Genomic DNA, 56011 nt, shown 5'->3' on the forward strand with positions numbered 1-56011 from the left:
CGGCGAGGAGCGGGCAGTGGTCAAGAACGGCGAGATCAGAATAGCCACCGTGATGTCGGTGACGCTGTCGACCGACCACCGCGCCGTGGACGGTGCGCTGGGTGCCGAACTGCTGGTCGCCTTCAAGAACCTCCTTGAAAATCCGATGGGCCTGCTGGTCTGATCCACCAAGCAGAAGCCGGCTCCGACTGATGCGCCGGCTTGCGACAGAAACGACTTGTCAGGCGCTGACCCTTGACCCATGTTCTATCTGGATTGCGATCCAGGGAGGCCAAATATGCCTGCATTCGACCCATCTGACGTCAAAACCCTGTTCGGCAAGGTCATGGGTGCGTCGCCATCCGACATCAAGCTGGTGGCGCAGCGCCTGCACGACCACGCCTTCGAGCCTCGCATGTCGGCGGAGGAGACCAGGCAGCTCGTCGCCAGCCTCGGCTATGACAGTCTGGACGCGTTCTGCGCCGACATCGGTCTGCCCACGCATATCGCCGAGCGGTGGAGCCGTTTTGGTGTTTCCGGCGAGATGAAGCAGGTGTTCACACTGTTGGCGGCGCAGCGCAAGCGGGTGGCCGAGGCGATCGCCGAATTCGAATCCATGACCCATGTCGGCGTCGAGGATTTTTTGCGCGAGCGCGGGCTCATCTAACCGCCTTTGGCAAGCAGCGCCGCGGCGGTATCGCTGTCAGTGATCAGCACATTGGTGTCGACGGCTTTCAGTGCGGCGAGGATCGCCGTGACCTTGCGCTTGCCGCCCGCGGCGAGAACCACATTCGGCACCTGGCCGACCACATCGAGATCGATGGCCATGACACGCCCGTTGACCTCGTGGTCCACCAAACGGCCATTGGCATCGACGAAATAGCACAGCATGTTGGCGACCGCGCCCTTCGCTTTCAACGGAGCGATCAGCGATGACGGAACGATGCCATGCCGGAAGATGGTGGCGTCGGGCGACATGTCGCCGACGGTGAGCAGGGCGATGTCGGCGGCGGCCGCGCGTTGGCGCACATCCTGCAGGGTCGGCTGTGCCCAGAGGAGATCGCGCAGCGAGGGATTGTCGACCGTGACCGGCGCGGTGATCTGGTAGCTGTCGACCTCGAAGACATCGGCGACCTTGGCAGCAACTATCGATGGATTGATCCATTGCGAGTGCGGCAGGCTGCCGACGAGCGCCACCACACAGGCATGCTTTAACTGCCGGCGGGCAAGGAAGCCGAGGCTGGCATGCAGGGTCGCGCCGCCACCGATGGCCAGTGTCATGCCGTCCTGCATCTGCTCGCCGAGATAGGCCGCGACGGCATGGCCGATGGCCTTCTCCAGATGGTCATGCGCCGAAGGCGTCGGGATGACGACGGCAGCATTCAGACCCCAGCGCTTTTCCAGCTCCCGCTCGAGCGCCACCTGCCCGGCGGTCGGCGCGTTGATCATGGTGACGACAATGCCCTCGGCGGTGCAGGAGGCCAGCGTACGCATGACCTTCACCCTGGAGACATCGAGCTTTTCGGCGATCTGTTCCTGGGTGAAACCTTCGACATAGTAGAGCCATGCCGTCTTGACGGTAAGGTCCGACGAGACCATCGGCAGGCGAGCCTGTCTTGGTTTTTCTGTGGTCATCGGTTCCTGTCCCTCATGAGCCGTGGCCTGACCGGTGCTCATCAAGGAAATACCGGCCGGATGTCAACTGATGCCGGATCTGCGGCGTGTCGATTGTCGCACATTTCTGTTCATTTGTAATTGACATCATACATATGAACATATTTTGTGGGTTTCACGCGCTGTGTCATCCACCAGTCATATGCGCCGTGCAGGGAGGAAGAGACGGGGAGCCGGCCAGAGCCGGACCGGTCATGCACAGAAAGACAGGAGGTCTCATTGAAGACGCACTTCATCAAGCTGCTGGCCAGCCAGCTGGCACTCGCGGCAACTTTGTTTGCCGGCGTGGCAAACGCCGAAACACTGACGCTCTACACGTCCCAGCCGGAAGCCGACGCGGCCAAGACCGTGGATGCCTTCAAGAAGGCGCAGCCGGGTATCGATGTGAATATCTATCGCTCCGGAACGAGCGACATCCTGACCAAGATGGCGGCCGAGTTTGCCGCCGGCAGCCCGCAGCCCGACGTGCTTCTGATCGCCGATGCGGTCTCGATGGAGCTGTTGAAGAAGGACGACCGGCTACTGCCCTATCCCGAGGCAAAGCTCGATGGCATCGAAGCGGATGCCTATGACGCCGACAAGACCTATTTCGGCAGCAAGCTGATCACCACCGGCATCGTTTACAACACCGCTGCGACCGAGAAGCCGCAGCATTGGGCCGATCTTGCCAAGCCCGCCTATGCCGATGGCCTGGTCATGCCGAGCCCGCTCTATTCGGGTGCCGCCGCCTACCTGCTTTCGGGCTTCGTCGGCGACGCCAATTATGGCTGGGATTTCTTCCAGAAGCTGAAGACCAACAACACCGTCAGCGTGCGCGGCAATGGTGCGGTGCTGAAGTCGGTGGCATCGGGCGAAAAGCCCTATGGCATCCTGGTCGACTTCATGGCGATGAACGCCAAGAAGAAGGGTTCCCCGGTCGAGTTCGTGTTCCCCTCGGAAGGTGTGCCGGCAGTGACCGAACCGGTCGCCATCATGAAGACCGCCAGGAATGTCGACGGCGCCAAGAAGTTCGTCGACTTCATTCTTTCCGATGACGGCCAGAAGCTTGCGCTTTCGATGGGCTATCTGCCGGCGCGCGCCTCGGTCGGCCGCCCCGAATGGCTGCCGGAAGGCGTCAAGGTCAAGGTGATGCCGTTCGACACCAAGGCAATCGTCGCCAAAACCGACGCCGACAAGGCGAAGTTCTCGGAACTGTTCGGCGGCTGAGCCGGCAATCCAGTCAGGGGTGCCGTCCCAGCGGTAGCCCTGACGGGCAAAACCCCGATCGCCTCGGCTGATCGACCCCAGGAAACGCAATCATGTCAACACGGATCAGGGAAAGCCGGGGCCAGGAAATGGTCCTGACGGCGGCGGTAGCCATCGTCATCGTCCTGCTTTCCGTGCTGCCGATGCTGCGCCTGATCAAGGAGATCGTGGCGCCCGGCGGCACGCTGTCGACCGTCGCGATAAAGGCGGGGCTCACCAGTCCGGCGACCTGGATCGCCACCTGGCACACGCTGGTCGTCGGGATCGGCGGCACCCTGCTTGCGGTGCTGTCTGGAACGCTGGTGGCCGTCCTCGTCACCCTGACCGATATCCGCGCTCGCAGCGCCATGGTGCTCTGTTACGTCATGCCCTTGCTGATCGCGCCGCAGGTGACGGCGCTGGCCTGGCTGCAATTGTTCGGCCCGGCAAGCCCGTTCCTCAAGCTGTTCGGGGCGGCACCGCCGCTCGGTACGAGGAACCCGCTCTATTCGACATCGGGCATAATCCTGCTGCTCGGCGTGCAGTATGGGCCGCTGGTTTTCCTGTTGGTGCGCGCCGGGCTGCGCAAGCTGCCGCGCGAGCTGGTCGAAGCCGCGCGGGCGGGCGGCGCCGGCTGGTTCACCGTGCTGGTCACCATCGTGCTGCCCTTGATGACGCCGTCGATCATGGCGGCCGCTGCTCTCGCCTTCGTCTCATGCGTCGGCAATTTCGGCATTCCGGCCTTTCTCGGCATTCCCGCCAACTATCTCGTGCTGCCGACGCTGATTTATCAGAAGCTGGCCGGCGGCGGCCCCGCCGTGCTCGGCGAAACCGCGTTCCTGTCGGTGCTGATCGGCATTATCGCCATGGCGGGCATCCTTGCCCAGGAGATCATGAGCCGCCGCCGCGACTATCGCATCAGTTCCACGTCGCTTTCGGCCGAGCCCTATGAGCTCGGCCGCTGGCGGCCCGCCGTGCAGGCCGGCATGTGGCTGCTGATCATCGTGGTGCTGGTCCTGCCGCTGTTCGGGCTGGTTCTGACATCGCTGGTGCCGGGCTACGGCATTGCGCTCACCGCCAAGACGGCGACGCTCGACAATTATCGCTTCGTGCTGTTCGAGCATGATGCCGCCAGTAGGGCTTTCTTCAACAGCTTCTGGCTGTCGATCGCGGCGGCCTTCTTCGCGGTTCTGGTCGCCGTGCCGATCGGCTATCTGATCGCCTGGGGCAAGCAGCGCTGGGTGCGGCTGCTCAATCTGTCGGTCGAACTGCCCTATGCTTTGCCCGGCGTGGTGCTGGCGATCGCCTCGCTGCTCATGTTCCTGCGGCCGATCCCGCTGACCGGCATCCAGCTCTACAACACCGTCTGGATCATCCTCTACGCCTATCTCGCCCGCTTCCTGGTGCTGGCGCTGCGGCCAACCATCAGCGGCTATCACCAGATCGACCGGGCGCTGGAGGAGGCGGCGCAAGTGGCCGGCGCCGGGCTGTTCACGCGCATGCGCACGATCATCTTTCCGCTGGTGGCACCGGCGGCGATCGCCGGCGGGCTACTGATCTTCATGACGGCGCTCAGCGAACTCACCGTCTCGGCGCTGCTGTGGTCGTCCGGGTCGGAGACGATCGGTGTCGTGATGTTTTCCTTCGAGCAGGGCGGCGATTCCAACTATGCGGCGGCGATGTCCGTCATCACTGTGGCGGTCACTTTCCTGTTGATGCTGGTGACCAATCTGCTTGCCCCCTACCTTCCGACCGGAGTGCTGCCATGGCGCGATTGAGCCTGGACAATGTGACCAAGAGCTTCGCCAATTTCGATGCCGTCAAGGACGTATCGATCGATGTCGGCGACGGCGAGTTCCTGGCAGTGCTCGGGCCGTCCGGCTGCGGCAAGACCACGCTGCTGCGGCTCGTTGCCGGATTCGAGAAGGTGACGTCAGGCGAGATCCGTATCGGCAGCGAGGTCGTGTCGGGCAAGGGCGGCAGCGTCGCGCCGGAAAAGCGGCGCGTCGGCATCGTCTTCCAGAACTACGCGCTGTGGCCGCACATGACGGTCGCCGAAAACATCGGCTATTCGCTGAAGGTGGCGAAGCTCGACAAGGCCGTCGCGCGCCAGAAGGTTGAAGACGCACTCGCCCTGGTCAATCTGCAAGGGCTGGGCGAGCGTCGGCCGGCCAATCTGTCTGGTGGCCAACGCCAGCGCGTGGCATTGGCGCGCTGCCTTGTCGCCGCGCCCTCGTTGGTTCTGTTCGACGAGCCGCTGGCCAATCTCGACGTGCATCTGAGGGCTTCGATGGAGGACGAGTTCGCGTCCTTCCACAAGCGCACCGGCACGACGATCGTCTACATCACCCATGACCAGGCCGAGGCGATGGCGCTGGCCGATCGGATCGCGGTGATGGATGGCGGGCGTCTTGCCCAGCTGGCGACGCCACGCGAACTCTATCATGAGCCGGCAAATGAAATGGTGGCTTCCTTCATTTCGCAGGGCATTTTGCTGCCTGCGGATGTGTTGAGCGCGGAAGAAAGAGGGCACTGCAAGGTCCGCGTTCTCGGCGCTGAACTGATTGTCCGCTGCCGGCCAGGCGAGCGGCCGCGAACCGGGGCAAAGGTCTGCTGCCGGTCGGCCGATCTCGACGTGTCGCCGGATGGCCCCGGCTTCGATGGTCTGGTCAAGCGGGTGATCTACCAGGGTGGCTCGGCGCGCATCGAATTCACGCCTTCGACCAATCCCGACCTCACCTTGCATTTCGAACAGCCCGATCCGGTCGCGCTGGAGAGCGGAGCCCAGGCACGCCTGCGGATACGCTCCGGCTGGCTGATCCCGGCGGCGGGGGCGGCATAGTGATGATGCTCGACCTGCTCGGCGGCTTTGGCGAAAAGGGCCGCACCAGCCTTGCTGTCAGCAGCGGCAAGGATCGCATCCTGCTCGACGTCGGCATCAAGGTCGGCGCCTCGGGGGCGGACTACTATCCGGCGCTGGATGGTTCGGTTGCCGACATCGATGCGCTGTTCGTCTCGCATGCGCATGAGGATCATATCGGCGCGCTGAGCTGGCTGCTGTCGCGCGGTTATGCCGGTCCGATCTTCATGACCGCCGAGACCCGCGACGAGGCGCCTGCCACGCTCGCGGGCTATGCTGAGCCCGAGGATTTCAGGCGGTTTCCTTTTCCCGAAGACCGCGTCGAATTGTTCGAGCCGGGCGACACGCTGGACAGCGGCAACCTCACGATCCGGACGGGACGCTCCGGGCATGTCGTGGGCGGCGTCTGGTTTGCCGTGGAGGATGGCGAGAGCCGCGTCGCCTATTCCGCCGATGTGGTGCCGGACAGCAATGTCTTCGTCATGGACACGATCCCGCACTGCGACCTGCTTGTCCTCGATGCCTCCTACGGCGCCGATCCGGTGCCGGGGGCGGCGCGTGCGCGCGAAATCTCGCAATGGGTTGCGAGGCATTCGGGCGGGTGTCTTTTGCCGACGCCGCTCTCGGGTCGGTCGCTGGAGCTGATCGCGGCCTTGCCAGGGCCGTTCGCCATCCATGCCGGCATGCGCTCGTCCCTGGAAGCGCAGATCGGCGCCACGGCAGCCCTGTTGCCGGGCGTTTCAACGTTGCTGCGCCGCCGCCTGCAAGACGCAGCCGACTGGACCGATGCCGATCCCCTGCCGTCCATGCCGCTGCTGGCGGATGACGGCATGGGTGAAGCCGGCCCATCGTCGCGCCTCTTGCCGCGTGCCGACCATTCCGGTTTTCCGGTGCTGCTTACCGGGCATCTGCCGTCAGGTTCGCCGGGCGATCTGTTGCACAAGGCCGGCCGGGCGGACTGGGTACGCATGCCGACCCATCCGACGCTGTCGGGCAATGTCGATATCTGGGAGAAGGCCGGCCGTCCCGCGGCACTCGGCCATTCCTGCACGCCGGATCTTCTCGGCGACCTGCAAACCCACATCCCGTCGCTGCGCACGCAATGCCGCACCGGCCAGCGCATAGTGGTGTCGGAGGCAAGAAAACGATGAGAATTCTGATCTGCAACGATGACGGCATCGAAGCGCCGGGGCTTGCCCGTCTGGTCAATGCGGCAAGCGCGTTGTGCGACGATGTCTGGGTGGTCGCGCCCGACGGCAAGCGCACCGCCGCCGGCTCGTCATTGACGATTGCCAGGCCGTTGACCATGCGGCGCCTCAAACCGAACTGGTACGCCTGTTCCGGCACCCCGGCCGATTGCGTGGTAAGCGCCATGACCTGGTTGTTCGCCGATACGAAGAAGCCAGATCTGGTGCTGTCGGGTGTCAACGATGGCCGCAACGTTGCCGAGGACCTTGCCTATTCCGGCACGCTCGGCATTGCGCGGGAGGCGACTTTCTGGGGCGTTCCGGCCATTGGCTTCTCACGCGTGAAAAATCCTGATTTCACCGATGGCGACGACCAATGGCTTGGCGCGCTGATCGTGTCCCTGTGGCAATCGCGCGCCGACTGGGCCGCTGAGGGTCATTGGCTGAGCATCAACCTGCCGACCTCGCTGCCGGCCGAAATCCGCCAGCCGCGCATCGGTCGCGACAAGATCGCCCGCAAGGCCGAGATCGTGGAGAGCGACGGCGACCGCACGGTCATCACCGTGCCGCGCGGGCGGGCTCACGACAGCCAGCCGGGCGACGAGAACGACGCGATCGATGCCGGCTTCATCAGCATCAACCGGCTGAACTGGCTTGGCGAGACGCGGCTGGACGAACGGTTTCTGGACGGGATCCCGCGCCAGCGGCAAACTGGCTGACCTGAGGTCTGCGCGTCGTCATCCGATCACCAACCTGTCAGCGGTTAAATCAAGCCAATCCACTACCTATGCTTGAAGCCGCCGCTATTTCATTCCACATCGGTGCGGATGAAGGGCGAAACAGGAGAACGGCGGCGGCATTTGCTGTGGGCTTTGCCCGCATCGCTGATCCTGCATGCGCTCATCGCGGCGTTTCTGATCTATGGCCTGCCGAGACCCGAGCAGCAGCCGGTTCAGCAGGAACAGCCCGTCAATGTCGCGATCGTGCCGCCGCCCGAGAAGCCCAAGCCGAAACCTGCTCCAAAGCCGCCGGAACCGACACCTGAAAAGAAGGCTGAAAAGCCGCCTGAACAAAAGCCGCCGCCGCCGAAACCGCCAGACGACCAGGTTCTGAAGCGCGTTTTCCAGTACGGCCAGAAAGATACCGGGCCGGAGAAATCGCTCGACGGAAGCAGCGCTAAACCCAACACGCCGTCGCCGGCCAAGGATGAGGCTGCAAAGCCGCCTGTCGCGCCGACACCCGCGCCGACGGAGCCCGCCCCGGCTGCAACGCCACAGCAGAAGGCAGACCCCAGCAAGCCTGACGAGAAGCCGGCCACCGTTGCGCCGGACGAAAAGCCCGCGCAAAGCGAGGAAAAGCAGGCGACCGAGGACACCGACAAACAGCAGCCGGACAAACAAGAACTCGCACCGCAACCTGACGAAAAGCAAGCCGTCGTGACGCCAAAGCCATTGACGGCTGAGACCGGTGACAAGCCGGCGCCTCCAGCTTCGACTGGAAAGGCAAAGTCCAAACCTGCCAAGACAATGACGTTCAAACCCGCAAGAGCTTTCAAAGCGCCGATCGGGAATGCTGGAAGGTCAAATCCCACCAACAACGACGTTGCAGGATCACCAATCTATTCCGGCCTTCCGGGCGTCAGAAAGCTTTACTCGCAAGGGGCAACCGGCAATGCGTTCGCTACAAGCTCCATGGAGAATGTGCCGCGCGGTCAGCGGGTGGCCACCCTTTGCGGCAACGTTCTGAGCCGGGAACTGCAAAGTGCCGACTATACGGTCAAATGGGTGCCAACCATTACGCTGGACAAAGGCAATGTTCTCAATCCTCCGCAGGCCGCCTTCAGCACCAGAAACGCTTGGTACAACCTAAATTTCCGATGCGAAGTCGACGCCGATGCGACGAGGGTCCTGTCCTTCAACTTCCGTGTGGGCTCACTCGTGCCGCCTGGCGAATGGGCCAGCCGTGGATTCACAAAGTATCGTCTAAACTAGGCCGGCACACCAAACCTAGCCAATTGCCGGCTAACTTCTTGCCAGTCGGCGCAGACGAAATCGGCACCGGCAGCCGTCAGCCGCGCGGCGTGCTCGGCATAGGTATGGCCGCCACCGGTGTAGCCGATCGCCGTCATGCCGGCGGCGATCGCGCCCTGGATGCCGAAGGGCGAGTCCTCGATGACGATGCAGTCAACGGGATTGGCGCCGATCTTGTCCGCCGCGAAGAGGAAGATGTCCGGCGCGGGTTTGCCGTTCTTGACCATCGAGGAACTGTAGATCGCATCGCCGAAGAAACGCGCCAGCCCGGTCACCGCAAGGCTGTGGTTTATGCGCTCGACGGAGGAGGACGAGGCGACACAGCGGTCGCCCGCGAGCGCCTCCAGAAAGGCAGTGATTCCCGGTGTCGGCTTCAATTCCTGCGAGAACAGCACCTTGGTCTCGGCCCAGATGTCGCCGTCCGCCGCCGCCGGAAACTGGTGGCCGGTCAAATCTTTGATCCTGGCGATGATATCGGACTGCTTCATGCCGATGCATTGGGCGATGACGCTGGTGTTGACGCCGGGCATGCCGTGCTTTTCGTAGACGCGCTCATAGGCGCGGGCGGCCAGAGGCTCGCTGTCGACAAGAACGCCGTCGCAATCGAAAATAATAGGCCTTGGTCGCGCCACGCGTTTCCCTCTCGAGTCAATTTTCGCACATCGCTATCGGCAAAAAGTCAAATGTTCAATAGCACGTGCGTTTTTGGGGACGCGAAGAGCGGGCTCAAAGCTGGCGCAACGCATCGCTCGCACGGGAAGACCCGAGCGCCCGTTGCATGGCTTGCCGGGACTGCGCGCGATCCGGGGTGATCCAGTTCGGTTCGGCGCCGAGAAAGCGGTCGAGGAAAGCCACCGCATAGGCCGGCATCTCGGTCACATTCTCGCGATAGGACCACCAGGTGCGCAAATCGTCGGCGCATTTGTCGATGCCGGGTGCCGTGCCGAATTCCTGCTCGTGGATCGCCGAAATCACCGAGACGCAGTAGTTGGTGTAGAGGAAACCCTCCGGCCAGAAGCGGACGATTTCCAGCGTGCCGGCGTTCGTTTCCGTCTCGATCAGCTGCGTGAGGCCGGAGATTTCCTTGGCCGGCGCCTGTTTTATCAGCTCACGCAGCACGAGGCCGGCGGCAAAGACGATGAAGTCGGCGCGGTCGATCGCGGCGAAGCGCTTCTGCGCCTCCATGATCTCGACCCAGTCGAGAAAGGCCCTGGTGAGCTTGGCCTCGTCGATCTCGAAGCGCACGCCGAACGTGTCCGAGACCACCTTGGCGCTGCCGCGAAAGGTGGCGCGGAACCAGCGCAACTGCCGCAGCCGATGGCGAAGATCGGGCATCAAGGCCAGTTCGTCCCTGAAGGGCAGGTCCATGTTTCCTCGTATCCTGTTTCCCGGTCAGCCTAGCACAAGCGCGCCGCCGCCGAAATCTGTCAGCGGCCCTGTAGATGACCGCTTCAGAGCCCAATATCATACATATTGACATTCTCGGAAACAAATGTTCTCACTTTGCTGTTGTCACGCGCCGGTCCAAGGTGCGATTCAACTGAGGCTTCGGGAGGAGAACCGAATGGCGATTTGGCAGTGGGGACTGCTTCTGCTGGTTATCGTGTGGGCGCTGCAGTCGCTCGGCGTCTGGCTGCAGATGCGGCATTATTCGGATGTCTTCAGGGGCGTCACCGACCAGTACAAGGACGGCTTCGTCGGAGCCGGCAATTTTCGCGGCCGGTTGGCCAAGGGCACCATCGCGCTCGTGGTGGTGACGCCCGATCTGGTCGTGCGCCGCCTGATGGTGATGAGCGGCCGTTCCGTCTTCACCAAGTTCAAGAGACATGAAGAATTCGAGGGTGTTCCCCTCGATCGACTCCGGTCCAACCCTGCAATCATGGGGGAGGGGGAACCCGGTGTGGCCGAGGCCGTGAAACGGGCGATCGAGCAGATCGACAAAACACGGTCGGAGCCGGGGAAGAAGCCGGGCCTGTCCGGTTTGAACGTAGCAAGGGCTTAGAGCCGGATGATTTCGGGCTCTAAATCAAAGGGATAGAGGACGCCGCGCACCGACTGGGATCAACCGGCGGGTGGCATAAGGAGGAGAAATGTCTGTATTTTCGTTGTTGGCGCAGCATGCCGACATGGCCGTGCACAATCTGCATGTCGCAGGTGCCATGGTTTCGGATGCCGCATTGCATGGCAAGCTCGCTGTCGAGCATGCCTCCGACCATCTCGTTGTCCTCGCACAAGCGGACAGCGGACCGATCACCGTCGATCAGTTCAAGGAAAAGCTGAAGGACGTCCAGCAGGAAGAGCAGCTCGGCTGGCTGACCGCCATCGGCAAGTACTTCATCGGCATCTTCCAGAAGGGTGGCGAGGTCTTCGCCGGCTTCGTCACCGGCATCATTCCGACGCTGGTGGTGCTGATGACGGCCTTCTATGCCGTCACCGAACTGGTCGGTGAAGAGCGCGTGCATGGCCTGGCGCGCGGCGCCGGTCGGATCGCGCTGACGCGCTACACGCTTTTGCCGCTGCTGGCGGTGTTCTTCCTCACCAATCCGATGGCCTATACGTTCGGATCGTTCCTGGAAGAAAAGCACAAGCCAGCCTTCTATGACGCGGCCGTGTCCTATGTGCACCCGCCGCTCGGCCTGTTCCCGCACATCAATCCCGGCGAGTATTTCGTCTGGGGCGGCATTCTCGTCGCGCTGCTGGAGCTGGAAAAGAAGGGCGTCGTCGTCGCCGGCTACCACGTCAAGGTGGCGATCTGGTACGCCATCGTCGGCCTCGTCGTCATCCTGCTCAAGGGCATGCTGACCGAACGCATCACCGCGATCATGGCACGCCGCCAAGGCGTCGAGCTGTAAGGGCGGGGAGGACATCATGGCCAAGACATATAAAGCCGTAAAGATCTCCCAGGGCAAAACCGGCTGGGGTGGCCCGCTCATCATCGAGCCGACCGAACAGCGCAGCAAGGTGGTTTCCGTCACCGGTGGTGGCATTCACCCGGTGGCGCAGCTCATCGCCGACATGACCGGCGCCGAGGCCGTCGACGGCTTCAGGGCACCGCCGATCGAAAGCGAGATGGCGGTTGTCGTCGTCGATTGCGGCGGCACCGCACGATGCGGCGTCTATCCGCGCAAACGTATCCCGACCGTCAATCTGACGCCGGTCGGTCAATCCGGGCCGCTGGCCCAGTTCATCACCGAGGACATCTACGTTTCGGGCGTGAAGCCGGCCAACATCACAATGGCGGACGGATCCGAAACGATCACGACTGCAGGGGGAGCAGCAGCGATGAGTTCAAGCAACAATGCGACCGCGGCACCACAGCCGCTGCCGAGCGAAGGTGGGCTGATCGGCCTCATCAGCACGATCGGCCGCGTCATGGGACGTATCGTCGGCATCTTCTTCAATGCCGGCCGCCGCACCATCGACCAGGTCATCCGCAACGTGCTGCCGTTCATGGCCTTCGTGACCATGCTCATCGGTCTGATCCTGTATACCGGCATCGGCGATGTGCTGGCGCAGCCGATGGGTCCGCTGGCCAACAACATCGTCGGCCTGCTGATCATCTCGGCGATCTGCGGCCTGCCGTTCCTGTCGCCCATCCTCGGGCCAGGCGCTGTCATCGCGCAGGTCATCGGCGTCGCCATCATCGGCCCGCAGATCGCCAACGGCACGATTTCGCCGGCAATGGCACTGCCGGCGCTGTTTGCCTACAATACCCAGGTGGGCTGCGACTTCGTCCCCGTCGGCCTGGCGCTCGGCGAGGCCAAGCCTAAGACGATCGAAATCGGCGTTCCGGCGGTGCTCATCAGCCGCCAGATCATGGGGCCGGTCTCGGTGCTGATCGCCTGGGTCGTCAGCCTGATCGTGTTCTAAGGCAATTCCGGGAAAAGCGCACAATGCTTTCCCTTGGAAACTGCGTCAAAACAAAGAGATAGAGCGGTTCACCGCTCTAGGGAAAGTTGAGAAAATGAGGTTCGCCATATGACGGTTCTTTTGAGAACACGGGTCACTGCCATCGGCCCCGAAGTGGCGGACCTTGCCGAAGGGGGCGTGGTCATCCTGTTTGCGGATGGCTCGCCGCCGGAGCTTGCCGAGGTTTCGGTGCTCCACAAGGCGGAGCAGGGACCAAGTGACGGAGCGCCCGCCAAGGGCGCTTCGATCACCCTCGGCCCGGTTGCCGCTGTTATCACAGCGGTCGGCTCCAGCGCGTGGAGCAAGGTGCTGGAAATGGGCCATGTCGTCATTTCGTTCAACGGCGCTACCGAAGCCGAGAGACCGGGCGAGATCTGTGCGTCGCAAGTCGATCCGCAAGCGCTCGTGGCCGCCCTGAAGACCGGCGCGATCATCACCATCGCCGCCTGACAGCATTCGCGCCGCGGCCCATGTTGGGAGCGGCGCCCAAAACCAGAGTATTTGCCATGGAACGCTCGACCATCGTCAGAGTGCATGAAGGTTTGCACGCCCGTCCCGCGACGCGGTTCGTGAAGCTCGCCAAGGGCTTCGAATCCGACGTCGAACTGGTCAAGGACGGCAAGGCGGTCAGCGCCAAGAGTTCGGTCAAGCTGATGCTGCTGGCGGTCAAGGAGAACCAGGAAGTCACGGTGCGGGCGAATGGTGCCGATGCCATCGAGGCGCTCGAGGCGCTGATCGGCTATCTCGAGAATCCGCGGGCCGGCCTCGATGATGAAGCGGAAGCGCAGAGCCCGGCCAACGATGCCGGGCAGGAAGCGGCACCCGCGCCGGGATCCATGCCGGCGGCACCTGGCGGGGCAAACCGCTTGCGTGGCGTGGCCGCCAGCGAAGGTTTCGCCATCGGCCCGGCCTTTGCGCATTTCCCACCCGATATCGCCGGACAGGGCCGCATGTTGCGGGCCGAGGAGATAGAAGGCGAGATCGACAGGTTCCGCACGGCCGTCGGCGCGGTCCAGGCCCGCATGGATCATGCGTTGGCGCAGGACAGCCTGTCGGCTGGAGACCGCGGCATCGTCGCCGCGCTGCGCGATATCGCCGCCGACGACAGCCTGGCTGGTGAGGCCGAGGGCCTGATCAAGGGCGGCAACGACGCGGTTTCCGCCGTCATCACCGCCGCCTCCACCATTGCCGCCGAATTCAGCGCCGTCGACGATCACTATCTCAACGCGCGGGCGGATGATGTCCACGCCCTTGGGCGGCAGATTTGCCTGGTGTTGCTGGGCCAAGACGATGTCAGCCTCGAAAACATCCCCGAAGGGGCTATCCTGATCGCCGACGACATCGGCGCCTGGGATCTGGCACGCGCGCCGCTGAAGCGTATCGGCGGCGTGGTGTGCGGTCATGGCGGCGCCACCTCGCACATCGCCATCATCGCGCGCTCGCACGGCATTCCGGCCGTGCTCGGCCTCGGCGACCAGGTCAATGCCTTGCGTACCGCGCGAGACGTCGCGCTCGACGGCAATGCCGGCCATGTGATCATCGACCCCGACGAGGCGACCCGTGCCGATTTCGCCGGCCGCGTCGAAGCGGCGGCAAAGGAGCGCGCCGGGCTGACCATCTTCAAGACGGTGACGCCGAAGCTCGCCGACGGCAGGATCATCGAGGTGGCGGCCAATATCGGCTCACTCGAGGAAATCGAAGCGGCGCAAGAGGCTGGTGCCATGGGCATCGGCCTGTTCCGCACCGAGCTTTTGTTCATGCGCCATATGCATCTGCCCTCGGAAGACATGCAGGCCGAGACCTATGCGGCGCTGGCCAAGGCTTTTGCGCCTTATCCGGTCATTGTGCGCACGCTCGACATCGGCGGTGACAAGCCGATTGCCGGCATCGAATTTCCCGACGAGGAAAACCCCTTCCTCGGCTGGCGCGGCATCCGCATGTGTCTCGACCGGCCCGACATCTTCAAGCGCCAACTGCGGGCGCTGCTGCGCGCAGCCGTGCACGGCAACATCAAGGTGATGCTGCCGATGGTGTCCGACCTCTCGGAGGTCAGGCAGACGCGCGTGCTGGTCGACGAATGCACAGCCGAGCTGAAAGCCGAAGGCGTGCCGCACGCATCATTCGACCTCGGCGTCATGATCGAAACCCCGGCCGCCGTGCTGATCGCCCCGGCGCTGGCCAAGGAGGTCGCTTTCTTCTCGATCGGCACCAACGATCTGACCCAGTACATCATGGCCGCCGATCGGCTCAATCCGACCGTCGCCAAGCTCAACGATGTCACCAATCCGGCCGTCATGTCGGCGATCGAAATGACAGCAAAAGCCGGCGTCGCCGCCGGTATCATGGTCGGCATGTGCGGTGAGGCGGCCGGCCGTCCGGATCTGATTGCGACTTTCGTGAAGATGGGGCTGACCGAACTCTCGATGAGCCCGGCTTCGATCCAGCGCGCCAAGAAAGCGATCATGGCCATGGCCGCCGAAGGCTAGCCCAGGCCGGCTGACTACGGCAGATGGGCAAGCAAGGTGGCGAAGACCGGGGTCAGTTCAGCGATCGGGTTTGCCTTGGCGCAAGCCTGAACGATGCGATCGTGGCGAATATCCGCCGCCAGGATGGCGATCTCCAGCATATCCGGCTCCGGCGCGCCGTCCCTGCCGGTGGTCGCCAGGCCGCAGGCCAAAGCGAGCGGCGCCAGGCAGCTTATGTCGAGCGCCCGGCCGCCCGCCGGCGTTCCCGGCTCGGTCTCGGCAAAGCGAACGGGACGCTGATTGAGGCACTCGACCAGCAGCGCCGAGCAGGTGGCCGCGATTGCCTGCAGTCCGGCACCCGGCGCGGCCAATGCGGCCAGGAGATCGCCATGCCGCTTGCGCATCGTGGCATGGACGGCCGCGAAATCGGCTTCGTGGATGCGGGCATTGTCGATGTTCAGGCCGGCAAGCACCGCTTTGGTCAGATAATACATATCGCGCCGGAATAGGCGCTCGGCGTCCAGTTGGCGATCCTCGTTGCCGACCGGGAAATAGGTGCCGAGGCCCTTCACCGTGGTGCCGTCCACCTTGATCGGGCGCTCATGCGGGACGAAAGCTTCGGCGATCGACAGTGCTTCGTCGACGGCACTCGCGGCATGGCTGAGCAGGCCTTCGATGCCCTTGCCTGGAAACGGTGGCAGATGGCTGGTTGCTTCGCGCAGGATGCTGGCATGGCCGCTGCCGTCATGGCGGCTCTGGCGGATGATTTCGCGGACTTCCCGCAGCCGGTCCTTCAGATTGACGCGGACATCTTCGGAGATTTGTCGGAGCATCGCGGATCGCCTTGAAATTTGCTGCGGATAGCCGACCGGGGCAGCCGCCACTCTCTACATTGTTCCTATCGATAGGTAGATCAATAGGCGATACTAGACCAGCATGCAGAATCGGCGGCGGCGCCCTCGTCCGTCGCCGCAGGGGGAGAGACAGACTTGGGCAGACGACGACAGGGCGAAAGCGAAGACGGTCGAGGCGAGGCAACCGAGCTGGTCGCCAGCGAAAGCCGGACGGATCGCCTCAGGATTCGCGCCGCCTGGATGTATTTCGTCGAACAGATGACGCAGAACGAGATCGCCGACGTGCTCGGCGTCGGTCGCGTCACCATCGTGCGCATGCTGGCGGATGCCCGGGCGCGCAACGAAGTGAAGATCACCATCGAGAGCGAATTGTCGGAAATCGTGCGGCTTGAGCGCGCATTGGAGAAGACGTTCGGGCTGCAGCAGGCGCTGGTGGCGCCGCTTTCGGCAGCCGATGCCGATCCCATACCAGCGATCAGCGCCAAGACCGGCAGCTTCCTGTCGGACACGATGAAGTCCGGCATGCGGGTCGGTGTCGGCTGGGGGCAGACGCTGTTCTCGAGCCTGCCTTTCATCAGCGCCAAGTCGCTCACCGACTTCAAGGTGATTTCGCTGCTTGGCGGTGTCGGCGTCGTGCGCCGGGTCAACCCAGCCGAGTTCGCCTGGCGCTTCGCTCAGATATTCCAGGGCGACGGCTATCTGATGCCGACACCAGCCGTGGTCGACAGCGTCGAGACCAAGATCGCCCTGATCGAGCGCTGCGGCCTGCAGGAGATTTTCGAAATGGCCGACGTGCTCGATGCCGTTCTGCTGAGCGTCGGCGGGATCGCCTCGGCCACCACCTTCTCTCGTGGTGGCTTCCTCAAGGAGGCGGATCGGGAGGCCCTGCTTGCGCGTGGCGCCGTGGGTGACCTCCTGTTCCATTTCTTCGACCGCAACGGCGATCTGGTCGACCATCCCGTCAACAGCCACGTGATGTCGGTGGATGTCGACCGTCTGCGAAAGGCGCCGATCCGCATCCTCACCTCCGGTGGCGAGGAGAAGACCGAAGCGCTGCTCGGCGCCATGACCCTCATTGCCCCAACCATCCTGATCACCGACGAGGAGAGCGCGCGGCGCATGCTGGAAGCGGTCAGCGGAAGCTGAAGCTGTCCATGATGTAGTCCGGCCAGGCCTGCTGTTCGTCGAAAACAGCGGCGAGATCCGGTGTGTCCGCCAGTATTCCGCTCAGCACCAGCGCGGTGGCGATGCCGGTGCTGTTTCCCCCCGATATGTCGTGTTCGACGCTGTCGCCGACGCAGACCACGGTGCCACGGTCCGGCTCGCCGGCCAGCGCCAGCGCGGCGTCGAAAATCGCCGTGTCGGGCTTGCCGATGCGGGTAACGCTGCCGCCCAGGCTTTCGTAGAGATCGGCCAGCCGGCCGGCGCCGAAGCGAGGGCCAACGGCCGTCAGCATGATCATGTCGGGATTGGTGCAGAAACACGGCACCCGCCGCTCCGCCGCCGGCGCGAACAGTCTGCGATAATGGTCAAGGTCAAAGCGGTCACCCTCGCTGGCCGCGATCAGCACCAGCTCGGCCTCATCGCCGGACCCGGTCAGCGCAAATGGCAGGCCTTCGATCGCGGAACGGTCATTGTCGCGGCTGATCAGCAGGCATTTTGTCCCCGGGCGCAGCTTTCCCGACGTTGCCATCTCCCCAAAGGATCGCCACGCCACCTCGCCGGAAGAAACGAAATGATCCCAGCTTCCCGGTTCGAAGCCGAGTTTTATGAGCCGGCTTTCATTGGGTTGAGCCCGCCTGCCGGAGTTCGAAACCAGCACCACCGTCTTGCCGGCGCGTTTCAGCGCCGATAGCGCTGCCACCGCGCCTGGATAGGGCCGCGTGCCGTCGTGCAGCACGCCGAACTGGTCGAGCAGGAACACATTATAGCGCTCCGCCAGCGGCCCGAGGCCGTCGAGACGTTCGATCGTTTTCGCGCTCATAGGAGTCCTGCCCGGCTTGCACCCATCAGCGCCAGCCGCGCCGTGCCGGCGGCGGCCTCGTCGGAAAGCGCGGGCAGGAAATCGACGCCGAGCCTGCGACGCCGGATTGCCGTCCAGGCCGGGTTCGCTGCCCCGCCTCCGACGCTCCTGACCGATATCAGCGTGGGCGCGCCGAGTTCGGCAAGCCTGTCATAGCCGAGCGCTTCGATCGCGGCGATGCCTTCGAACATCGCTTTCAGATAATCGGCGTCGTCCGCCGGCCGCGGCGCAAGGCGAGGCGGCAGCGCCGGATCGGCGATCGGAAACCGTTCGCCCGTGGCGGGAAGCGGATAGTAATCGAGGCCGGTGCCCGTCTCCGGGTCGATTGTCGCGCTGAGTTCGATGATACGGGCGAGCGGAAAGTGCTGGGCCAGCACCTTGCCGCCTGAGTTCGAGGCACCGCCCGCCAGCCAGGCGTTGCCGAGCCGATGGCTGTATATGCCGAAGCGCGGCGCCGAAATCGGCCGGTCGGACAGGATCTTGATGGTCAGCGAGGATCCCAGCGCAGTGACGCCGTCGCCGATCGCGGCAGCACCGGTCGCCAGGAACGAGGCGCAGCCATCCGTGGTGCCGGCGACGACGGCCACATCGCGCGGCAAGCCGAACAGTTCCCCGGCTTCCGCGGTGAGGGCGCCCGTGACCTCGCCCGGCACGACCACGCGCGGCAGCAACTCCATGCGCATTCCGGTCGCCGCGATCCATTCCGGCCAGCGGCGGGCCTCGACATCATAACCTGTCTTCAGGGCATTGTTCTCGTCGCTGACGTCGAAGCGGCCGGAGAAGTTTCCGGCAATCCAGTCGGCCTGATGCAGCACCATTGCAATACCCGGTAGATGGTGGAAGCGCAGGGCCTTGGCGAGGCCGGATGTCGCTCCGTGCGCTGCACTTGCAGCCGGCGCGGTGCGGGCGATCGCGGCCAGGATGTCGCCGTCATCGACCTTGTCGTTGTACATCAGCGGTTCGGCCAGCGGCCGCCCGGCGGCGTCGACCGGCAGCAGCGTGCCGGAGGTGCCGTCGACGGCGATGGCGCAGACCGCCGTGCGGTCGATGCCGGAAAGCAGCTCCGTCAGCACAGCCTTCACCGCTTGCCACCACGCCGTGGGGGCTCGGCCATCGCCGCCAAACCTGTCGAGTGGGACGGCCGAATGCCCGGCTATGGAAAAATCACGGCGCATGGCGACGGCGCGCGCACCTGATGTGCCAATGTCGATGCCGATGACAAGTGGCATCATGTCCATGCTAGCCGCCAGCCGCGTTGAGCTTCTGGCGATACTGCTCGGCGTCCCAGTTGACCAGCTCGTCATTCTCGGAAGCGGTGAGATAGTTCAGCCGCGCGGCGATGTCGATGCGCGCCGTCACGTCGGCGAGGCAGCGTTGCATGGCATCGGCGCCGGCACTGGCGTCGCTGCGCATCAGCACGCCTGCGCCGGGAAACAGGATCGCCGCAGGCGACGTGCCCAGTCTCGCAACGACATCGGCCACGGCCTCGCCTGGCTTCGCCACGACGGAGCCCTGGCCGAGGAAGATGACGTGGTCCGGATAGAGGCTGCCGGCCTGCGCCATGCGGCGGCTCTCAGGGTCGAGCGCAACCGCATGCGCTTCGACATCGGCCGGCAATCTGTAGCCGCTGTCGCCGGCAAGCGCGGCCAAGGCGTCGAGGTCGGGTGCGGCGGTCGCGCGCGCCGGCCGGGCCAGCAATGACCTGATACGGCGCAGCAGAAGCTCCGCCCCGGCGACGGTTTCGGCAGCGACGACCAGCCCGTGATTGCCAAGGATCAGCACGTCGACACCAGGCCGCAGTTTTTCGGCAATGCCGCGTGCAAGCGGCAGGCCGGGCCGGAAATAGGGCACATAGGCCCATTCGATGCCATCGAGCCGCTTGGCGACCTCGGCCTCGCCATCGGCCTGCACGGCAAGCGAGATGGTGTCGACGCAATGGACATGCAGAACGACGCGCTGCGGCATCAAAGCGTGCACCGTGGTCTCGATCGATGGCCGCAGGCCGCGCGGGTTGAGCGCTGCAATGGTGAAACCCTGCGGCTGGTCGGCGGCGCGATCGCGCTGTTCGACGGCTTTCAGCAGCGGCGCCATCGCCACCGGCACCATGATGTCATCGACGAGCGCGTCTTTCAGCCAGGTGCCGGAGGCCTTGATCCACAGCGTGTCGCCGGCTTTCAGCGAGGTGTTGCCGCCTGCCGCCTGGGTGAGATGCGGGCTCCGCCCGATGCTGGCCGAAAGCGCCCGCAAGGCCGCCAGTTCCTGCGCGTCAGCTTGGGTCGCCATGGCGCTTTTCCTCCAACGGCTCGGCCGTGTCCTGCGCGAAATCCCGTTGCCGGGATCGAATTGGCGCTGATATCGCAGAAACGAGTGATCTACGTCAATAGTGATCTACTGTCATCAAACACGCTTGCAATCCGACTAATGTTGAGTAAGTTACGCCAATTGCCATGGAAAATGGCATCCGGGAGGAAAGAATTGAGCGACTCCGGCCGTCAGCGTCAGATCGTCGAACTGTTGCGGGATCGTCCGTTCGCTTCGGTGCGCGAGTTGCAGGAGCGGCTTGGCGTTTCAGCCGCGACGGTCAGGCGCGATATCGACAGGATCGACGAGGCCGGCGAAGCGCGGAAGGTCTATGGCGGCATCTCGGCGCTCGACGGCGCTTCCCAGGCCGGTGTTGCCTACGCCAGGCCCTACGACGAGAACCGCGACCTTGCGGTCGAGGCCAAGCGGCAGATCGCCGCTCTCGCGGCGACCATGGTGCGCGACGGCGACGCCGTCATCGTGCATGGCGGCTCGACCTGCTTCCATCTGGGCGTCAAGCTGGCCGAGCGCAACATCCGCCTCTACACCAACTCGATGCCGCTGGCGGCCTATCTCAGCGACCACGGCCATTGCAGCCTGACGGTTGCGGGCGGTGATCTGCATCGCGAACCCGGCATCATCCATTCGCTCAGCCAGGCCGTGCCCTTCTATGCCTCCAAATTCTTTCTCGGCGCGCAAGGCCTTGGCCAGGAAGGCGTGATGGAATCGCACCCGCTGCTGGTACGCTCGATCGTCGATCTCAGCCTTTGCGCCGACCAGATCGTGGTGCTGGCCGACAGCCGCAAACTGTCGATCCACGCGCGCAACGTCGCGCTGCCGCTTTCCCGCATCGGCACGCTGGTCACCGACGACGGTCTCTCCGACGCCGATGCGCGCATGCTGGAAGACGCCGGCGTCATGGTGCGGATAGCCTCGGGAGCCATCCAGTGAAGGTGGCTGTCCTCGATTTCGGCAAGACCAATTCGAAGCTGTTCGTCTTCGGCCAGGACGGGCGGATCATCGACGAGCGCCGGACACAGCCGAAATGGATGCGCCAAGGCGGCTTCAGCGTGCTCGACGAGGCGGCGCTCCACCATTGGGCGCTCAGCGCCGTTGCCGATGCGGTCGACGGTCATGGAATGGAAGGGGTCATGGTGTCGGGCCATGGCTGCACCTTTGCCTTGGTCGACGAAGCGGCGCTGACGCATCCGATCCTCGATTACGAGCAAGAGCCGCCGGCCGAGATTGCCGCGCGGATCGATCGCCGCATTCCGGACTTTTCCGAAACCTTTTCGCCGCGGCTGCCGCTCGGCTTCAACTACGGCCGCCACATGCTGTGGCTGCAGGAGGTCGATCCCGACGCGTTCGCTACGTCGAAATCGATCCTCGGCTATCCGCAATACTGGAGCTGGCGCCTTGGCGGGCGGGCGGTCTCGGAAGTGTCCTATCTCGGCTGCCATTCGCATCTGTGGGCGCCGCGGAGCCAGGACTTTTCCTCGCTGGTCAACGCGCAGGGCTGGCGTGACCGGATGCCTGGCTTCGAGCGCGCCGGCACTGTTATCGGCGAGCACCGCCTCGACGCTGCGGCGCGACCGATCGCCATCCACAACGGCGTCCATGATTCGAATGCGGCGCTCTATGCCTATCGCCGGCAGGAGCTTGGCCCGGTCACCGTCGTTTCGACCGGCACCTGGGTCGTCGTGCTCAATCCGGACTGCCCGCTCGACACGCTCGACCGGGATCGCGACATGCTGGTCAACGTCGATGTCGATGGCGGCCCGGTGCCGACCATCCGCTTCATGGGCGGGCGCGAATTCGCAACCATCAGCGGCGGCTGGCAAGGCGAGATCGCCGGTCCGGTGGTGCAGCGGGTGATCGATGCCGGCATCATGGCGCTGCCGAGCTTCGCGCCAGGCGGGCCGATGCCCAGTCAGTCCGGCCGGCTGGTGGGGCGCACGCCCGATGCCGAGGAACGCGCGGCGGCGGCGCTGCTCTACGTCGCGCTGATGGTCGATCTGTCGCTCGACCTCATCCATTCGAACAACACGGTGATCGTCGATGGCGGGCTGAACACAGGCGGTGTGTTGGCCGGACTGCTGGCGCAGTTACGTCCCGGCCAGGCTTTCCTGCAGGGCGCCACGCTGGAGGGCAGCGCCACGGGTGCAGCGGCGCTCGCCTTCGAGAGCGTCGGGCGCGAATTCGCCGCCGAAGTTCCAGAGCCGGTGCACGCGTCGCGTTTCACTGGGTTGGCAGGCTATCGCAGCAATTGGCGTGACGCCACGATGGACCGGAGCGTCGCCGGTGCGGCAGTGGGAGGCGCGCGATGAGTGCGATTGCCCAGGCTGAGACGGCGCGCCAGCCGGTGCTGGAGATGCGCCACATCTCCAAGACGTTCGGCGCGATCCGTGCCTTGCACGATGTCTCGCTCAGCGTCCATGCCGGGGAGCTGCACGCCTTGATGGGCGAGAACGGCGCCGGCAAGTCGACATTGATGAAAGTGCTTTCAGGCGCCTATCGGCCGGATGCCGGCGGCGAGATCCTGATCGACGGCATGCCGGCTGCGACCGGCGATCCGATCAAGGCGCGCGCCAGCGGCGTCGCGGTGATCTATCAGGAGCTGTCGCTGGCGCCCAATCTGACGGTGGCGCAGAACATCTTCCTCGGCAACGAGCCGCGACGCTTCGGCATCGTCGATCGCGACCAGTGCACGCGGCGCGCCAGCGAGATCATCAAGCGGCTCGGCGTTTCCTTTTCGGCCCGCGACATGGTCTCCAGCCTGTCGCTCGGCGAGCGCCAGCTGGTCGAGATCGCCCGCGCGCTATCGACCAATGCGCGCATCATCGTCATGGACGAGCCGACCACGTCGCTGACCTCGCGCGAGACCGACCGGCTGTTCGAGGTCATCGCGACGCTGAAATCGCAAGGCATCGCCATCATCTACATCAGCCACCGCATGGAAGAGGTCTACCAGCTTGCCGACCGCGTCAGCGTGCTGCGCGACAGCGGTTATGTCGGCACGCTCGAGCGTGCCGACCTCAGTGCCTCGCGCCTCGTCTCGATGATGGTCGGCCGCGATTTGTCGGCTTTCTACAAGAAGGATCATCGGCCGCCGGACGAAAAGCGCGCGGTGGCGCTCTCGGTGCGCGCCATGTCCGACGGCCGTCTCCTGAAAAACTGTTCGTTCGACCTGCACAAGGGCGAGGTGCTGGCGCTGGCGGGTCTGGTCGGTTCCGGCCGCACAGAGCTTGCGCGGCTGATCTTCGGCGCCGACAGGCACATTTCAGGCACGCTGGAACTCGACGGCAAACCTGTAACCATCGGCTCGCCGCGCGAGGCGCTCGATGCCGGCATCGCCTATCTGACCGAGGACCGCAAGGAACTCGGCCTGTTCCTCGACATGTCGATCTCCGACAATATCAGCATGGGCGTGCTGGCGCGGGATTCGCGCGCCGGCGGCTTGCGCGACTTCGCGGCCGCCGAAAGGCGTGCTTCCAAGGCCGTTGCCGATCTCTCCATCCGCACCAGTTCGGTGCAGGCCAATGCCGGCTCGCTGTCGGGCGGCAACCAGCAGAAGGTGCTGCTCGCCCGCCTGCTCGAGACCGAGCCGAAGGTCGTCATCCTCGACGAGCCGACTCGCGGCGTCGATGTCGGAGCGAAATCGGAAATCTACCGGCTGATCGACAATCTCGCCAAGCAGGGCATCGCCATCCTGATGATCTCCAGCGAACTGCCCGAGGTGATCGGCGTCGCCGATCGCGTGCTGGTGATGCGCGACGGAAAGATATCGGGCGAGGTGACGGCATCGCAAGGCGAACCGCTAAGCCAGGAGGAAATCATGGAACTTGCAACGGGAGCGGCCCAGCAATGACCGACAAGGCGACCGAGATCAGCGCAGTCGGCCAGGCGACCGGCACGAGCCGACGGTTGCGCACGGCTTTCGCTGCCCTTGGCATGCTGCCGGTGCTGATCCTGCTGGCGGCCGGCTTCCAGTTCCTGAACCCGCGCTTCCTGACCGAGACCAACCTGTTGATCGTCACCCAGCAGTCGTCGATCAACATCGTGCTGGCGGCCGGCATGACCTTCGTCATCCTCACCGGCGGCATCGACCTGTCCGTCGGCGCCATCCTCGCCGCATCGGCGATGGTGGCGGTGATCGTATCGCTGGTGCCGGACTGGGGTTTGCTCGGCGTGCCGGCGGCCATTCTGGTCGGCCTCGGCTTCGGCCTCGTCAACGGGCTGCTCATCGCCTACATCAAGCTGCCGCCCTTCATCGTCACGCTGGGTTCGCTGACCGCGGTGCGCGGTGTCGCCCGCCTGCTCGGCCAGGACACCACGGTGTTCAATTCGGACCTGCCGTTCGATTTCATCGGCAACGGTTCGCTGTTCGGCATCCCGTGGCTGGTCATCATCGCACTGTCGGTGGTGGTGCTGTCCTGGGTGGTGCTCAAGCGCACCGTGCTCGGCACCTGGATCTACGCCGTCGGCGGCAATGCCGAAGCGGCGCGGCTGACCGGTATCAAGGTGCCGCTGGTGCTGCTCTTCGTCTATGGCGTTTCCGGCCTGCTGGCCGGTCTCGGCGGCGCCATGTCGGCGGCCCGGCTCTACGCCGCCAACGGCTTGCAGCTGGGCCAGTCCTACGAACTCGACGCTATTGCCGCGGTCATTCTCGGCGGCACCAGCTTCGTCGGCGGCGTCGGCTCGATCTGGGGAACGCTGATCGGCGGCCTGATCATCGCGGTGCTCTCCAACGGGCTCATCTTGGCCGGTGTCTCGGACATCTGGCAGTACATCATCAAGGGATTGGTCATCATCGTGGCGGTCGCCCTCGACCGCTACAGGCTCCAGGCAGGAGCAAGAACGTGATTGACCTTAGTCGCCGGCGTCAACGACCGGTTTGTGTAACGCACCGTGAGAGGCGCGGGGCAATCGGAGGAAAGCAATGAAGACCATCGCCAAACTGCTCTGCGGCGTCGCACTCGCGTCGCTCGCCATCGCGCCTGCTTCGGCCAAGGACCTCAACAAGGTCGGTATCTCGGTCGGCCTGCTCGGCAATCCCTTCTTCGTCGCCACCATCAAGGGCATCGAGGACGCGGCCAAGAAGATCAACCCGAAGGTCGAGGTGACCTCGGTATCGGCCGACTACGACCTGAACAAGCAGGTCTCGCAGGTCGATTCGTTCATCGCCGCCGGTGTCGACGTGATCATGCTCAATGCCGTCGACGCCAAGGCGATCGCGCCGGCGGTGAAGAAGGCACAGGCCGCGGGTATCGTCGTTGCCGCCTTCGACGTTTCGGCGCCGGGCGCCGACGTCACCGTGATGACCAACAACGTCAAGGCCGGCGAAGAGGCCTGCCAGTACCTGGTCGACCACACCGGCGGCAAGGGCGACTACGTCATCCTCAACGGACCGGCATCGTCGTCGATCCTGGAGCGGGTGAAGGGCTGCAAGAACGTGCTTTCGCAGCATCCCGACATCAAGATCCTCTCCGACGACCAGAATGCCGAAGGCTCGCGCGACGGCGGCCTGAAGGTGTTCCAGTCGCTGCTCACCCGCTTCGACAAGATCGATGCGGTGTTTGCCATCAATGACCCGACGGCGATCGGCGCCCAGCTCGCGGCCAAGCAGCTCAACCGTTCGGAGTTCATCTTCACCGCCGTCGACGGCGCGCCCGATATCGAGAAGGAACTCTCTTCCGGCACCTCGATGATCAAGGCCTCGGCCTCGCAGGATCCCTATGTGATGGCCGGCCAGTCACTGACGATGGCGGCCGAACTGCTGGCCGGCAAGAAGCCGGCAGAGCCGACCGTTCTGCTCGACCCGAAGCTGATCACGGCCGAGAACCTGAAGGACTACAAGGGCTGGACCGCAGCCCGCTAAATTCTTCCCAAGGCCGGTGCGGCCGGGATGACCCGGCCGCACCTTGTCAGCACCGGAGACGATGATGTCGCGTATTGGAATCCATTCTTTCGTCTGGTCGGCGAGCTCGGCTCAGGCCGATCTGGAGCGCACGCTGGCCAACACCAGGGAGGCCGGCTTTGACCTCATCGAATTCTCCTATCTCGACCCCGCCAATGTCGACATCGGCGGGCTCGCGAGGCGCATCGCCGATCTTGGCCTCGGCGTGGCGATCAGCATCGGATTGCCTGTTGACGGCGATATTTCGAGCGCCGACAGGGCGATTGCCGCGCGCGGCGTCGAAATCCTCAACGACACCATCGCGCTGACGCGTGACCTCGGCGGTCGGAAGGTCGCCGGCATTCTCTCGACCAGCCACGGATTGCAGGTCGAGGCGCCGACGCGCGATCAATGGCAGCGCAGTGCCGGCACTCTGGCCAAGGTTGCCGAGACAGCCAAGGCGGCCGGCGTCACGCTCAACCTCGAGATCGTCAACCGCTTCGAAAGCAATCTGCTCAACACCGCCGCGCAAGGACTGGCCTTCATCGAGGACACTGGCTCGGACAACATCTTCCTGCATCTCGACACGTTCCACATGAACATCGAGGAGGCCGATGTCGGGCTGGCCATCCGTCAAGCCGCGGACAAGATCGGCTATGTCCATATCGGCGAAAGCCATCGCGGCTTCCTCGGCACCGGCAATATCGATTTCGCCGCGATCTTCGATGCGCTGACGGCGATCGGCTACAGCGACGATCTCAGCTTCGAATCCTTCTCTTCGGAAATCGTCGATGAGCACCTGTCGAAGAAGACCGCCATCTGGCGCAATCTGTGGACGGACAACATGGCGCTGGCCAAGCACGCGCGCGCCTTCATTGGGCTCGGGCTGGAGACGGCAAGGCGCAAGGCGGAACTCGTCTCGGCACGGCACAAACCCTGACGCGCCCTTCGAGAGCCGAAGGGCGCGGCGTGCGCCGCATGGCAGGGCTCTGACTTCAAACCAACAAACGGCCTCGTGGCAGCCAGTGCTGGCAGCTTTTGCGCCGCCAGCTTTTTCGCGATAGGAATTTTTTCTTGACTCGTGACCTCAGCTATGGTACATTTTTGCCTATGGTGCTGATTTGCGCCAGTGACCCGCCGCACAGGCGGGTTTTTGTTTGATGCACCGTCAGCCAAGGTGCCGGCCGTATGGCGCCGGCATTGCTCGCGGCAGATGCATCGGTTATCTGACCGGCCAGGCAAACAGCGCCACGCAATCCCCAAACGGAGTTCAGCACATGACACGCGAGACAATCCTCAAATTCGGCACCGTCGAACACGCGGACGCAGGCGATCTGGCTGGCTGGATCGTCGTCGAGGGCAGGCCGACCATGCAAACCGCCGTCCAGCACACGACCGAGGACGGCAAGGTGTTGTCGGGCACCTGGCGGGCGACACCCGGCACCTATCACGCCACCTATACCGACTATGAGTTCGTGCACATGATCGCCGGCCGCATCATCATCACGCCGGACGGCGGCACGCCGGTCGAGGTCGGCCCCGGCGATGCCTTCGTCGTGGAAGCGGATTTCAAGGGAACCTGGAAGATCATCGAGCCGGTGACGAAGCATTTTGTCGTGCGGGTCGGCTGAAGCGGGGTGATCCGTCTGGCCGCGCCATCGCGGCGAGTGCTCAAGCGAAGCTTTTTCGTGCCTCCGGGGGCCTTTTGGAGGCCATCCCACCCGACATCGCCTGGGTGTCGCCGATGGCTCGGAGGAGGTGCGCTGACCTGGGCGCGGTAAGCGTATTCGCTGATCTCTGCATTCGCCGGGGCCTCGGCCAGGCCACTCCTCGGACTCCGGTCATTGGGTCATGAAGGCGTCTGTGGCGTCATCCAGACGGTCGGCCTCGACATGAATGATACGGCACTCGCCAGCCAAGCGATCTCTCATCGGTGCTTACCGGCCAAGTATCCTTGATACACCGGATTGATCCCCTAGTTCTTTCGGGGGCGCGGCAATCGCGAGGTTGCCTCGGGGGCAGCGGCGGTTCGCGCCGTTCTGACTGCACGCCGCGGAAAGACGGTTGGACCGACGCATCCATGGAGGTCGTCGTGCGTCAATCGCGTGGATTCACCTGTGCGTATTTCGTCTTAGCTTGCTCGATCGCGGCAGTTTGCGCAGGAGCTGCAACGGGTGGTCAGCAAGGCGGAGGGCATGGCAACGGCCATGGTTCTGGTGGCCATGGTGGCGGTGGAGGTCATGGCGCCGGCGGCAACCAGGGCGGCTCGCACAAAGGGACTGGCGACGACCCCGGCGGCTCCAGTTCGTCGGCGGACGACGGCGAGACCAGCACAAGCGGCACTACGACAGCCCCGGGGACTGTAGGTTCGGCCACCGCCACTGCTGTTGCGTCCGCAAGGGGCGGACAGTCGCTCGACCTCCCGGCCGCTCTCCAGCCTCCCGGCGACAGCAAAACTCAATCAACAGTCAGCCGAACCGAGGCGCTGCCGGGCGTCCCGGATAAAGTCGTTCGGGCCTGCCATGATGCCATCGAGTCGGCCGCCGCTCCGTTGGGGGCGACCAGCGTGCGCGTCACCAGCGCGGGCTTCGTACATCAGTTGAGTCGGGCGACGATCTCGGCCCCCATCGAGGTCAGCATCGACTATTTGCGGCAAGGCAGCGTGGAAACGCGGCAGGCGGCGATCCAATGCGAATTGGACGCGACAGGCAGCGTGATCGGTCTGACATAGCGCACCGCGCAGAACACTCTCGCTGATGAAGCAGGGTGAATTCGAGAGGCCATTCATCTTTGGCCGAAATGGCAGCAGGCCTCGGGTGCGTTACGAAGGGGTGCGGGGCATCAAAAATGGCCTTCCACGGAAGCGACCGCGCAGTCGGAAATCACTGCGGTGTCACGTGTCTTGGCAAGAGCGAATAAGGAAGTGTGATCGAACGCACCCGGGTCATCCGCGAAGGGTTGCGAACCTTGCCAATCTTCTTGCTGACGGCCTTCACCTGGCTGGCTGCCGCGCGGCCAGAACGCGGCTTCAGGGGCGGTTCGATCTGCGCGCTGCGGCGCTCGGTCCTGAGCCTGTCGTTGTCCCCGCGCGCCGCAGCCAAGTCGCGGGCAAGAGAAACAGTGGCCTGGCGTTGCTCGTCCAGAGCCTCCTTAAGCTTAGCGACACGCACCAAAAGAGCTTGGGCGGCGGCTTCGCGCTCGATGCGTGCTCTGTCGAGATCCTCACGATTCATGACGGCTGTAGTACGTTCCCGTGCCAGAGCCTGTGCCGTCTCGGTTGCGGCCTGCTCGGCACGCTCTTTCGCTGAGACTGCTTTGGCTCGCTCCAGTTCAGCCGCCTGGCGCTCGACGCGAGCTTCTTTCAGCTCCTCAACGGCCGCTGCTGCTGCAGCGCGTTCTCGTGCGAGCGTTCGCTCCGTGTCAGCTGCGGTCCGCTCCACTTGTCGCCTCGCTGTGACCGCGTCGGTCTGTTCCTGCTCAGCCGCAGCCGTACGCTTCATGAGTGCGGCATTGGCCAGTTTCGCTTCGGCGAGATCGCCACGAAGCAGCTCCGTCTTCCGGCGCTCGTCGTCGAGTATGCCGCTCGCCTGCGCCAGTGAAGCCTTGGCCGTGGCGCGATCCTTGGCGGCCTCGGTCTCAAGCTGTTCAATTTGGACGCGCGCTTGCGAGAAATCGTGCGCCTGCCTTTGGGCTTGCTCCTGCTCGAGATGAGCAGCGGGCATCTCCTTAAGGACATAGCTGGCGCCCTCGCTCAGCATCGTGCGGACCTCTCCCGCAATGCGCCGCATCGCGTCAAGAGTGCGGGCTGCCGCGAGTTCATTGCGCAACCGCTCCTCGCGCGCGTCATCGGCAGCTGCCATGCTTGCCCTCAGCGTGTGGATCTGCTTGCTCGCCTCGAGGAGCGCTCCCTGCAGAGCGGCGCTCCTGGCACGCTCGCCTTCCGCCGCCCGGTGCTCCTGGTCGGCCAATTGTCTCGCAGCGGCAGCCTGAGCACGATCCGTCCCGGTTTGCGCCTGGTTAGCCGTGAGATCCGGGCCAAGCAATTCGGCACTCGCCTGAAATCCCAACGGGCGCGAAAGGTCTCGATGGGCCTGGTCTTGGGTTTGCGAGATGGCGGAAGCGCTTTCGACCCAGATTTGTCTCGTCATCGCATAGCCAATCGGCGCGGCCAGACAAATGGCGGCGAGACCCAAGCGCGATACAAGAACGATCGGCCTGCGAACGACAGGGTTTGACGCAGGCGCCATGGCCGGGTCGGGATCTCTCATCTGAGCTGTGAAATTCAAACCGCGATCCGCAGCATAGGCCAACGGAGCAGTTTTTGGCGGTGAAGCCTTATGGCGCAATTGGTTCCATGCCGACCCGCAAATCCGCTTCCCACGTTCCGCGATCGCGCTGATGGATGCTGCAAGCCGGCCAGACTGCACTCTGTTCGGTGCAGGAGCACCGGTCTCGACCACTGACGAGCACCCGCTGGGTTCGGATGTCGCGGCGAAATGTTCGATTCGCACTCCGAACCGAGAGTAGTTGGTATTTTGAGCCCGAACATTCAGGCCGACCGCATGCAAGGGGTTGGCAGCCTTGGAAGAAGCAGGCCCGGCGACAAGTCCGGCCGGGCTTTCCCATTCCCAAGAAGCCTCGTCGGCAATACCGGATTTGCCTTCGTCAAACGCTGCAAGGCGGCGCCGTCGCACCGCGGCAAGGCTACGCCGGAGCACAAGATAGACGCCCACCGATGCAAGCGTCACCACTGCGCTCAGAATGGCCAGATTTACGTCGTTTGCATACATTTCGGCAAGATAATTTGGCATTGCCGTGCCCGTGCGTTCTGGTGGTATTGCCAAGTTCATAAAGCGATGTCTGGTCATTCGCCTTGGTATTCGCCAAGGCCTTACCGCTCTCGGAGCGTCGCTTTCTTCGGGATCCTTCTGGTCCTTGCGAATTGTTGCGGATGGCGGGGCGCCGGTCGCGTGCCGATAGATCGCCGCAGTTGATATTCCGTAGCGGGCAATGGCCGACCAAGGACGCATGCAGGGCTCTGAAACGCCGGTTTGCGCCTCTGCATAGCAACCTCGCGAGAGTTCGCCGGTGCGGACAATTCGCCATTTCCGGGCTTAGGACTGTCCATCATGAACTTTAAGCTAGGTCACAGCGCACCACGGTCAACCATCAGCTCCTAATGATCCTGCAGGCAGCCTTCGGCCAGACAAAAGGGCCATTGTAGTGCCCGCTCTTCGTAGCGAAGCTGATCGTTCCTTGTTCGGTGATGCATTCCCGCCGAGATTAGAATTCGTCGTACTGTTTCAAGTACGACGTCAATTTCCTAAGCTGATGAAAAGCATGGTGATCCCGACAGGAATCGAACCTGTGACCTACAGATTAGGAATCTGCCGCTCTATCCTACTGAGCTACGGGACCACGCGGCCAGACACATAGCCGCTTCGGATCGTTTCGCCAAGAGGCCGGCCGAAGGCAATTCGGCCGGCCTGCGCTGCCGCTGTCAGGCGGCCAGCGCGGTTTCAGCCAGTTTCACCCAGTAGCTCATGCCGTGCGGGATGACCTCGTCGTTGAAATCGTAGGCCGGGTGGTGCAGACCGGCGGTGTCGCCATTGCCGATGAAGATGAAGGCGCCGGGGCGGGCTTCGAGCATGTAGGAGAAATCCTCGCCGCCCATCACCGGCTGGATGCCGCGGTGGACATGGGCGTCGCCGGCGACACTCATCGCGACGTCACCGGCAAACACCGTCTCTTCCGCGTGGTTGAAGGTCACGGGATAATTCGCCTGGTAGTCGACCTCGATCCTGGCCCCGAACGCGGTCGCCAGCCCGTCGCAAATGCTGCGGATGCGCTCTTCGGACTTCTTGGCGATTTCTTTTCGCAAGGTGCGCACGGTGCCGGCGATTTCGGCGGTTTCGGGGATGATGTTGTAGGCGTCACCGGCGTGGAACTTGGTCACCGACACCACCACGGCCTCGACCGGATCGGTGCTGCGCGAGGCGATCGTCTGCAAGGCGCCGACCAGTTGGCTGGTGATGACGATCGGGTCGATCGTGCCGTGCGGCATCGCCGCGTGGCCGCCCTTGCCGTGCACGGTGATGGTGAATTCGGCGGTCGCCGCCATGATCGGGCCCGGGCGAATGGCGAACTGCCCGACAGGCAGGCCCGGCATGTTGTGCATGCCGAACACCCTGGAGATGTCGAAACGCTCCATCATGCCATCCTTGACCATCTCGTTGCCGCCGCCGCCGCCCTCTTCGGCCGGCTGGAAGATCACCGCCACCGAACCGGTGAAGTTGCGCGTCTCGGCGAGGTATTTGGCCGCACCCAGCAGCATCGCCGTGTGGCCGTCATGGCCGCAGGCATGCATCTTGCCGGGGATGGTCGAGGCGTAGGGTTTTCCTGATATCTCGTTGAGCGGCAGCGCGTCCATGTCGGCGCGCAGGCCGATGGTGGGACCTTCGCCCTGGCGGCCGCGGATGATGCCGACCACGCCGGTCTTGCCGAGCCCGGTGACCACATCGTCACAGCCGAAAGCCTTCAGCTTCTCGGTGACGAAGGCGGCGGTCTTGAAGACGTCGAAGTTCAGTTCTGGCGTCTGATGCAGATGCTGGCGCCAGCCGGCAACTTCGTCCTGCATTTCGGCGGCACGGTTCAGGATTGGCATGATGGTTCCATCTCGCTGTTGGGACGGCGGGTGTTGGCCGCTGCCTTGCAATTGTGATCGCCAGGCACTTTGCCATCTTGGCGTCACATAGAGTAAATAGCACCGCAACAATGGGGTCCGGTTTTTGAGGGTCGGACCATATGCTGGCGATCGCGTAATGAAATCTTACGGAGCCAGGGGCGACTACGGCAAGAGGCGATTTCGGATTTGATCATGCGGTACAGGCATTTCCTCAAACTATTCTCGGCTGGCACAATCGCGCTGTCGGTTGTGGCCGGGCCGGCGCTGGCCAATCCGGTGGTCGTGTTCGACCTCGGCAGCGGCAAGATCCTGCAGCATCAGGATGCGTTCAAGCGCTGGTATCCGGCGTCGCTGAGCAAGCTGATGACCGCTTACGTCACCTTTCGGGCGATCGCGGCCGGCGAGGTACAGCTCGATTCGCCGATCAAGGTGACCAAACACTCCGCCGCCGAGCCGCCAAGCAAGATGGGCTTCAAGCCGGGCTCGGTGATGCGGCTCGACAATGCGCTGAAGATGATGCTGGTCAAATCGGCCAACGACATTGCCATGGCTGTCGGCGAAAATGTCGGCGGTTCGCAGGCGGCCTTTGCCGACCGGATGAACGCCGAGGCGACCCGGCTCGGCATGAACGGCACGCATTTCGTCAATCCGAACGGGCTCTATTCGCCGGATCAGTACACGACGGCGCGCGACCTCGCCGTGCTGGTGATGGCGATCCGCCGCGAATTTCCGCAATATGTGCCGTGGTTCTCGATCGAGGGCCTTGCCGTCGGCAAGAAGGCGATCCCCAACTACAATCTCTTGATCGGCCGCTATCCCGGCGCCGATGGCATGAAGACCGGCTTTGTCTGCCCCTCCGGCTTCAACATGATCGGTTCGGCGACGCGCAACGGGCGCACGCTGGTCGCGGTTGTGCTTGGCGAGAAGTCGGCGGTCACCCGCGCCGAGACGGCGGCAAAACTGCTCGATCAGGGGTTCGACACGCCTGTCGCCGGCTCGGCCACCGTCACCACGCTGGCGCCCTATGGCGACACGGTCTCACCCAACGACATGCAGGACGAGGTCTGCAAGAAGAAGACGCCGCAGGAGCAGTCCGAGGCGCCGCCGGCCGCCGCCAAGAACGTGCCGAAATCACCCTATCAGGAAAAGCTCGACCATGTGCCGACGCTGGTTGCCGTCGGCCTTGGCGGCGCCACCGGTCCGGCGCCGAAGGCCATCCTCGACCAGGGCGCGCAGGAATTTGCCGATGTGCCGATCCCGAGCTGGCGGCCCGACAGGCCGGCACCGGCCGGCACCGGCCCGAAGATTGCCGGCTCCGCCGCGCAGGGCGACCAGCCGGTCAAGGTTGCGAACTAGCCAATGGGCAGCGGCTTCCCGATCCCAGTCTCGGTGCTGACCGGCTTCCTCGGCGCCGGCAAGACGACGCTGCTCAACCGGCTGCTCAAGGATCCGGCGCTGGCCGACACCGCGGTGATCATCAACGAGTTCGGCGAGGTGGCGATCGACCATTTGCTGGTCGAGCAGTCTTCCGACGGCATCATCCAGCTGTCGGACGGCTGCCTGTGCTGCACGGTGCGCGGCGAACTGGTCGATACGCTGGCCGACCTGGTCGACCGGCTGCAGACCGGCCGCATTGCCCGGCTCGCCCGCGTCATCGTCGAAACCACCGGCCTTGCCGACCCGGCGCCGGTGCTGCAGTCGATCATGGCGCATCCGGCGCTGATCCAGGCCTTCCGGCTCGACGGCGTCATCACTTTGGTCGATGCCGTCAACGGCAACGCCACGCTCGATGCCCATGTCGAGGCGGTAAAGCAGGTTGCCGTCGCCGACCGCATCGTGCTCAGCAAAGCCGATCTGGCCACCGACCCCAATGAGCTGGAAATGCTGCGGGCGCGCCTGCGGCAGATCAATCCGGGCGCCGAACTGCTCGATGCCGGCGACACGGAGACAGGCGTGGCGGCGCTGTTTGATTGCGGCCTCTACAACCCGGCAACCAAATCCGCCGATGTGCGGCGCTGGCTTGGCGAGGAAGCGGCGCACGATCATCACCATCATGCTGGTCATGATCACGAGCATGGCCATGACCACGGCCATCGTCACGATCAGCGCGTGCGCTCCTATTCGCTGGTGCATGACGGCCCGGTGCCGTTTTCGGCGATCGAGATGTTCCTCGACCTGCTGCGTTCGACCCATGGCGAGCGCCTGCTGCGCATGAAGGGCGTCATCGAGCTCAGGGAAGACCCGTCGCGGCCGCTGGTGATCCATGGCGTGCAGAAGATCCTGCATCCGCCGGTGCAATTGCCGTCCTGGCCGGATGGCCAGCGTGGCACGCGGCTGGTGCTGATCACGCTCGACATGCCGGAAGATTATATCCGCAGGCTGTTCGCCGCCTTCACCGACCGGCCGTCGGTTGACACGCCCGACCGCGCGGCGCTGGAAAACAATCCGCTGGCGATCGCCGGGCGGTAGCCCCCAACGATTACGGCGCGCCGCGCTCGACCAGGAAGCGATGGCCGCCGGAGACCGCGGCCGTTTCAATCAACTGGTGGCCGCTCTCGGAGCAGAATGCCGGAATGTCGATGACGGCGAGCGGGTCGGTGGTCTCCAACCAGAGCCGGCTGCCCGGTTGCATCCCCGCGAGGCGCTTCTTGGCCTTGAGCACGGGCAAGGGGCAGTTCAGCCCCTTGAGGTCATAAATAGCGGCGCGATCAGCCACGGGCGATATCAACCGCCGAACATGCCGAGCAGCTTGTTCTTCAGCTTCGTCACGCGACTCTCGTCGGCACTCGCCGCTTGCGTTTCAGCCATTGGCGCCGTTTCCGAAGGAGCCGCGATGGTCGCGGTGGCGACAGGGGCCTCCTTGGCGGCCTTCTCGGCCTCCTTTTCGGCCAGAGCCTGGGCCTTGGCGGCTTCCTTGGCTTGCTTGGCCGCCTCAATGGCAGCCAGCCTCTGCTCCTCGGCCTTCTGCTTGGCAGCTTTTTCGGCATCAAGAGCCGCCATCTTGCGGCCGGCGGGCGAATCGATGCGGCCCATGCGTGCCGTCTCGGTGACCGAGCCGTCATTGTTGAGCGACGGCGGATCGATCGGTACGCGTTCGCCGCGTGCGCGGCGCTTGGACCAGTCGGAGACGATGCTGGCTTCCTTGATACCGGCGATGGTCGGCTTGGGCGCCGGCACGCTGGCCTTGACCGCGCCGCTGAACGCCGCGTCATAGGTGCTCATGTAGGAATTGTAGGCGCTCTTCAGCGAATCAGGCTGCGTCGTCGCCGGGCAGGCGCCAGTCGGATCGAATGTCTGACCGTCGGCGGCTACCTGATTGAAGACATAACGCTTCTCGCAGACATCGACCTTCGGCGGCACCTTGGTGATCTCGAAATTGTCGTAGCCGACCTTGAGCATCTTCCAGAAGTCGTAATTCGGGTCGTTGCGGTAGCGCGCCATGTTGGCGGCGGTCATGCGGAACGGAAACGCCTGGATCTGGAACTCGGTCTGGCCGCCCTGGAAAGCATCGCGGCCGAAGGCATAGATCTGCTCGATCTGCGCATCGGTCATCGAATAGCAGCCCGATGACGAACAGGCGCCGTGCACCATCAAATTGGAGCCGGTGCGGCCATTGGCGCGGTCATAGGCGTTGGGATAGCCGATGTTGAAGGACAGATGGTAGTTCGAGCGCGGATTCATCTGCGCCGGGCGCACCGTGTAGAAGCCTTCCGGCGCCTGGCGGTCGCCTTCGGTGTATTTCGGCCCGAGCTTGCCCGACCATTTGCAGATGTCGTAGCTGGCGACCATGTCATAGCGGCCGTTGGTCTTGGCCTTCCAGATCTCGAGCTTGCCTTCTTCCTTGAAGATGCGGGCCATCACCGACGAGGTGCGGACCATGCCCTTGGCCCTCATGTCGGCGAGGATCTTGTCGGGCAGCGGCTTGTTGGCCTCCGGGGCAAAATCCTTCATCGACGAATTGTTGCAGCCGGCAACGCCGAGGGCAGCGATCAGGATTCCGGTGCGGGCAAGCTTGACAAACATGGCTACAGATATCGTCTTTTCTCTGGCGCCAGGACGTTTCCTGCCCCGGCTGCTACACTGCGCATCGACGGACCCTAAGCCCGTTAACCCTAATAAATTCCTTACCGCAAGTGCCGACGCATCCCCCTGCGGCAGTCTCATTGAGCCGAATGCAGCGGCATTTTTGTGGCAAAAATGCTCCGCTCCGCCACATTGTTGCGGCCAAGGGTGCCTGTGGTCAGAGACTGCGGCCCATGGCCAGGTATTTTTCGCGGCGCTGTTCGCGGAAATCGGTGTTGGCGCCGGCGAAGTCCTTCATCGTCCTGGCGATGAGGTCTCCGGTCGCGGCGATCACGGTTTCGGCGCCGCGATGCGCACCGCCGAGCGGCTCGGGGATGATGGCGTCGATGATCTTCAGTTCCAGAAGATCCTGCGCGGTGATCTTCATGTTGGTCGCCGCGTCCTTCGATCGTGTCGTGTCGCGCCACAGGATCGAGGCGGCACCTTCCGGCGAAATCACCGAATAGATGGCGTGTTCGAGCATGTAGACGCGGTTGGCGGTGGCGATGGCAATGGCGCCGCCCGAACCGCCTTCGCCGATGACCACCGAGATCGACGGTACTTTCAGGCCGAGACAGGTCGAGGTTGAACGGGCGATAGCCTCCGCCTGGCCGCGCTCCTCGGCGTTGACTCCGGGATAGGCGCCGGCCGTGTCGACCAGCGTCAGGAGCGGGATCTTGAAGCGGTCGGCCAGTTCCATCAGCCGTACCGCCTTGCGGTAGCCCTCCGGCCGAACCGAGCCGAAATTGTGCTTCAGGCGGCTGGCTGTGTCGGAACCTTTTTCCTGGCCGATGATGGCAATGGGTTCGCCGCGGAAACGGGCGAAACCGCCGACGATCGCCTGGTCCTCACCGAAATTGCGGTCGCCGGCCAGCGGCGTGAAATCGGTGAACAGGCCCTTGATGTAGTCGACGCAATGCGGCCTGTCGGGATGGCGCGCCACCTGCACCTTCTGCCAAGGCGTCAGCGCCTTGTAGGCATCGCGCAATGCGTCGCGGGAGCGCTTCTCGAGACGGTTGATCTCGTCGCCGACATCGACCGCCTCGCCATTCTCGGCAAGCTTCTTCAGCTCGAGGATCTTGCCCTCGAGGTCCTGCACCGGCTTTTCGAAATCGAGGTAATTATACATGCGTGAGCGGACCGATACGTCGGAAGGCAGTGGCTGACGGAACCCTTGAATCCAAGGCTCCGGGCGGTGAAATGTCGTCCTCACATAGCGATATGAGGCCTAGTCGGCAAGCGGATGATGATCGTTGACCAGCCGCACCAGCCGCTCTTCCAGCACATGGGTGTAAATCTGTGTCGTCGATATGTCGGCATGGCCAAGCAATTGCTGCACGGCCCGCAGATCGGCGCCGTTCTGCAGGAGATGGCTGGCGAAAGCATGGCGCAGCACGTGCGGCGAGATCTTCGCCGAGGCAATGCCGGCCCTTGCCGCCAGCCCTTTCAGGTCACGCGCGAAGACCTGGCGCGAGAGATAGCCGCTGTCCGAGGCGGCCGGAAACAGGAACGGACTGTCGGCGAAGGCTGGCACCTTGGCGCGGGCGGCAAGCCAGGTCTTCATCGCCGCGCGTGCCTTGGCGGAGAGCGGCACCATGCGCTCCTTGTCGCCCTTGCCGCGCACCATGAAGAAGCGGTCGTCGCGTTGCGCCACCGTCACCGGCAAGCCGACCAGCTCGGAAACGCGCAGGCCGGTGGCGTAAAGCACCTCGACCAGCGCATGCAGGCGCAGTGATGCCAGGCTGTCCCCATCGCCCGACGAGACATCGCCGGCTTCAATTGCTGCACGGTCGATCAGCCGGCCGGTGTCGGCCTCGCTCATCGTCTTGGGCAGCGGGCGGCCCTTTTTCGGGCTGTCCAGCGTGCCGGTCGGGTCATCGCCGCGCAGGCCTTCGGCGTAGAGGAATTTGAAGAACTGGCGGATCGCCGACAGTTTGCGCGCCTGCGACGTGGCGGCAAAGCCGCGGGCGGCAATGTCGTCGAGATAGGCGCGGATATCGGCGGCGGCGGCACCGGCCAGCCCGCCATCGATCGCGCCGGAAGCGTCCTCGAGGTCGCGGCGGTAGGAGGAAAGCGTGTTTTCGGCCGCGCCCCGCTCGGCGCTCATCATTTCCAGAAAGGCTTCGATGCGGGCCGCGCTGTTCATTCAGCTTTTCTTGGGATTGAGCTTTTCCGGAGGGATGCGCACGCTCATTTCCCCCTTCTTTGGCTCGACGAACATCACCAGTGCGAACATCGTACCATAGGCAATGCCAGCCAGAATCGCCGTTACCACGACAAAGCGAAACAGTGTCGGCATCAATTTTCGCCCGTCTTCTTGTTCTGCGTTTCCAAACCCTGTCCCCTTATGGGACGCCAATCCGGCCAATTCAAGGAAGAAGCTGGGGCCTGTTAGCAACTTCTGATGCAGACCCTGCCGGTCCATATCGGGTTCAAGGCACTTGCCACGCTTGACGCAAACGGGCTTTTCATGTCGATACGCCGGCAAAGAGGGCCTTCGAAATATCCGATGAACGCGCTGCCAGCAAATCCTCCAGACGAGAACCACGCCGCGTTGCTCGGCAGGCTGGGCAGCCGTTCCGTCGTCTTCGTCGGACTGATGGGCGCCGGCAAGACGGCGATCGGCCGCAAGGTGGCGACGATGCTGGCGCTGCCCTTCATAGACAGCGACCAGGAGATCGAAAGCGTCTCGCGCATGACCGTTCCGGAACTGTTCGAGCGCTACGGCGAGACCGAATTCAGGGCGCTGGAGCAGCGCGTCATCCTGCGCGTGCTGGAAAACGGGCCGCAGGTGCTGTCGACCGGCGGCGGCGCCTTCATGAATGCGCAGACGCGCGAGGCGATTGCAGCGCAGGGCGTCTCGGTGTGGCTGAAGGCCGAACTCGACCTTCTGATGGATCGCGTCGCCAAGAAACAGAACCGGCCGCTCCTGAAAAGCGCCGACCCGCGCGCCGTGCTGGAGCGGCTGATGGGCGAGCGCTATCCGGTCTACGCGACATCGGACGTCACAGTGCCGACCCGCGACGACCGCAAGGAAGTCATCGCTACCGAGGTGGTGGACGCGCTGTGCCGGCATTTCGGCATTGATCAGGCGGCTGCGACGGGCGAGGTGGAACAGTGAGCATCGAGGCACCCGTTGTCGTCGAAGTAGGCCTTGGCGACCGGACCTACGACATTCTGATCGGCTCGGGGTTGTTGGCCCGCGCGGGTGCCGAGATTGCGCGCCGGCTGCCGGGCACACGCGCCGCGGTCGTCACCGACGCCAATGTCGCGGCAGCGCATCTCGATGCGCTGAAGGCCAGCCTCGAAACGGGTGGCATCCAGACCGCGGTGATCACCCTGCCGCCTGGCGAGAAGACCAAGAGTTTTGCCCATCTCGAAGAGGTGGTCGACGGTGTGCTGGCTGCGAAACTGGAGCGCGGCGACATCGTCATCGCCTTCGGCGGCGGCGTTATCGGCGACCTTGCCGGCTTTGCCGCCGGCATCGTTCGGCGCGGCATGAATTTCGTGCAGATTCCGACCTCGCTGCTGGCGCAGGTCGATTCCTCGGTCGGCGGCAAGACCGGCATCAACAGCCCACGCGGCAAGAACCTTGTCGGCGTCTTCCATCAGCCGAAACTGGTGTTGGCCGACACAGGGGTGCTCGACACGCTGCCGATCCGGGAATTCCGCGCCGGCTATGCCGAGCTCGCCAAATACGGGCTCATCGACCGGCCGGAATTTTTCGCCTGGCTGGAAAAGAATTGGGTCCAGGTTTTTGCCGGCGGGCCGGAGAGGGCGCAGGCGATTGCCGAAGCCTGCCGCGCCAAGGCCGACGTGGTTGCGCGTGACGAGTTCGAGACCGGCGACCGCGCGCTGCTCAATCTCGGCCACACATTCGGCCACGCGCTGGAAGCCGCCACCCAATATGACGGAAGCCGTCTCGTCCATGGCGAAGGGGTCGCGATCGGCATGGCGCTGGCCTACCGGTTCTCGTCGCGGCTCAATCTGGCCAGCCCCGACGATGCCGCGCGCGTCGAGGCGCATCTGCGCGCCGTCGGCCTGCCCTGGCGAATAGCCGACATCCCGGGCGATCTGCCTGACGCCGAGGCGCTGCTTGCCTTTATCACCCAGGACAAGAAGGTGTCGCGCGGCGCGCTGACCTTCATCCTGACGCGCGGCGTCGGCCAGGCTTTCATTGCCAAGGATGTTCCGGCATCGGAAGTGCTGTCGTTTCTGAGGGAAAACCACCCAAAGGAAAGCGACCGGAGATGAACGAGCCCGGCTGGATCGTTGTCGCCGTCCTTGCCATCCTCATCGTGCTGCTCGTTGCCGTGCGCACGCGCCTGCTTGCCATGTTCGGGTACGAGCTTTCGCGCATCGAGCCGCAGCGTTCCAGCCAGGACGAATTGCGCGGCGCGGTCGACGATTTCCGCCGCGACGGCCAGGTGGTGCGCGAGGATCGCGACCGCGTCGGCGGCCTGTTCGATCTCGCCGAACTCGAAGTCTCCGACATCATGGTCCACCGCACCAACATGCGCTCGGTCAATGCCGACAATGCGCCGGAAGCGGTGGTGCGCGAGATTTTGCAAAGCCCGCACACCCGCATGCCGCTGTGGAAAGGTTCGCTCGACAACATCGTCGGCGTGCTGCATGCAAAGGATCTGCTGCGCGCCTTGAACGAAGTCGGCAACGATTTCTCCAGGATCGACGTGATGAAGATCGCTTCGAAACCCTGGTTCGTGCCCGACACCACGACCTTGCAGGAACAGCTCAACGCCTTCCTTCGCCGCAAGGCGCATTTCGCCGTCGTCGTCGACGAATATGGCGAGGTCGAAGGGCTGGTGACGCTGGAGGACATTATCGAGGAGATCGTCGGCGAGATCGCCGACGAGCACGATGTCGACATACAGGGCGTCAAGCAGGAGGCCGACGGCTCCGTGGTCGTCGACGGTACGGTGCCGATCCGTGACCTCAACCGGGCTCTCGACTGGAACCTGCCGGATGAGGAGGCAACCACCATTGCCGGCCTCGTCATCCACGAGACGCAATCGATCCCCGAGGAGAAGCAGGCTTTTACGTTCCACGGCAAGCGCTTCATCGTCATGAAACGCGACAAGAACCGGATCGCAAGGCTGAGGATCAGGCCAGCCGGCGACGCCTGATGTGCGCCGGGAGACCGGGTGCCGTCATCCCGCGATCTGGCTCGTCGAGCGTTCGTGGATCGTCGCGCCGGTCTCGGCATCCATGGCCGCCAGGCTGACTTCATAACCCCAAAGCCTGCGGATGTGACGAAGCGTGGCGTCGCGGCTGGCATCCTCGAGAAGGATGCCGTCATTGACCTTGTGCTGCAGCCGCAAATGGCGGTCGCCGAGCAGATCGACATCCACCACCTGAATGTCCGGCCGGTTCGCGCCGAGATCATAACTGTTGGCGAGCGCGGCGCGTATCTTGGCGTAGCCGCGCTCATCGTGGATGGACGCGACCAGGCAATGCGGCTGGTCGGCAGCGTCGCCGAGCACAAAAAACCGCCATTTCCGGATCAAGGCCGGGCTGAGGTACTGGCGGATGAAGGATTCGTCGCGATGCTCGGCCCAGGCGTCCAGCAGGACCTCGCGCCAGTTGCCCTGGCCGGCCATGTCGGGGAACCAATCGCGGTCCTCGGCCGTGGGTTCGGTCGAGATGCGCTGAATGTCCTGCATCATGTCGAGGCCGAGAGCATAGGGGTTGATGCCGGAAAAACGCGGATCGTCGAAGGCCGGCTGGAAGACCACGTTGGAATGATTGCGCAGGATTTCGAGCATGGCGCCTTCGCTGATCTGGCCGCGGTCGAACAGCATGTTCATCAGCGTATAGTGCACGAAAGTGGCACAACCTTCGTTCATCACCTGTGTCTGCCGTTGCGGGTAAAAATATTGCGCGATGACACGAACGATCCTGATGATCTCGCGCTGCCAGGGCTCCAGGACTGGGCTGTTCTTTTCCAGGAAATAGAGCAGGTTTTCCTCGGGCAGATTGAGCGATTTCTTCCACTCTGGGTCCTGGCCCTTGTCGTTGGCCGCTTGCTGCGAGGCCGGCAGTGTACGCCACAAGTCGTTGTAGGAGCGCTCCTCGTATTCGAGACGCTCGCGAATTCCTTCGCGTTGCCGTTCCGACGACAACCTCGGCGGCCGGTGATAGCGAAACACGCCCTGATCCATCAGCGCGTGGGCGGAATCGAGAACAGCCTCGACGGCGGCGAGGCCGTGCCGCTCCTCGCAACGGACTATGTAGCCCTTGGCGAAGTCCAGGTAGCTGAGGATCGCACCCGCATCCGTCCACTGTTTGAACAGCTGATTGTTCTTGAAGAAATGATTGTGCCCGAGCGCTGCGTGGGCCGTCACCAGGGCCTGCAGCGCCATGGTGTTTTCCTCCATCAGATAGACGATGCAGGGATTGGAATTGATGACCAGTTCATAGGCAAGCCCCCGCCCGCCCTTGCGATAGAGCAGATCCTGGTGGAGGAAATGTTTGCCGAAAGACCAGTGACGGTACATCAATGGCATGCCGATGGACGAATAGGCGTCGAGCATCTGCTGCGACGAGATGATCTCCATCTGAACGGGATAGGTGTCCAGATGAAGCTCTTCGACCGCAAGTGCCTCGATAGCGTCATAGGCCCGCGACAATGTTTTGAAATCCCAGTCGGACCCTGAAAAAAGCAGGCTGGATTTGCTCGCTTGTCTGGCCATCGGGAACCTCATGCCCTCTTGAGGGCGGCCGGCTGCCTGCCAAAGAGCTGGCGAAAAACCGGATAGATATCGGCGGGTGTGGCGATGCGGCTCATCTGGAAGTTCGGCCATTTCTGGTCGATGGAGTTGTAGGCACGCCACAGCGATGTCCCGTTTTCTGTCGAGCCGAAAATATGAGCTTCACGCTCGTCGATGATCTCGACATACGCAAAATACTGGCACAGCCGCATGAGCTCGCCATTGAGCAGCGAAATGCATCGCTCCGAATCGCCGGCGAAATTGTCGCCGTCCGAGGCCTGGGCGGCATAGATGTTCCAGTCATGGGCCGGGTAGCGGCTGGTGATAATACGGTGCATTTCCTCCAGCGCGGTGGAAACGACGGTGCCGCCGCTTTGGGTGTTGTAGAAAAATGTTTCCTCGTCGACCTCCTGAGCCAGGTGCGTGTGGCGGATGAAGACAATCTCGATGCGGTCGTAGCGCCGTTTCAAGAACAGGTGCAGCAAGACGAAGAAGCGCTTGGCCAGATCCTTCTCGCGCTCGCCCATGGACCCGGACACGTCCATAAGACAGAACATGACGGCATTGGCGTTCGGCACCGGCCGGGAATCGAAGCGGTTGAAGCGGATGTCGACCGGATCGACATAGGCAATCCGGCGGCGGCGGCGTTCCAGCCGGTCGAGTTCTTCGCGCAATGCCGCAATACGCTGGCGCGCGTCGGCGCTGGATGGCGTCGACTCGAGCGAGGCGATTTCCTCGAGGATCGCATCCAGTTCGACCTGCTTGGGGCGCCTCAGCGCAATGCGGCGGCCGTGGCTGTTGCGCATCGTGCGGCCAACATTGATGTTGGTCGGCGAACCTGTGGCGGCGAAGCCGGCTCTGCGCGGCTTGAAGGCAAGGATCTCCTTGAGGTTGAGCTTGACCATGTCCGGGAGCTCGAGATCCTCGAAGAAAAGATCGAGCACTTCCTCGCGCGACAGCACGAAACGAAAGTCGTCTTCAGATGCCTTGTTTCCCGGCGACGATGCTCCCCCGCCGCCCCCGCCGGGCTTGGGGATCAGGTCTCCAGCGGAGAAATGCCTGTTGCCCGGCAAGATGTGCTGGCGCCTGCCGCTGTCGCGGGCGTTGTTGAAGCTCGGCTCGCTTGTGCCTCTTTCGGGCATGCGCACGGCATGCTCGGAATCCGCGTCGGCGATCCTGCCGGTGCGGATCTGATCGCGTATGCTGCGTTTCAATTCCTCGCGCGCGCGTCGCAGGAAGCGCTGGCGATTGCCGAGGCTTTTGTCTTTCGGGTTCAGGCGGCGGTCGATGAAGATCGGCATGGAACCATCCGGGTTCTCTAACCCGCCCTGTTCACCCGCATGTACCAGTCCACAAGGCGACGCACCTGCCGCTCGGTGTAGCCGCGCTCGACCATCCGCTGCACGAATTCATTGTGCCGCTTTTCCGTGACACTGTCCTGCTTGGAGCCGAAACTGATCACCGGCAGGAGGTCCTCGACCTGGCCGAACATGCGTTTTTCGATGACTTCCCGCAGCTTTTCGTAACTTGTCCACGCCGGGTTGCGGCCATGGTTTCTTGCACGGGCGCGCAGGGTGAATTTCACCACCTCATTGCGGAAGTCCTTGGGATTGGCGATGCCGGCCGGTTTTTCGACCTGTGAAAGCTCGTTGTCCAAAACCTCGCGGTTGAGGATCTGGCCTGTGTCGGGATCCTTGTAGTCCTGGTCTTCGATCCAGGCGTCGGCATAGGCGATGTAGCGGTCGAAAAGGTTCTGGCCGTACTCGCTGTAGGATTCCAGATAGGCTTTCTGGATCTCATGGCCGATGAATTCGGCATACCGCGCGGCCAGCTCGGACTTGATGAACTCCAGATAGGCGGCTTCCGTCTCCTTCGGAAACTGTTCGCGCTTGATTGCCTCCTCCAGGATGTACATGAGATGCACGGGGTCGGCGGCCACCTCTTCGGTGTCGTAGTTGAAGGTCTGCGACAGGATCTTGAAGGCGAAGCGCGTGCTGACGCCTGCCATGCCCTCATCTACGCCGGCGGCGTCCCGATATTCCTGAACCGACTTTGCCTTGGGGTCGACTTCCTTGAGGTTCTCGCCATCATAGGCGCGCATCTTGGTGTAGAGCGGCGAATTGTCGTGCTCGGCCAAGCGGGTCGAGACGGTAAACCGGCTGAGGATGTCCAGCACCTCTGGAGCGCAGGGACTGGCGGCCAACTCGCTCTCCCGCAGCAGTTTCTCGTAGATCTGCCGCTCTTCGGTTATCCGCAGGCAATACGGCACCTTGACGACAAGGATGCGATCGAGAAAAGCCTCATTGTTCTTGTTGTTCTTGAACTGCAGCCATTCCGACTCGTTGGAATGGGCCACGATGATCCCCTGGTAGGGAAAGGCGCCGAAATTTTCGGTGCCGTTGTAGCTGCCTTCCTGGGTGGCGGTCAGCAGCGGATGCAGGACCTTGATAGGCGCCTTGAACATTTCGACGAATTCAAGCAGGCCCTGGGTGGTCCGGTTCAGTCCGCCACTATAGGAATAGGCGTCCGGATCGGATTGGCTGAAGTTTTCCAATTGCCGGATGTCGACCTTGCCGACCAGGGCCGAAACGTCCTGATTGTTCTCGTCGCCGGGCTCGGTCTTGGCGATGCCGATCTGGCGCAGTCGCGACGGCATCAGCTTGACGACGCTGAACTTGGAAATGTCGCCGGAAAGTTCGTCGAGCCGCTTGGCCGCCCATGGCGAAATGAGCCCGTTCAAGCGGCGCCGTGCAATGCCGTATTTATCCTCCAGCAGGTCGCCCATGCGATCGGGATGGAAAAGGCCAAGCGGCGATTCGAAAACCGGGCTGACCTGGTTGCCGACCTTCAGCGTGTAGATCGGACGCTGTTCCATCAACTTCTTCAGCCGCTCGGCAAGGGAGGATTTGCCGCCGCCCACCGGGCCGAGCAAATAGAGGATTTGCTTGCGCTCCTCGAGCCCCTGGGACGCATAGCGAAAATAGCCGGCGATGCGCTCGATTGTATCCTCCATGCCGTAGAAATCGGCGAAGGAGGGGTACACTTTCAGGGTCCGGTTGGAGAAAATGCGGCCGAGCCGCTCATCCTTGCTGGTGTCGACCAGGTTCGGCTCGCCGATCGCCTCGACCATCCGTTCAGGCGCCGAGGCATACATCGACTTGTCCTCGCGGCAGGCAAGGAGATATTGCTGGATGCTGATCTCTTCCTGCGCCGCGTTGGTGTAAATTTCCGAAAAGAGATCGAAGACGTCAGACTGGTTCTCTCGCATGATGCTTTTGCCCTCGGAGCCGCTGTGGCTTCCATTCGGCTCGTCTCGCATTCAACTGCCGGGGGGCACCGTTTGTTCCCTTCATGTGAAGAGGTGGCCGCGATCTTAAGGATTGAGGCTACTCCGCGAGACCAAAGCGCTCGTTGCGGAGCCGTATTCAGCGCGGGTAGCGGGTGTGTTGCGAACCCCTGACTGGACGGCTGGGGCGGCCGCGTGCAGTCTTGCCTTGCCAGGAGACAATGATGATCGATCGACGAAGCCTGATCATGGCCTCCATGGCGGCGATGCTGCCGTTGGAAGCGTCGGCCGCGTGGAAAACACGCCGGCCCACGCCAGAAACCTTCGACTACGGGCCGGCCAAGCTCGACATCTACGCGCCCGATGGTGCAATCGGCCTGCCGGTCGTGTTTTTCGTTCATGGCGGCACCTGGCAGTTTGGCAAACGCAGTCAGGTGGACGCCAAACCGGCCTTCCTGCTCGCCAACGGCTTCTGCTTCGTCTCCATCGATTACCGCATGCTGCCGCAGGCCAATGTCGCCACCCAGGCTGGTGACGTCGAAAAGGCCTATGCTTACATCAGGGCCAACATCGCCCGGCATGGCGGCGATCCCAACCGCATCGTCGGCATGGGCCATTCGGCCGGCTGCCATCTGGTTGCGCTGACCGGCATGCGCGGCGGATTGCCGGGCATAGCCGCGCTCATCCTCGACGACACCAGGGCCTATGATCTTGCAGCACTTGCCAAGAATGGCGGTATGGTCCGGGCCTATGCCCGCGTCTTTTCCGATCCCGCGCAATGGGCGGCACTTTCGCCGGCCAGCTATGTCGATGGCCGCAAGCACCCGCCGACTTTCATCGCCTATTCGCGGGGCATCGGGCCGGAGCGAGGACTCCAAGGCCTTTGCCGAGCGCCTGCGCTCGACGGGCACCAAGGTTACGCTGTTCGACGGCAGCGCCTATACGTACGGCGACGCGCTGACCGCGGCCGCGCTGGCATTCCTGAAATCGACGGTTGGCTGATCTTTACGGCACTGGATTAGATCAAAAGTAGCGGCAGGACATTGCTGCAGGTGCTCGCGGGTGCAACTGCTCTGCGATCTTGAGCGGGAGGGAATTGCATGAACGGCGCCGATGTCCTGTGTGACGTGCTTCTGGCCAATGATGTGACGGTCTGCTTCGCCAATCCCGGCACCTCCGAAATGCACTTCGTTGCAGCGCTTGACCGCAAGCCGAAAATGCGTTGCGTGCTCGGGCTGTTCGAAGGCGTGGTGACGGGTGCCGCCGATGGCTATGCGCGGATGACCGATCGGCCGGCCGCGACGCTGCTGCATACCGGTCCCGGCCTGGCCAATGGGCTCGCCAACATGCACAATGCCCGGCGTGCCTTCAGCCCGATGATCAACATCGTCGGCGACCACGCCTCTTACCATCTGCCGCTCGATGCCCCACTCACCAGCGATATCGAGAGCCTTGCGGCGCCGATGTCCAACTGGGTCGGCCGCGTCAAGGGTCCGGCCGATGTCGTGCCGGCAGCTGAAGCGGCCTTTCGCGCCTCGCTGACACCACCCGGCGTCGCGACCCTGATCCTGCCGGCGGATGCCGCCTGGGGCGAAGTCGACGCCGTTTTGCCCGGCAAGGTGACGTTGGCGCCGACGCCGGCCGTCGATATGGACGCGGTACGCAAGATCGCCGCGGCGATCCGTGCCGCTCCGGGGCGGGCCGGCATGATCGTTCGCGGAAAGGCCGCGCGCGCCGATGCGCTCGCCATCGCCGGGCAGATCTCGACGGGCAGCGACGTCCGGCTGTTCGGCGAGGTTCTGATCGCACGGATGCAACGCGGGCGCGGGCGTGTCGCGCCGACCCGCATCCCCTATCCGGTCGATGCGGCGATGGCTGTGCTGAGCGACGTCGATGTTCTGATCCTGGTCGGCGCAAAGGAGCCGGTTGCCTTCTTCGCCTATCCGGGAAAACCGGGACGGCTTGTCCGGGAAGGCTGCGAGGTGCTGACATTGGCCGCCCATGGCGACGATCTGCATGCGGCGCTGGAGGCGCTTCGCGACGAACTTGGCATCAAGCCGTCGCAACACAAGGTGCTGGCGGCCGCTTTTCCCGACGAGGCAACGCCGAACGGCAAGCTGACGGAAGATGCCGTCGCACTTTCGGTGGCGCGCAAACTGCCGGCCGATGCGATCGTCTGCGATGAAGCGGTCACCTCGGCCAGGCGTTTCTTCGCGCTGTCGGCCTTTGCCGCGCCGCACGACTACATGATGGGCACGGGCGGATCGATCGGTGGCGGCATCCCGATGGCGACCGGGGCGGCAATCGCCTGTCCCGACCGCAAGGTGGTCAATCTCGAAGCCGACGGCAGCGGCATGTACACGGTGCAGGGATTGTGGACGCAGGCGCGGGAAAAGCTCGACGTGGTGACGATCGTGTTTTCCAACCGAACCTATGCGATCCTGCATGGCGAGATGAAGAATGTCGGCGTCGGCGCCATCGGCGAGAACGCCAGGCGCATGCTCGACCTCGACCATCCCTCGCTAGACTGGGTGTCGCTGGCCAAAGGCATGGGCGTGGAGGCGGCTCGCGCCGATACGTGCGAGCGCTTCGACGCGTTGCTGGACAGTGCGCTGTCACGGCGCGGGCCGTTCCTCATCGAAGCGGTGCTCTGAGCGCGGGGAAGCGACCTACCAGCGGGTCTTTTCGCCGGGAGCCGCGGGTTCGATCGCCAGCGCATGCACGCCGGCCTTCAGTTCGTCGGCAAGCAGTTCGTTGACGGCGCGGTGACGGTCGATGCGGCTCATGCCGGCAAAGGCGGAAGCGACGACGCGGACGCGAAAATGCGTCTCGCCGGTGCCGTCGTAAGTGCCGTGATGGTCGGAGCCGTGATGGTGGTGGCCGGCATGGAGATGGCTCTCGTTGATGATAACCAGCCTGTCCGGCGAAAATGCCTTGTTGAGCTTGTCTTCCATGGTCGCCTGTATGGACATCGCCATCTCCCTTCACCACATATCGTTGGCGTCTCGGCCTGGAAACCGAAAATCGGTTTCGCGAGGGGCCGCCGCCGCGCAACAAAATCCGCCATTCGCCTGCTTTATGCCGCGATTCAGCGGTTAGGGCGATGATCGCGAAAATGTCAATTCTTGTTTCGCATCTGCGAACGCCCCATAAATGGGTAAGATGAAGCCGTACCCCAAATATTTCGAGAAGATTCGCGTCCGCCCCGACAAGGACGCGGAGCTGAAGTCGCACTCGCCGATCTGCCAGTGGGACGGCTGCAAGGAAGCGGGCACCCATCGTGCGCCGGTCGGGCGCATGAAGGAGGGTGAGTATTTCCACTTCTGCTTCGATCATGTGCGCGAGTACAACAAGGGCTTCAACTACTTTTCCGGCGTACCGGACACCGAGGTCGCGCGCTTCCAGAAGGAAGCCATGACCGGGCACCGGCCGACCTGGAAGATGGGCGCCAACGGGGCCTCGACCCGGTCGTCGCCCGATATGGCCCAGATGCGTTCCGGCCGCGCCGGCTATTATAACCGCATGCGCGACCCGTTCGACCTGTTCAAGGGACCCAAGGATCCGCGCGAGGCGCGCGAGCGCAAGGCCAAGCCGCTTGAGGCCAAGGCGCTGGAAACGCTTGGTCTTGATACAAAGGCGACTGGCAAGGAGATCAAGGCGCGCTATAAGGAACTGGTGAAACTACACCATCCGGATGCGAATGGTGGCGACAGAGGTTCGGAAGACCGGTTCCGCGATGTGCTGCAAGCCTATCGCGTGCTCAAACAGGCGGGCCTGTGCTGAGCGACCATACGGTTCGTGTCGTTTTCCAACTTTCATAAGGTTGGAAAAGGCTTTAAGACCGCCCCCGGACAAAATCGATTGCCGGCGAAATCAGACGTTTCGCCCGTGGAGACGTTGAGAGATATGAACAAGGTCGATCGCGACATCGCCAACCTGCCCGACACGACGGTGTCGGTGAAGGAGAAATTCGGCTTCGAATCCAAGATGGTGGTGCCGGCCTATTCGGTGACATCGGAGCATGTGCCCGACATCGACCCGGACTATCTGTTCGACAAGAACACGACGATGGCGATCCTTGCGGGCTTTGCCTACAACCGCCGCGTCATGGTGTCGGGCTATCACGGTACCGGCAAGTCGACCCATATCGAACAGGTCGCCGCCCGCCTCAACTGGCCCTGCGTGCGCGTCAACCTCGACAGCCATGTCAGCCGTATCGATCTCGTCGGCAAGGACGCGATCGTGGTCAAGGACGGCTTGCAGATCACCGAATTCCGCGACGGCATCCTGCCCTGGGCCTACCAGCACAATGTCGCGCTGTGCTTCGACGAGTATGATGCCGGCCGTCCGGATGTGATGTTCGTCATCCAGCGCGTGCTGGAATCGTCAGGCCGGCTGACGCTGCTCGACCAGAGCCGGGTCATTCGCCCGCATCCGGCCTTCCGGCTGTTCTCGACCGCAAACACGGTCGGCCTTGGCGACACCACCGGCCTCTATCACGGCACCCAGCAGATCAACCAGGCGCAGATGGACCGCTGGTCGATCGTCACCACGCTGAACTATTTGCCGCACGACAACGAAGTCGCCATCGTGCTGGCCAAGGCCAAGCACTATCGCGACGGCAAGGGCAAAGACATCGTCAACAAGATGGTGCGCGTCGCCGACATGACGCGCTCGGCCTTCATCAACGGCGATCTGTCGACCGTGATGAGCCCGCGCACCGTGATCACCTGGGCCGAGAATGCCGAGATATTCGGCAATATCGGCATGGCGTTCCGGCTGACCTTCCTCAACAAGTGCGACGAACTGGAGCGCTCGGTGGTGGCCGAGTTCTATCAGCGCGCCTTCGGCGAGGATTTGCCCGAGAGCGCCGCCAACGTGGTCCTGGGGTAAGCACAGTCTCAATGGCGGGGCCGGGCGACAACACGCGCAACAAGTCGAAGACGGGGTCTGAAGCCGACAGCTTCAAGCGTGCCGTCACCGTCTGCATGCGCGCCATTGCCGGCGACAAGGAACTGGAAGTCGGTTTCGCCAAGGACCGGCCGGCGCTCGCCGGCAGCCGTGCGCGTCTGCCCGAATTGCCGAAGAAGGCGTCGAAGACCGATATTGCGATCACCCGCGGCCTCGGCGATTCCATGGCGCTGAAGCGCGCCTGCCACGATGTGCGCATCCACACCAAGCTGGCGCCGGAAGGCAAGGCGGCCCGCGCCATCTATGACGCGGTCGAGCAGGCCCGCGTCGAGGCGATCGGCTCACGCGCCATGCAGGGCGTCGCCGACAATATCGGCTCGATGCTGGAGGACAAATACGCCAAGGCCAACCTCGTCGACATCAAGGACAAGGCAGACGCGCCGATCGAGGAAGCTCTTGCCCTGATGGTGCGCGAGAAGCTGACCGGCCGTCCGGTCCCGAAAAGCGGCGAGCGGCTGGTCGAGCTCTGGCGCCCCTGGGTCGAGGAGAAGGCCAAGGCCGACCTCGACGGATTGTCGGCCAAGCTCGGCGACCAGCAGGCGTTCGCCCGGGTCGTGCGAGAGATGCTCGCCTCCATGGAGATGGCCGAGGAACTCGGCGACGACCAGGAGACGGAAGATTCCGAGGACAATGACGACAACCAGCCGCAAGGCGAGGAGCAGAGCGAGGAGGGCGGCGAAGAGGATTCCGGCTCCGAGCAGTCGCAGTCCGAGGATGCCGAAGCTTCGGCCGATGACGAGCAGTCGGCCGAGACGGAAGCCTCCGACGCCACCGCCGACGATTTGTCCGACGATGACGACGCCGATGCCGAAACACCCGGCGAAGCGCGCCGCAACGACAATCCCTTCACCAATCTGCCGAAAGAGATCGACTACAAGGTCTTCACCACCGCTTTCGACGAGACGGTCGGCGCCGAGGAGCTGTGCGAAGAAGAAGAACTCGACCGGCTGCGTGCCTTCCTCGACAAGCAGCTGGCCAATCTGTCCGGCGTCGTCGGGCGGTTAGCCAACCGCCTGCAGCGCCGGCTGATGGCGCAGCAGAACCGCTCCTGGGATTTCGACCTGGAAGAGGGTTATCTCGACCCGGCAAGGCTGGTGCGGGTCGTCATCGACCCGATGCAGCCGCTGTCGTTCAAGCAGGAGCGCGACACCAAATTTCGCGACACGGTGGTGACGCTGGTGCTCGACAATTCCGGCTCGATGCGCGGCCGGCCGATCACGGTTGCGGCAACCTGCGCCGACATCTTGGCGCGCACGCTGGAGCGCTGCGGCGTCTCGGTCGAGATCCTCGGCTTCACCACGCGGGCGTGGAAGGGCGGGCAGGCGCGCGAGAAATGGCTGAAGGACGGCAAGCCGCCGAACCCAGGCCGGCTCAACGATCTGCGCCACATCATCTACAAATCGGCCGACCATCCGTGGCGGCGGGCACGGCGCAATCTCGGCCTGATGATGCGCGAAGGCCTGCTCAAGGAAAATATCGACGGCGAGGCGCTGCTGTGGGCGCATAACCGGCTGATCGCCCGGCCCGAGCAGCGCAAGATCCTGATGATGATCTCGGACGGCGCGCCGGTCGACGATTCGACGCTGTCGGTCAATCCGGGCAATTATCTCGAACGCCATCTGCGCGCCGTCATCGAGCTGATCGAGACGCGTTCGCCGGTGGAACTCTTGGCCATCGGCATCGGCCACGATGTCACGCGCTACTACCGCCGCGCCGTCACCATCGTCGATGCCGAGGAGCTGGCTGGCGCCATGACCGAGCAGCTGGCTTCGCTGTTTGCCGAGGAAAGCGCGAAGGATACGCGGCGCGGCGGTGGTATGCGGCGCGCCGGATGATCTCCAGGCGCGGCGGCTTTCAGCAGACGCTTTTCGCCGCCATCGCCCTGCTTTCCGGTGTGGCTTCGGCGGCAGCCGGTTCGCCCGACTCTGGTTCTATCGAACCGGTCGAAATCTCGGCCCGCCCGATCACCGAATTTCACATTGGCCGTGCCGACAAGCAATTCGGCCCTTTCGAATTCGTCGGCGGGCTGGAGATGACCTCGCCGACACGCGATTTCGGCGCGCTGTCGGCCTTCCGCTTCCTGAAGGCCGGCGGTGACTTCATCGGCGTTGCCGACACCGGCTTCTGGTTCTTCGGCACGGTGGTCCGCGACGCGGAAAAGCGGCCCTCCGGCATCCAGAATTTCCGCATGCAGCAGATGGTCGACGAGACCGGCCGGCCGATCGACAGGAAATGGGAGGTCGATGCGGAAGGCCTCGCGGTCAAGGACGGCATTGCCACCGTCGGTTTCGAGCGCAGCCACCGCGTCGCCCAGTTCAAGATCGACCCCAACGACATGAAGGCGTCGTTCAAGCCGCTGGATTTCGTCGTTCCGGCCCAGGAGCTGCGCCAGAATCGCGGCTTCGAGACCGTCACCCACGCCAATGCCAACGGTCAGCATGAGGGCGGCCTGGTCGTGGTCTCCGAAAAGAGCCTCGACAAAACCGGCAACATCTATGCCGCCATCATCGAAGGGCCGCACAAGGGCGTCTTTACTGTCAAGCGCAACGGCGATTTCGACATCACCGACGGGGCCTTCCTGCCGGATGGCGATCTGCTGCTTCTGGAGCGCAGTTTCTCGATGGCGAGGGGCGTCAAGATGCGGCTGCGGCGCATCTATGGCGAAAGCGTCGAGAAGGGCGCGGTCGCCGACGGGCCGGTGCTGCTGGAGGCCGACATGGGCTACCAGATCGACAATATGGAAGGGCTCGACGTCTGGACCCGCGACGACGGCGCGCTGATGGTGTCGCTGATCTCCGACGACAACCACTCGATCCTGCAGCGCAACCTCTATCTGGAATTCATCCTGCACCAGGATTGAGCCGCCGGCTTTACGTCTTGGTGGCGATCCAGATGATATGGCGCGCGCCGCGCTTGCCGTTGGCGCGCGTACTGACCTCTTCGACCCCGAAGCCTGCCTGCTTCAGCCGCCGCGTGAAGCCGTTGTCGGGACCTTGCGACCACACCGCCAGCACGCCGCCCGGCTTGAGGGCGCTGCGTGCGGCTGCGAGGCCCTGCAGGCTGTAGAGCGCGTCGTTGGATTTGTGGACGATGCCTTCCGGGCCGTTGTCGACATCGAGCAGGATGGCGTCCCAGGCCGCGGGCTGCGAGCGTATCAGCTGCCCGACATCGGTCTCCTGAATGGTGACGCGCGGATCGTCGAGACAGCCGCCAAAGATTTCGGCCATCGGACCGCGCGCCCAGGCGACAACGGCCGGCACCAGTTCAGCGATGACGATTCCGGCATCATTGGCCAATTCTGCAAGCGCGGCGCGCAAGGTAAAACCCATGCCAAGCCCACCGATCAGGATTGTTGGCTGGCTATGGCCGGCAATCCGCCCGCAGGACAGTTTTGCCAGCGCTTCCTCGGAACCGCTGAGGCGGCTGTTCATGAGCTCGTTGGTGCCCAGCATGATCGAGAATTCGGTGCCGCGCCGCTTGAGGCGAAGTTCTTGTCCGCCGTCTGGGGTCTTCGCTGAATCGAGCTGGATCCACGGGATCATGATCTTTGTCCGACCAGGATCTTTTCCGAAAACGGGGTCCCACTTTTCGGGATCATGGTTTAAGCCGCAACCGCGGGCTGGCTCCAGCGGGCAGCGAGCAACCGGTAGGGTATGAGTGCGACGACGGCGATGATCAGTTTCACCGAGAGATCACCAAGCGCCCAGGAGATCCAGCGCATCGCCTCGACATGGAAGACGCCCATCAAGGGTGCGTTTTCCAACGCAAAGCCGTCGTTTGGTCCGGCGAAGGCAAAGGCAGCCGAGAAAGCGACGGTGAAGAACACGGCGGTGTCGAACACCGACCCGACCAGCGTGCCGATGATCGGCGCCCGCCA

Annotated in this window: 53 protein-coding genes and 1 tRNA gene (1 of these 54 cut by a window edge); 33 read left to right on the plus strand and 21 right to left on the minus strand. The window is 63.6% G+C overall.

Features of this window, described 5'->3' with window-relative positions; all coding sequences use genetic code 11:
• Together EN955_RS07280 and EN955_RS07285 are read left to right on the plus strand one after the other, a co-directional pair.
• Positions 1 to 163, plus strand: a 163-nt coding sequence (locus EN955_RS07280; RefSeq protein WP_206522605.1) for a 2-oxo acid dehydrogenase subunit E2, incomplete at its 5' end; no start/stop codon positions are given.
• Between the two features lie 114 nt (positions 164 to 277).
• Entirely contained in the window at positions 278 to 646 is a 369-nt protein-coding gene (locus tag EN955_RS07285) for a hypothetical protein (protein ID WP_013529317.1), read from the plus strand.
• Here EN955_RS07285 and EN955_RS07290 read toward each other — a convergent pair.
• Positions 643 to 1614 (minus strand): sugar-binding transcriptional regulator, encoded by a 972-nt coding sequence (locus tag EN955_RS07290; protein ID WP_024503708.1) that lies wholly within the window; start codon positions 1612 to 1614, stop codon positions 643 to 645. The two genes, EN955_RS07285 and EN955_RS07290, sit on opposite strands and share 4 nt — an antisense overlap.
• A 258-nt stretch (positions 1615 to 1872) precedes the next feature.
• Here EN955_RS07290 and EN955_RS07295 point away from each other — a divergent pair, with 258 nt between their 5' ends.
• From EN955_RS07295 to EN955_RS07320, 6 genes are all read left to right on the plus strand, one after another.
• A complete protein-coding gene (locus tag EN955_RS07295) occupies positions 1873 to 2859 on the plus strand; it encodes an ABC transporter substrate-binding protein (protein WP_024503709.1) in 987 nt (328 codons plus the stop codon).
• A 92-nt stretch (positions 2860 to 2951) separates the two neighbouring features.
• Positions 2952 to 4655, plus strand: coding sequence for an iron ABC transporter permease (locus EN955_RS07300; protein WP_024503710.1), 1704 nt, complete (start codon positions 2952 to 2954; stop codon positions 4653 to 4655).
• Positions 4643 to 5719 carry an ABC transporter ATP-binding protein gene (locus tag EN955_RS07305; RefSeq protein WP_024503711.1) on the plus strand — a complete coding sequence of 359 codons (1077 nt, stop codon included), beginning with the start codon at positions 4643 to 4645 and terminating at the stop codon, positions 5717 to 5719. The genes EN955_RS07300 and EN955_RS07305 overlap by 13 nt, the downstream gene beginning before the upstream one ends.
• 2 nt (positions 5720 to 5721) lie before the next feature.
• Positions 5722 to 6888 carry an MBL fold metallo-hydrolase gene (locus tag EN955_RS07310; protein ID WP_024503712.1) on the plus strand — a complete coding sequence of 389 codons (1167 nt, stop codon included), beginning with the start codon at positions 5722 to 5724 and terminating at the stop codon, positions 6886 to 6888.
• Positions 6885 to 7643: a 5'/3'-nucleotidase SurE gene (locus EN955_RS07315; RefSeq protein WP_024503713.1), complete on the plus strand. Its 759-nt coding sequence runs from the start codon at positions 6885 to 6887 to the stop codon at positions 7641 to 7643. Before EN955_RS07310 ends, EN955_RS07315 begins: the two co-directional genes overlap by 4 nt.
• 108 nt (positions 7644 to 7751) lie before the next feature.
• Positions 7752 to 8915 (plus strand): DUF930 domain-containing protein, encoded by a 1164-nt coding sequence (locus tag EN955_RS07320; protein ID WP_024503714.1) that lies wholly within the window; start codon positions 7752 to 7754, stop codon positions 8913 to 8915.
• Here EN955_RS07320 and EN955_RS07325 read toward each other — a convergent pair.
• A complete protein-coding gene (locus tag EN955_RS07325) occupies positions 8912 to 9586 on the minus strand; it encodes an HAD family phosphatase (protein ID WP_024503715.1) in 675 nt (224 codons plus the stop codon). The genes EN955_RS07320 and EN955_RS07325 overlap by 4 nt on opposite strands.
• 94 nt (positions 9587 to 9680) lie before the next feature.
• Complete coding sequence (locus tag EN955_RS07330; protein ID WP_024503716.1) at positions 9681 to 10322, minus strand: hypothetical protein; 642 nt, start codon at positions 10320 to 10322, stop codon at positions 9681 to 9683.
• Positions 10323 to 10518: 196 nt separating this feature from the next.
• Here EN955_RS07330 and EN955_RS07335 point away from each other — a divergent pair, with 196 nt between their 5' ends.
• The 5 genes from EN955_RS07335 to ptsP all read left to right on the plus strand — a co-directional run bounded on the left by EN955_RS07335 (position 10519) and on the right by ptsP (position 15349).
• On the plus strand, positions 10519 to 10956 hold the full coding sequence (locus EN955_RS07335; RefSeq protein WP_013529327.1) for a transcriptional regulator GutM: 438 nt from the start codon (positions 10519 to 10521) through the stop codon (positions 10954 to 10956).
• Positions 10957 to 11044: 88 nt separating this feature from the next.
• On the plus strand, positions 11045 to 11806 hold the full coding sequence (locus tag EN955_RS07340; protein WP_013529328.1) for a PTS glucitol/sorbitol transporter subunit IIC: 762 nt from the start codon (positions 11045 to 11047) through the stop codon (positions 11804 to 11806).
• 16 nt (positions 11807 to 11822) lie between these two features.
• Complete coding sequence (locus EN955_RS07345; protein WP_024503717.1) at positions 11823 to 12824, plus strand: PTS glucitol/sorbitol transporter subunit IIB; 1002 nt, start codon at positions 11823 to 11825, stop codon at positions 12822 to 12824.
• Positions 12825 to 12932: 108 nt separating this feature from the next.
• Positions 12933 to 13313, plus strand: a complete 381-nt coding sequence (locus tag EN955_RS07350; protein ID WP_013529330.1) for a PTS glucitol/sorbitol transporter subunit IIA — start codon at positions 12933 to 12935, stop codon at positions 13311 to 13313.
• A gap of 56 nt (positions 13314 to 13369) precedes the next feature.
• Entirely contained in the window at positions 13370 to 15349 is a 1980-nt protein-coding gene (ptsP, locus tag EN955_RS07355) for a phosphoenolpyruvate--protein phosphotransferase (RefSeq protein ID WP_024503718.1), read from the plus strand.
• A gap of 14 nt (positions 15350 to 15363) precedes the next feature.
• Here the strand turns inward: ptsP and EN955_RS07360 are convergent, their stop codons facing one another.
• Entirely contained in the window at positions 15364 to 16161 is a 798-nt protein-coding gene (locus EN955_RS07360) for a hypothetical protein (protein WP_024503719.1), read from the minus strand.
• A gap of 156 nt (positions 16162 to 16317) precedes the next feature.
• On the opposite strand from EN955_RS07360, the gene EN955_RS07365 reads away from it, so the two are divergent.
• Complete coding sequence (locus EN955_RS07365; RefSeq protein WP_024503720.1) at positions 16318 to 17328, plus strand: sugar-binding transcriptional regulator; 1011 nt, start codon at positions 16318 to 16320, stop codon at positions 17326 to 17328.
• Here the strand turns inward: EN955_RS07365 and EN955_RS07370 are convergent.
• Genes EN955_RS07370 through EN955_RS07380 form a run of 3 tightly spaced genes read right to left on the minus strand, consistent with a single transcriptional unit; the run spans position 17315 to position 20488 of the window.
• Positions 17315 to 18166 (minus strand): TIGR01459 family HAD-type hydrolase, encoded by an 852-nt coding sequence (locus EN955_RS07370; protein ID WP_024503721.1) that lies wholly within the window; start codon positions 18164 to 18166, stop codon positions 17315 to 17317. The two genes, EN955_RS07365 and EN955_RS07370, sit on opposite strands and share 14 nt — an antisense overlap.
• A complete protein-coding gene (locus tag EN955_RS07375) occupies positions 18163 to 19437 on the minus strand; it encodes an FGGY-family carbohydrate kinase (protein WP_024503722.1) in 1275 nt (424 codons plus the stop codon). Before EN955_RS07375 ends, EN955_RS07370 begins: the two co-directional genes overlap by 4 nt.
• Before the next feature lie 7 nt (positions 19438 to 19444).
• Entirely contained in the window at positions 19445 to 20488 is a 1044-nt protein-coding gene (locus EN955_RS07380; protein ID WP_024503723.1) for a class II aldolase/adducin family protein, read from the minus strand.
• 192 nt (positions 20489 to 20680) lie between these two features.
• Between EN955_RS07380 and EN955_RS07385 the strand changes: the two genes are divergently transcribed.
• From EN955_RS07385 to EN955_RS35065, 8 genes are all read left to right on the plus strand, one after another.
• The gene (locus EN955_RS07385; RefSeq protein WP_013529337.1) at positions 20681 to 21457 is read left to right on the plus strand and encodes a DeoR/GlpR family DNA-binding transcription regulator; all 777 of its coding nucleotides are present in this window, start codon (positions 20681 to 20683) and stop codon (positions 21455 to 21457) included.
• On the plus strand, positions 21454 to 22833 hold the full coding sequence (locus tag EN955_RS07390) for a carbohydrate kinase (RefSeq protein WP_024503724.1): 1380 nt from the start codon (positions 21454 to 21456) through the stop codon (positions 22831 to 22833). Before EN955_RS07385 ends, EN955_RS07390 begins: the two co-directional genes overlap by 4 nt.
• Positions 22830 to 24374 carry a sugar ABC transporter ATP-binding protein gene (locus EN955_RS07395; protein ID WP_024503725.1) on the plus strand — a complete coding sequence of 515 codons (1545 nt, stop codon included), beginning with the start codon at positions 22830 to 22832 and terminating at the stop codon, positions 24372 to 24374. Before EN955_RS07390 ends, EN955_RS07395 begins: the two co-directional genes overlap by 4 nt.
• A complete protein-coding gene (locus EN955_RS07400) occupies positions 24371 to 25369 on the plus strand; it encodes an inner-membrane translocator (protein ID WP_024503726.1) in 999 nt (332 codons plus the stop codon). The genes EN955_RS07395 and EN955_RS07400 overlap by 4 nt, the downstream gene beginning before the upstream one ends.
• 76 nt (positions 25370 to 25445) lie before the next feature.
• Positions 25446 to 26384, plus strand: coding sequence for an ABC transporter substrate-binding protein (locus EN955_RS07405; protein WP_013529341.1), 939 nt, complete (start codon positions 25446 to 25448; stop codon positions 26382 to 26384).
• 64 nt (positions 26385 to 26448) lie between these two features.
• Entirely contained in the window at positions 26449 to 27342 is an 894-nt protein-coding gene (locus EN955_RS07410; protein WP_024503727.1) for a sugar phosphate isomerase/epimerase, read from the plus strand.
• 337 nt (positions 27343 to 27679) lie between these two features.
• Positions 27680 to 28033, plus strand: coding sequence for a cupin domain-containing protein (locus tag EN955_RS07415; RefSeq protein ID WP_024503728.1), 354 nt, complete (start codon positions 27680 to 27682; stop codon positions 28031 to 28033).
• A 449-nt stretch (positions 28034 to 28482) separates the two neighbouring features.
• Complete coding sequence (locus EN955_RS35065; RefSeq protein ID WP_024503729.1) at positions 28483 to 29133, plus strand: hypothetical protein; 651 nt, start codon at positions 28483 to 28485, stop codon at positions 29131 to 29133.
• A gap of 151 nt (positions 29134 to 29284) precedes the next feature.
• On the opposite strand, the gene EN955_RS35290 is transcribed toward EN955_RS35065, so the two are convergent.
• From EN955_RS35290 to EN955_RS07435, 3 genes are all read right to left on the minus strand, one after another.
• Positions 29285 to 31270 (minus strand): hypothetical protein, encoded by a 1986-nt coding sequence (locus tag EN955_RS35290; RefSeq protein ID WP_245265337.1) that lies wholly within the window; start codon positions 31268 to 31270, stop codon positions 29285 to 29287.
• Positions 31271 to 31743: 473 nt separating this feature from the next.
• Positions 31744 to 31820: transfer RNA gene (locus tag EN955_RS07430), tRNA-Arg, on the minus strand.
• A gap of 82 nt (positions 31821 to 31902) precedes the next feature.
• Complete coding sequence (locus EN955_RS07435; RefSeq protein WP_024503731.1) at positions 31903 to 33066, minus strand: M20 aminoacylase family protein; 1164 nt, start codon at positions 33064 to 33066, stop codon at positions 31903 to 31905.
• A gap of 213 nt (positions 33067 to 33279) precedes the next feature.
• Between EN955_RS07435 and EN955_RS07440 the strand changes: the two genes are divergently transcribed.
• Together EN955_RS07440 and EN955_RS07445 are read left to right on the plus strand one after the other, a co-directional pair.
• Positions 33280 to 34443: a D-alanyl-D-alanine carboxypeptidase family protein gene (locus EN955_RS07440; RefSeq protein WP_013529350.1), complete on the plus strand. Its 1164-nt coding sequence runs from the start codon at positions 33280 to 33282 to the stop codon at positions 34441 to 34443.
• Between the two features lie 3 nt (positions 34444 to 34446).
• Positions 34447 to 35556, plus strand: coding sequence for a GTP-binding protein (locus EN955_RS07445; RefSeq protein ID WP_027162928.1), 1110 nt, complete (start codon positions 34447 to 34449; stop codon positions 35554 to 35556).
• 10 nt (positions 35557 to 35566) lie between these two features.
• Here the strand turns inward: EN955_RS07445 and EN955_RS07450 are convergent, their stop codons facing one another.
• The 5 genes from EN955_RS07450 to EN955_RS07470 form a co-directional block, all read right to left on the minus strand.
• Positions 35567 to 35803 carry a sulfurtransferase TusA family protein gene (locus EN955_RS07450; RefSeq protein ID WP_024503732.1) on the minus strand — a complete coding sequence of 79 codons (237 nt, stop codon included), beginning with the start codon at positions 35801 to 35803 and terminating at the stop codon, positions 35567 to 35569.
• Between the two features lie 8 nt (positions 35804 to 35811).
• Entirely contained in the window at positions 35812 to 37110 is a 1299-nt protein-coding gene (locus EN955_RS07455) for a murein L,D-transpeptidase family protein (protein ID WP_024503733.1), read from the minus strand.
• A gap of 217 nt (positions 37111 to 37327) precedes the next feature.
• On the minus strand, positions 37328 to 38278 hold the full coding sequence (locus EN955_RS07460; protein ID WP_024503734.1) for an acetyl-CoA carboxylase carboxyltransferase subunit alpha: 951 nt from the start codon (positions 38276 to 38278) through the stop codon (positions 37328 to 37330).
• A 99-nt stretch (positions 38279 to 38377) separates the two neighbouring features.
• Complete coding sequence (locus EN955_RS07465) at positions 38378 to 39295, minus strand: site-specific tyrosine recombinase XerD (protein WP_013529355.1); 918 nt, start codon at positions 39293 to 39295, stop codon at positions 38378 to 38380.
• Positions 39296 to 39448, minus strand: coding sequence for a hypothetical protein (locus EN955_RS07470; protein ID WP_013529356.1), 153 nt, complete (start codon positions 39446 to 39448; stop codon positions 39296 to 39298).
• A 210-nt stretch (positions 39449 to 39658) separates the two neighbouring features.
• Here EN955_RS07470 and EN955_RS07475 point away from each other — a divergent pair, with 210 nt between their 5' ends.
• Genes EN955_RS07475 through EN955_RS07485 form a run of 3 tightly spaced genes read left to right on the plus strand, consistent with a single transcriptional unit; the run spans position 39659 to position 42293 of the window.
• Entirely contained in the window at positions 39659 to 40270 is a 612-nt protein-coding gene (locus EN955_RS07475) for a shikimate kinase (protein WP_024503735.1), read from the plus strand.
• Positions 40267 to 41403, plus strand: a complete 1137-nt coding sequence (gene aroB, locus EN955_RS07480) for a 3-dehydroquinate synthase (RefSeq protein WP_024503736.1) — start codon at positions 40267 to 40269, stop codon at positions 41401 to 41403. The genes EN955_RS07475 and aroB overlap by 4 nt, the downstream gene beginning before the upstream one ends.
• On the plus strand, positions 41400 to 42293 hold the full coding sequence (locus EN955_RS07485; protein WP_013529359.1) for an HlyC/CorC family transporter: 894 nt from the start codon (positions 41400 to 41402) through the stop codon (positions 42291 to 42293). The genes aroB and EN955_RS07485 overlap by 4 nt, the downstream gene beginning before the upstream one ends.
• A gap of 24 nt (positions 42294 to 42317) precedes the next feature.
• Here the strand turns inward: EN955_RS07485 and EN955_RS07490 are convergent, their stop codons facing one another.
• From EN955_RS07490 to EN955_RS07500, 3 genes are read right to left on the minus strand one after another with little or no spacing between them, the layout of a single operon-like run.
• On the minus strand, positions 42318 to 43859 hold the full coding sequence (locus EN955_RS07490; protein ID WP_024503737.1) for a SpoVR family protein: 1542 nt from the start codon (positions 43857 to 43859) through the stop codon (positions 42318 to 42320).
• A gap of 8 nt (positions 43860 to 43867) precedes the next feature.
• Positions 43868 to 45178 carry a YeaH/YhbH family protein gene (locus tag EN955_RS07495; RefSeq protein WP_024503738.1) on the minus strand — a complete coding sequence of 437 codons (1311 nt, stop codon included), beginning with the start codon at positions 45176 to 45178 and terminating at the stop codon, positions 43868 to 43870.
• Positions 45179 to 45195: 17 nt separating this feature from the next.
• Positions 45196 to 47145 carry a PrkA family serine protein kinase gene (locus tag EN955_RS07500; RefSeq protein WP_013529362.1) on the minus strand — a complete coding sequence of 650 codons (1950 nt, stop codon included), beginning with the start codon at positions 47143 to 47145 and terminating at the stop codon, positions 45196 to 45198.
• 242 nt (positions 47146 to 47387) lie between these two features.
• On the opposite strand from EN955_RS07500, the gene EN955_RS07505 reads away from it, so the two are divergent.
• Entirely contained in the window at positions 47388 to 48185 is a 798-nt protein-coding gene (locus EN955_RS07505) for an alpha/beta hydrolase (protein WP_245265338.1), read from the plus strand.
• A gap of 78 nt (positions 48186 to 48263) precedes the next feature.
• Positions 48264 to 49817, plus strand: a complete 1554-nt coding sequence (locus EN955_RS07510) for an acetolactate synthase large subunit (protein ID WP_024503739.1) — start codon at positions 48264 to 48266, stop codon at positions 49815 to 49817.
• A gap of 15 nt (positions 49818 to 49832) precedes the next feature.
• Here the strand turns inward: EN955_RS07510 and EN955_RS07515 are convergent, their stop codons facing one another.
• On the minus strand, positions 49833 to 50135 hold the full coding sequence (locus EN955_RS07515; protein WP_013529365.1) for a BolA family transcriptional regulator: 303 nt from the start codon (positions 50133 to 50135) through the stop codon (positions 49833 to 49835).
• A gap of 181 nt (positions 50136 to 50316) precedes the next feature.
• Here EN955_RS07515 and EN955_RS07520 point away from each other — a divergent pair, with 181 nt between their 5' ends.
• The 4 genes from EN955_RS07520 (at position 50317) to EN955_RS07535 (ending at position 54994) form a co-directional block, all read left to right on the plus strand.
• A complete protein-coding gene (locus tag EN955_RS07520) occupies positions 50317 to 50946 on the plus strand; it encodes a J domain-containing protein (RefSeq protein ID WP_013529366.1) in 630 nt (209 codons plus the stop codon).
• 123 nt (positions 50947 to 51069) lie between these two features.
• Positions 51070 to 52056 carry a cobaltochelatase subunit CobS gene (cobS, locus tag EN955_RS07525; RefSeq protein WP_013529367.1) on the plus strand — a complete coding sequence of 329 codons (987 nt, stop codon included), beginning with the start codon at positions 51070 to 51072 and terminating at the stop codon, positions 52054 to 52056.
• A gap of 11 nt (positions 52057 to 52067) precedes the next feature.
• Positions 52068 to 53969: a cobaltochelatase subunit CobT gene (cobT, locus tag EN955_RS07530; RefSeq protein ID WP_013529369.1), complete on the plus strand. Its 1902-nt coding sequence runs from the start codon at positions 52068 to 52070 to the stop codon at positions 53967 to 53969.
• Positions 53966 to 54994 (plus strand): esterase-like activity of phytase family protein, encoded by a 1029-nt coding sequence (locus EN955_RS07535; RefSeq protein WP_024503741.1) that lies wholly within the window; start codon positions 53966 to 53968, stop codon positions 54992 to 54994. Before cobT ends, EN955_RS07535 begins: the two co-directional genes overlap by 4 nt.
• A gap of 10 nt (positions 54995 to 55004) precedes the next feature.
• Here the strand turns inward: EN955_RS07535 and EN955_RS07540 are convergent, their stop codons facing one another.
• Positions 55005 to 55676: a hypothetical protein gene (locus tag EN955_RS07540; RefSeq protein ID WP_024503742.1), complete on the minus strand. Its 672-nt coding sequence runs from the start codon at positions 55674 to 55676 to the stop codon at positions 55005 to 55007.
• Between the two features lie 59 nt (positions 55677 to 55735).
• A protein-coding gene (locus EN955_RS07545) for a queuosine precursor transporter (RefSeq protein ID WP_024503743.1) crosses the window boundary here: on the minus strand, positions 55736 to 56011 show its 3' end. The gene runs 405 nt beyond the window's last position; the window shows 276 of its 681 coding nt (coding positions 406-681); its start codon lies off the right edge, out of view — the gene reads right to left on this strand; the stop codon is at positions 55736 to 55738.

Source organism: Mesorhizobium sp. M7A.F.Ca.CA.001.04.2.1, from assembly GCF_003998485.1.
GTDB lineage: Bacteria > Pseudomonadota > Alphaproteobacteria > Rhizobiales > Rhizobiaceae > Mesorhizobium > Mesorhizobium ciceri.

What these genes read in the sequence shown, in the direction of transcription:
- EN955_RS07285 (WP_013529317.1), top strand. Translation starts at nt 278, where the DNA reads ATGCCTGCATTCGACCCATCTGACGTCAAAACCCTGTTCGGCAAGGTC.
- EN955_RS07290 (WP_024503708.1), bottom strand. Translation starts at nt 1,614, where the DNA reads ATGACCACAGAAAAACCAAGACAGGCTCGCCTGCCGATGGTCTCGTCG.
- EN955_RS07300 (WP_024503710.1), top strand. Translation starts at nt 2,952, where the DNA reads ATGTCAACACGGATCAGGGAAAGCCGGGGCCAGGAAATGGTCCTGACG.
- EN955_RS07305 (WP_024503711.1), top strand. Translation starts at nt 4,643, where the DNA reads ATGGCGCGATTGAGCCTGGACAATGTGACCAAGAGCTTCGCCAATTTC.
- EN955_RS07310 (WP_024503712.1), top strand. Translation starts at nt 5,722, where the DNA reads ATGATGCTCGACCTGCTCGGCGGCTTTGGCGAAAAGGGCCGCACCAGC.
- EN955_RS07315 (WP_024503713.1), top strand. Translation starts at nt 6,885, where the DNA reads ATGAGAATTCTGATCTGCAACGATGACGGCATCGAAGCGCCGGGGCTT.
- EN955_RS07320 (WP_024503714.1), top strand. Translation starts at nt 7,752, where the DNA reads ATGAAGGGCGAAACAGGAGAACGGCGGCGGCATTTGCTGTGGGCTTTG.
- EN955_RS07330 (WP_024503716.1), bottom strand. Translation starts at nt 10,322, where the DNA reads ATGGACCTGCCCTTCAGGGACGAACTGGCCTTGATGCCCGATCTTCGC.
- EN955_RS07335 (WP_013529327.1), top strand. Translation starts at nt 10,519, where the DNA reads ATGGCGATTTGGCAGTGGGGACTGCTTCTGCTGGTTATCGTGTGGGCG.
- EN955_RS07340 (WP_013529328.1), top strand. Translation starts at nt 11,045, where the DNA reads ATGTCTGTATTTTCGTTGTTGGCGCAGCATGCCGACATGGCCGTGCAC.
- EN955_RS07345 (WP_024503717.1), top strand. Translation starts at nt 11,823, where the DNA reads ATGGCCAAGACATATAAAGCCGTAAAGATCTCCCAGGGCAAAACCGGC.
- EN955_RS07350 (WP_013529330.1), top strand. Translation starts at nt 12,933, where the DNA reads ATGACGGTTCTTTTGAGAACACGGGTCACTGCCATCGGCCCCGAAGTG.
- ptsP (WP_024503718.1), top strand. Translation starts at nt 13,370, where the DNA reads ATGGAACGCTCGACCATCGTCAGAGTGCATGAAGGTTTGCACGCCCGT.
- EN955_RS07360 (WP_024503719.1), bottom strand. Translation starts at nt 16,161, where the DNA reads ATGCTCCGACAAATCTCCGAAGATGTCCGCGTCAATCTGAAGGACCGG.
- EN955_RS07370 (WP_024503721.1), bottom strand. Translation starts at nt 18,166, where the DNA reads ATGAGCGCGAAAACGATCGAACGTCTCGACGGCCTCGGGCCGCTGGCG.
- EN955_RS07375 (WP_024503722.1), bottom strand. Translation starts at nt 19,437, where the DNA reads ATGATGCCACTTGTCATCGGCATCGACATTGGCACATCAGGTGCGCGC.
- EN955_RS07380 (WP_024503723.1), bottom strand. Translation starts at nt 20,488, where the DNA reads ATGGCGACCCAAGCTGACGCGCAGGAACTGGCGGCCTTGCGGGCGCTT.
- EN955_RS07395 (WP_024503725.1), top strand. Translation starts at nt 22,830, where the DNA reads ATGAGTGCGATTGCCCAGGCTGAGACGGCGCGCCAGCCGGTGCTGGAG.
- EN955_RS07400 (WP_024503726.1), top strand. Translation starts at nt 24,371, where the DNA reads ATGACCGACAAGGCGACCGAGATCAGCGCAGTCGGCCAGGCGACCGGC.
- EN955_RS07405 (WP_013529341.1), top strand. Translation starts at nt 25,446, where the DNA reads ATGAAGACCATCGCCAAACTGCTCTGCGGCGTCGCACTCGCGTCGCTC.
- EN955_RS07410 (WP_024503727.1), top strand. Translation starts at nt 26,449, where the DNA reads ATGTCGCGTATTGGAATCCATTCTTTCGTCTGGTCGGCGAGCTCGGCT.
- EN955_RS07415 (WP_024503728.1), top strand. Translation starts at nt 27,680, where the DNA reads ATGACACGCGAGACAATCCTCAAATTCGGCACCGTCGAACACGCGGAC.
- EN955_RS35065 (WP_024503729.1), top strand. Translation starts at nt 28,483, where the DNA reads ATGGAGGTCGTCGTGCGTCAATCGCGTGGATTCACCTGTGCGTATTTC.
- EN955_RS35290 (WP_245265337.1), bottom strand. Translation starts at nt 31,270, where the DNA reads ATGACCAGACATCGCTTTATGAACTTGGCAATACCACCAGAACGCACG.
- EN955_RS07435 (WP_024503731.1), bottom strand. Translation starts at nt 33,066, where the DNA reads ATGCCAATCCTGAACCGTGCCGCCGAAATGCAGGACGAAGTTGCCGGC.
- EN955_RS07440 (WP_013529350.1), top strand. Translation starts at nt 33,280, where the DNA reads ATGCGGTACAGGCATTTCCTCAAACTATTCTCGGCTGGCACAATCGCG.
- EN955_RS07445 (WP_027162928.1), top strand. Translation starts at nt 34,447, where the DNA reads ATGGGCAGCGGCTTCCCGATCCCAGTCTCGGTGCTGACCGGCTTCCTC.
- EN955_RS07455 (WP_024503733.1), bottom strand. Translation starts at nt 37,110, where the DNA reads ATGTTTGTCAAGCTTGCCCGCACCGGAATCCTGATCGCTGCCCTCGGC.
- EN955_RS07460 (WP_024503734.1), bottom strand. Translation starts at nt 38,278, where the DNA reads ATGTATAATTACCTCGATTTCGAAAAGCCGGTGCAGGACCTCGAGGGC.
- EN955_RS07465 (WP_013529355.1), bottom strand. Translation starts at nt 39,295, where the DNA reads ATGAACAGCGCGGCCCGCATCGAAGCCTTTCTGGAAATGATGAGCGCC.
- EN955_RS07470 (WP_013529356.1), bottom strand. Translation starts at nt 39,448, where the DNA reads ATGCCGACACTGTTTCGCTTTGTCGTGGTAACGGCGATTCTGGCTGGC.
- EN955_RS07475 (WP_024503735.1), top strand. Translation starts at nt 39,659, where the DNA reads ATGAACGCGCTGCCAGCAAATCCTCCAGACGAGAACCACGCCGCGTTG.
- EN955_RS07485 (WP_013529359.1), top strand. Translation starts at nt 41,400, where the DNA reads ATGAACGAGCCCGGCTGGATCGTTGTCGCCGTCCTTGCCATCCTCATC.
- EN955_RS07490 (WP_024503737.1), bottom strand. Translation starts at nt 43,859, where the DNA reads ATGGCCAGACAAGCGAGCAAATCCAGCCTGCTTTTTTCAGGGTCCGAC.
- EN955_RS07495 (WP_024503738.1), bottom strand. Translation starts at nt 45,178, where the DNA reads ATGCCGATCTTCATCGACCGCCGCCTGAACCCGAAAGACAAAAGCCTC.
- EN955_RS07500 (WP_013529362.1), bottom strand. Translation starts at nt 47,145, where the DNA reads ATGCGAGAGAACCAGTCTGACGTCTTCGATCTCTTTTCGGAAATTTAC.
- EN955_RS07505 (WP_245265338.1), top strand. Translation starts at nt 47,388, where the DNA reads ATGATCGATCGACGAAGCCTGATCATGGCCTCCATGGCGGCGATGCTG.
- EN955_RS07510 (WP_024503739.1), top strand. Translation starts at nt 48,264, where the DNA reads ATGAACGGCGCCGATGTCCTGTGTGACGTGCTTCTGGCCAATGATGTG.
- EN955_RS07515 (WP_013529365.1), bottom strand. Translation starts at nt 50,135, where the DNA reads ATGTCCATACAGGCGACCATGGAAGACAAGCTCAACAAGGCATTTTCG.
- EN955_RS07520 (WP_013529366.1), top strand. Translation starts at nt 50,317, where the DNA reads ATGGGTAAGATGAAGCCGTACCCCAAATATTTCGAGAAGATTCGCGTC.
- cobS (WP_013529367.1), top strand. Translation starts at nt 51,070, where the DNA reads ATGAACAAGGTCGATCGCGACATCGCCAACCTGCCCGACACGACGGTG.
- cobT (WP_013529369.1), top strand. Translation starts at nt 52,068, where the DNA reads ATGGCGGGGCCGGGCGACAACACGCGCAACAAGTCGAAGACGGGGTCT.
- EN955_RS07535 (WP_024503741.1), top strand. Translation starts at nt 53,966, where the DNA reads ATGATCTCCAGGCGCGGCGGCTTTCAGCAGACGCTTTTCGCCGCCATC.
- EN955_RS07540 (WP_024503742.1), bottom strand. Translation starts at nt 55,676, where the DNA reads ATGATCCCGTGGATCCAGCTCGATTCAGCGAAGACCCCAGACGGCGGA.